At 60.3% G+C, this 57,671-nt stretch carries 49 protein-coding genes and 1 tRNA gene (1 of these 50 cut by a window edge); 30 read left to right on the forward strand and 20 right to left on the reverse strand.

The features are described from left to right. Positions 1-504: flagellin N-terminal helical domain-containing protein (locus tag TSA66_RS12145; protein ID WP_040042502.1), on the reverse strand; the 504-nt coding region annotated here is incomplete at its 3' end. 293 nt (positions 505-797) lie between these two features. Between TSA66_RS12145 and TSA66_RS12150 the strand changes: the two genes are divergently transcribed. Genes TSA66_RS12150 through TSA66_RS12215 form a run of 14 tightly spaced genes read left to right on the forward strand, consistent with a single transcriptional unit; the run spans position 798 to position 15,728 of the window. Continuing rightward, positions 798-3,719 (forward strand): tetratricopeptide repeat protein, encoded by a 2,922-nt coding sequence (locus tag TSA66_RS12150; RefSeq protein WP_040040222.1) that lies wholly within the window; start codon positions 798-800, stop codon positions 3,717-3,719. After that, positions 3,716-4,486, forward strand: coding sequence for a glucose-1-phosphate cytidylyltransferase (gene rfbF / locus TSA66_RS12155; protein WP_040040223.1), 771 nt, complete (start codon positions 3,716-3,718; stop codon positions 4,484-4,486). Before TSA66_RS12150 ends, rfbF begins: the two co-directional genes overlap by 4 nt. Further along, positions 4,486-5,544 carry a CDP-glucose 4,6-dehydratase gene (rfbG, locus tag TSA66_RS12160; protein ID WP_040040224.1) on the forward strand — a complete coding sequence of 353 codons (1,059 nt, stop codon included), beginning with the start codon at positions 4,486-4,488 and terminating at the stop codon, positions 5,542-5,544. Before rfbF ends, rfbG begins: the two co-directional genes overlap by 1 nt. Beyond that, positions 5,541-6,101, forward strand: a complete 561-nt coding sequence (locus TSA66_RS12165; RefSeq protein ID WP_040040225.1) for a dTDP-4-dehydrorhamnose 3,5-epimerase family protein — start codon at positions 5,541-5,543, stop codon at positions 6,099-6,101. The genes rfbG and TSA66_RS12165 overlap by 4 nt, the downstream gene beginning before the upstream one ends. Next, positions 6,098-7,324: a class I SAM-dependent methyltransferase gene (locus tag TSA66_RS12170; protein ID WP_040040226.1), complete on the forward strand. Its 1,227-nt coding sequence runs from the start codon at positions 6,098-6,100 to the stop codon at positions 7,322-7,324. The genes TSA66_RS12165 and TSA66_RS12170 overlap by 4 nt, the downstream gene beginning before the upstream one ends. Beyond that, on the forward strand, positions 7,321-8,421 hold the full coding sequence (locus TSA66_RS12175; RefSeq protein ID WP_040040227.1) for a DegT/DnrJ/EryC1/StrS family aminotransferase: 1,101 nt from the start codon (positions 7,321-7,323) through the stop codon (positions 8,419-8,421). The genes TSA66_RS12170 and TSA66_RS12175 overlap by 4 nt, the downstream gene beginning before the upstream one ends. Positions 8,422-8,474: 53 nt before the next feature. Continuing rightward, a complete protein-coding gene (locus TSA66_RS12180; protein ID WP_040040228.1) occupies positions 8,475-8,714 on the forward strand; it encodes an acyl carrier protein in 240 nt (79 codons plus the stop codon). Positions 8,715-8,718: 4 nt separating this feature from the next. Then, complete coding sequence (locus tag TSA66_RS25545; RefSeq protein ID WP_052452274.1) at positions 8,719-10,281, forward strand: class I adenylate-forming enzyme family protein; 1,563 nt, start codon at positions 8,719-8,721, stop codon at positions 10,279-10,281. Continuing rightward, on the forward strand, positions 10,272-11,426 hold the full coding sequence (locus TSA66_RS25550; protein ID WP_052452275.1) for a LuxE/PaaK family acyltransferase: 1,155 nt from the start codon (positions 10,272-10,274) through the stop codon (positions 11,424-11,426). The genes TSA66_RS25545 and TSA66_RS25550 overlap by 10 nt, the downstream gene beginning before the upstream one ends. Beyond that, positions 11,423-12,739, forward strand: a complete 1,317-nt coding sequence (locus TSA66_RS12195) for an acyl-CoA reductase (protein ID WP_040040229.1) — start codon at positions 11,423-11,425, stop codon at positions 12,737-12,739. Before TSA66_RS25550 ends, TSA66_RS12195 begins: the two co-directional genes overlap by 4 nt. Continuing rightward, entirely contained in the window at positions 12,732-13,631 is a 900-nt protein-coding gene (locus TSA66_RS12200; protein WP_040040230.1) for a class I SAM-dependent DNA methyltransferase, read from the forward strand. The genes TSA66_RS12195 and TSA66_RS12200 overlap by 8 nt, the downstream gene beginning before the upstream one ends. A 19-nt stretch (positions 13,632-13,650) precedes the next feature. Next, entirely contained in the window at positions 13,651-14,313 is a 663-nt protein-coding gene (locus tag TSA66_RS12205) for a TylF/MycF/NovP-related O-methyltransferase (RefSeq protein WP_040040231.1), read from the forward strand. Then, positions 14,310-14,921, forward strand: a complete 612-nt coding sequence (locus TSA66_RS12210) for a GNAT family N-acetyltransferase (protein ID WP_040040232.1) — start codon at positions 14,310-14,312, stop codon at positions 14,919-14,921. Before TSA66_RS12205 ends, TSA66_RS12210 begins: the two co-directional genes overlap by 4 nt. Before the next feature lie 18 nt (positions 14,922-14,939). Beyond that, the gene (locus TSA66_RS12215) at positions 14,940-15,728 is read left to right on the forward strand and encodes a cephalosporin hydroxylase family protein (RefSeq protein WP_040040233.1); all 789 of its coding nucleotides are present in this window, start codon (positions 14,940-14,942) and stop codon (positions 15,726-15,728) included. Positions 15,729-15,831: 103 nt separating this feature from the next. On the opposite strand, the gene TSA66_RS12220 is transcribed toward TSA66_RS12215, so the two are convergent. The 4 genes from TSA66_RS12220 to TSA66_RS12235 all read right to left on the reverse strand — a co-directional run bounded on the left by TSA66_RS12220 (position 15,832) and on the right by TSA66_RS12235 (position 21,757). Further along, on the reverse strand, positions 15,832-17,622 hold the full coding sequence (locus TSA66_RS12220; RefSeq protein ID WP_084199542.1) for an O-linked N-acetylglucosamine transferase family protein: 1,791 nt from the start codon (positions 17,620-17,622) through the stop codon (positions 15,832-15,834). A gap of 93 nt (positions 17,623-17,715) precedes the next feature. Continuing rightward, positions 17,716-19,554 carry a GGDEF domain-containing protein gene (locus TSA66_RS12225; protein WP_040040234.1) on the reverse strand — a complete coding sequence of 613 codons (1,839 nt, stop codon included), beginning with the start codon at positions 19,552-19,554 and terminating at the stop codon, positions 17,716-17,718. A 106-nt stretch (positions 19,555-19,660) separates the two neighbouring features. Further along, positions 19,661-20,308 (reverse strand): response regulator, encoded by a 648-nt coding sequence (locus TSA66_RS12230; RefSeq protein WP_040040235.1) that lies wholly within the window; start codon positions 20,306-20,308, stop codon positions 19,661-19,663. Positions 20,309-20,326: 18 nt separating this feature from the next. Further along, positions 20,327-21,757, reverse strand: a complete 1,431-nt coding sequence (locus tag TSA66_RS12235; RefSeq protein ID WP_040040236.1) for a PAS domain-containing sensor histidine kinase — start codon at positions 21,755-21,757, stop codon at positions 20,327-20,329. 260 nt (positions 21,758-22,017) lie between these two features. On the opposite strand from TSA66_RS12235, the gene TSA66_RS12240 reads away from it, so the two are divergent. Together TSA66_RS12240 and TSA66_RS12245 are read left to right on the forward strand one after the other, a co-directional pair. Next, a tRNA-Arg gene (locus tag TSA66_RS12240) sits at positions 22,018-22,094 on the forward strand. 347 nt (positions 22,095-22,441) lie between these two features. Beyond that, positions 22,442-23,626, forward strand: coding sequence for a GGDEF domain-containing protein (locus TSA66_RS12245; RefSeq protein WP_157691672.1), 1,185 nt, complete (start codon positions 22,442-22,444; stop codon positions 23,624-23,626). Here the strand turns inward: TSA66_RS12245 and TSA66_RS12250 are convergent. Continuing rightward, a complete protein-coding gene (locus tag TSA66_RS12250; RefSeq protein WP_040040237.1) occupies positions 23,595-24,119 on the reverse strand; it encodes a hypothetical protein in 525 nt (174 codons plus the stop codon). The two genes, TSA66_RS12245 and TSA66_RS12250, sit on opposite strands and share 32 nt — an antisense overlap. A 183-nt stretch (positions 24,120-24,302) precedes the next feature. Between TSA66_RS12250 and TSA66_RS12255 the strand changes: the two genes are divergently transcribed. Then, positions 24,303-24,722 (forward strand): rhodanese-like domain-containing protein, encoded by a 420-nt coding sequence (locus tag TSA66_RS12255; protein ID WP_157691673.1) that lies wholly within the window; start codon positions 24,303-24,305, stop codon positions 24,720-24,722. A gap of 98 nt (positions 24,723-24,820) precedes the next feature. Here TSA66_RS12255 and TSA66_RS12260 read toward each other — a convergent pair whose 3' ends face one another. Together TSA66_RS12260 and TSA66_RS12265 are read right to left on the reverse strand one after the other, a co-directional pair. Further along, positions 24,821-25,432 carry a 4'-phosphopantetheinyl transferase family protein gene (locus tag TSA66_RS12260; RefSeq protein WP_052452279.1) on the reverse strand — a complete coding sequence of 204 codons (612 nt, stop codon included), beginning with the start codon at positions 25,430-25,432 and terminating at the stop codon, positions 24,821-24,823. A gap of 11 nt (positions 25,433-25,443) precedes the next feature. Next, complete coding sequence (locus TSA66_RS12265; RefSeq protein WP_084199546.1) at positions 25,444-29,517, reverse strand: Pls/PosA family non-ribosomal peptide synthetase; 4,074 nt, start codon at positions 29,515-29,517, stop codon at positions 25,444-25,446. Between the two features lie 603 nt (positions 29,518-30,120). Between TSA66_RS12265 and TSA66_RS25555 the strand changes: the two genes are divergently transcribed. From TSA66_RS25555 to TSA66_RS12285, 4 genes are all read left to right on the forward strand, one after another. Continuing rightward, positions 30,121-30,876: an SRPBCC family protein gene (locus tag TSA66_RS25555; RefSeq protein WP_052452280.1), complete on the forward strand. Its 756-nt coding sequence runs from the start codon at positions 30,121-30,123 to the stop codon at positions 30,874-30,876. A gap of 285 nt (positions 30,877-31,161) precedes the next feature. After that, positions 31,162-31,914, forward strand: a complete 753-nt coding sequence (locus tag TSA66_RS12275) for a peptidylprolyl isomerase (protein ID WP_040040238.1) — start codon at positions 31,162-31,164, stop codon at positions 31,912-31,914. Between the two features lie 130 nt (positions 31,915-32,044). Beyond that, complete coding sequence (locus TSA66_RS12280; RefSeq protein WP_040040239.1) at positions 32,045-35,104, forward strand: peptidase domain-containing ABC transporter; 3,060 nt, start codon at positions 32,045-32,047, stop codon at positions 35,102-35,104. Continuing rightward, positions 35,101-36,429, forward strand: coding sequence for a sigma-54 interaction domain-containing protein (locus TSA66_RS12285; RefSeq protein ID WP_040040240.1), 1,329 nt, complete (start codon positions 35,101-35,103; stop codon positions 36,427-36,429). Before TSA66_RS12280 ends, TSA66_RS12285 begins: the two co-directional genes overlap by 4 nt. 38 nt (positions 36,430-36,467) lie before the next feature. Here the strand turns inward: TSA66_RS12285 and TSA66_RS12290 are convergent, their stop codons facing one another. Further along, complete coding sequence (locus TSA66_RS12290) at positions 36,468-37,427, reverse strand: ribonuclease Z (protein WP_040040241.1); 960 nt, start codon at positions 37,425-37,427, stop codon at positions 36,468-36,470. 499 nt (positions 37,428-37,926) lie between these two features. Between TSA66_RS12290 and TSA66_RS12295 the strand changes: the two genes are divergently transcribed. Beyond that, complete coding sequence (locus tag TSA66_RS12295) at positions 37,927-39,180, forward strand: putative Na+/H+ antiporter (RefSeq protein WP_040040242.1); 1,254 nt, start codon at positions 37,927-37,929, stop codon at positions 39,178-39,180. A 15-nt stretch (positions 39,181-39,195) separates the two neighbouring features. Here TSA66_RS12295 and TSA66_RS12300 read toward each other — a convergent pair whose 3' ends face one another. From TSA66_RS12300 to TSA66_RS12315, 4 genes are all read right to left on the reverse strand, one after another. Beyond that, the gene (locus TSA66_RS12300) at positions 39,196-39,984 is read right to left on the reverse strand and encodes a PP2C family protein-serine/threonine phosphatase (protein WP_040040243.1); all 789 of its coding nucleotides are present in this window, start codon (positions 39,982-39,984) and stop codon (positions 39,196-39,198) included. 13 nt (positions 39,985-39,997) lie between these two features. Then, positions 39,998-40,282 (reverse strand): hypothetical protein, encoded by a 285-nt coding sequence (locus tag TSA66_RS12305; protein ID WP_040040244.1) that lies wholly within the window; start codon positions 40,280-40,282, stop codon positions 39,998-40,000. Positions 40,283-40,432: 150 nt separating this feature from the next. Then, entirely contained in the window at positions 40,433-40,741 is a 309-nt protein-coding gene (locus TSA66_RS12310) for a hypothetical protein (RefSeq protein ID WP_040040245.1), read from the reverse strand. 33 nt (positions 40,742-40,774) lie between these two features. Beyond that, positions 40,775-41,086 (reverse strand): hypothetical protein, encoded by a 312-nt coding sequence (locus TSA66_RS12315; protein WP_040040246.1) that lies wholly within the window; start codon positions 41,084-41,086, stop codon positions 40,775-40,777. Positions 41,087-41,491: 405 nt separating this feature from the next. Between TSA66_RS12315 and sodC the strand changes: the two genes are divergently transcribed. Then, positions 41,492-42,034 (forward strand): superoxide dismutase family protein, encoded by a 543-nt coding sequence (gene sodC / locus TSA66_RS12320; protein WP_084199550.1) that lies wholly within the window; start codon positions 41,492-41,494, stop codon positions 42,032-42,034. A gap of 105 nt (positions 42,035-42,139) precedes the next feature. Here sodC and TSA66_RS12325 read toward each other — a convergent pair whose 3' ends face one another. The 5 genes from TSA66_RS12325 to TSA66_RS12345 form a co-directional block, all read right to left on the reverse strand. Further along, complete coding sequence (locus TSA66_RS12325; RefSeq protein ID WP_040040247.1) at positions 42,140-42,340, reverse strand: hypothetical protein; 201 nt, start codon at positions 42,338-42,340, stop codon at positions 42,140-42,142. A gap of 70 nt (positions 42,341-42,410) precedes the next feature. Further along, the gene (locus TSA66_RS12330; protein WP_040040248.1) at positions 42,411-42,680 is read right to left on the reverse strand and encodes a hypothetical protein; all 270 of its coding nucleotides are present in this window, start codon (positions 42,678-42,680) and stop codon (positions 42,411-42,413) included. A 64-nt stretch (positions 42,681-42,744) separates the two neighbouring features. Further along, complete coding sequence (locus TSA66_RS12335) at positions 42,745-43,053, reverse strand: hypothetical protein (RefSeq protein ID WP_040040249.1); 309 nt, start codon at positions 43,051-43,053, stop codon at positions 42,745-42,747. A 44-nt stretch (positions 43,054-43,097) separates the two neighbouring features. Beyond that, positions 43,098-43,391, reverse strand: coding sequence for a hypothetical protein (locus TSA66_RS12340; protein WP_040040250.1), 294 nt, complete (start codon positions 43,389-43,391; stop codon positions 43,098-43,100). Between the two features lie 33 nt (positions 43,392-43,424). Beyond that, the gene (locus TSA66_RS12345) at positions 43,425-43,736 is read right to left on the reverse strand and encodes a hypothetical protein (protein ID WP_040040246.1); all 312 of its coding nucleotides are present in this window, start codon (positions 43,734-43,736) and stop codon (positions 43,425-43,427) included. A gap of 545 nt (positions 43,737-44,281) precedes the next feature. Here TSA66_RS12345 and TSA66_RS12350 point away from each other — a divergent pair. Further along, a complete protein-coding gene (locus TSA66_RS12350; RefSeq protein ID WP_040040251.1) occupies positions 44,282-46,318 on the forward strand; it encodes a serine/threonine protein kinase in 2,037 nt (678 codons plus the stop codon). 20 nt (positions 46,319-46,338) lie between these two features. Here the strand turns inward: TSA66_RS12350 and TSA66_RS12355 are convergent, their stop codons facing one another. Next, positions 46,339-47,517, reverse strand: a complete 1,179-nt coding sequence (locus TSA66_RS12355) for a formylglycine-generating enzyme family protein (protein WP_232429460.1) — start codon at positions 47,515-47,517, stop codon at positions 46,339-46,341. A gap of 243 nt (positions 47,518-47,760) precedes the next feature. Here TSA66_RS12355 and TSA66_RS12360 point away from each other — a divergent pair, with 243 nt between their 5' ends. The 6 genes from TSA66_RS12360 to TSA66_RS12385 all read left to right on the forward strand — a co-directional run bounded on the left by TSA66_RS12360 (position 47,761) and on the right by TSA66_RS12385 (position 56,080). After that, complete coding sequence (locus TSA66_RS12360; RefSeq protein WP_040040252.1) at positions 47,761-48,198, forward strand: DUF4399 domain-containing protein; 438 nt, start codon at positions 47,761-47,763, stop codon at positions 48,196-48,198. Positions 48,199-48,248: 50 nt separating this feature from the next. After that, positions 48,249-48,677 carry a DUF4399 domain-containing protein gene (locus TSA66_RS12365; RefSeq protein WP_040040253.1) on the forward strand — a complete coding sequence of 143 codons (429 nt, stop codon included), beginning with the start codon at positions 48,249-48,251 and terminating at the stop codon, positions 48,675-48,677. A 101-nt stretch (positions 48,678-48,778) separates the two neighbouring features. Then, entirely contained in the window at positions 48,779-50,734 is a 1,956-nt protein-coding gene (locus tag TSA66_RS12370; RefSeq protein ID WP_040040254.1) for an HD domain-containing phosphohydrolase, read from the forward strand. A gap of 20 nt (positions 50,735-50,754) precedes the next feature. After that, positions 50,755-52,185 carry an efflux transporter outer membrane subunit gene (locus TSA66_RS12375; protein WP_084199978.1) on the forward strand — a complete coding sequence of 477 codons (1,431 nt, stop codon included), beginning with the start codon at positions 50,755-50,757 and terminating at the stop codon, positions 52,183-52,185. Beyond that, positions 52,186-54,741 (forward strand): FHA domain-containing protein, encoded by a 2,556-nt coding sequence (locus TSA66_RS12380; protein ID WP_084199564.1) that lies wholly within the window; start codon positions 52,186-52,188, stop codon positions 54,739-54,741. Further along, positions 54,704-56,080, forward strand: coding sequence for an HlyD family efflux transporter periplasmic adaptor subunit (locus tag TSA66_RS12385; protein ID WP_040040255.1), 1,377 nt, complete (start codon positions 54,704-54,706; stop codon positions 56,078-56,080). The genes TSA66_RS12380 and TSA66_RS12385 overlap by 38 nt, the downstream gene beginning before the upstream one ends. Positions 56,081-56,096: 16 nt before the next feature. On the opposite strand, the gene TSA66_RS25560 is transcribed toward TSA66_RS12385, so the two are convergent. Next, positions 56,097-57,671, reverse strand: the end of a protein-coding gene (locus tag TSA66_RS25560) for a PAS domain S-box protein (protein ID WP_084199566.1). It continues 1,728 nt past the right edge of the window; 1,575 of the gene's 3,303 nt are visible here — the last part of the coding sequence; its start codon lies beyond the right edge, outside the window; it ends in the stop codon at positions 56,097-56,099.

Below are 57,671 nucleotides of genomic sequence, written 5' to 3' on the forward strand. Positions count from 1 at the left end.
GTCGGCTGCCTTGGCGCTCGTGATGCCGACGTTGATGGTCTGGTTGGCATTGGCGCCGACCTGGAACTGAGTGGCCGACAGCGAGCCGTCGAGCACGTTCTGGCCGTTGAACTGGGTGGTGGTGGCCACGCGGTTCAATTCCTGTGCCAGCTGCGAGACTTCTTGTTGCAGGGAAGCGCGGTCGGACGCGGAGTTGGTGCCGTTGGCCGACTGTACTGACAGCTCGCGCATACGCTGCAGCAGGTCGCTGGCGGTGCCCAGGCCGCCTTCAGCGGTCTGCGCCAGGGAGATGCCGTCGTTGGCGTTACGTACTGCCTGATTCAGACCCTTGATCTGGGCGGTGAAACGCTCGGAAATCGCCAGGCCTGCGGCGTCGTCCTTGGCGCTGTTGATGCGCAGACCGGAAGACAGGCGTTGCAGGGAAGTGGCCAGTGAGGATGCCGACGAGGTCAAATTGCGCTGGGCATTTAACGACGCGGTGTTGGTGTTGATAACTGATGCCATTTTCTTTCTCCTGTATTAGGCGATCCCGACTAGCGGTTTCAAGCTTTGCTTTGTTGAAGCTGTTATCGGGTGATGCCGGAAAAACTTTAGTCAGATTCAGATTTATTTTGTCGAGCCTGACATGAATCGAAGCTTGCTGCCTGTTTTACGGACTAAATCGGAAAATCTTTAATGTTGCACATATTGCAATCCTTAAGCATTGAAGTAACAAAGTTTTCGGTGGCTGATCCATACATTGGCGTTGGCGCTAGACGGATAAGATGTCAACGAACCCGTAATGGAACCATCGGCAAATGACAGTGGAACAATTAGAAGCGTCTTCCGAAATTGAACAAGCCAGGGCGGCTCTGCCTCTGATCCAGAGCGCACTGTTGCAAGGACAGTTTCAGGAGGCGGAACAAACTCTCCATATTGTGTTGTCAATACTGGGGGAAGATGCGGATAGTCTGAACCTCGCAGTCATGGCAGCGCTAGGGCAGGGGAAAACCGTCGAGGCGCAAGGCTTTGCAGACCGCTTGCTGGCGGCCAGGCCCGACTGGCCGGAAGCGCTTCTGACGGCGGCGCAGGTCGCCGTTGTCGCCGGCGACTTCGGACACGGACTGGGCCTGATTGCTCAGGTATTGGATGCCCACCCGGATCATTCGGGTGCCTTGGCGTTGAGAGATCAAATCCCACAGGAGTGCTGCGGCGTGCTGCATACGGCGGAGCTGGAACAGCAGGTGAACGTGCCGGTGCCGCGCGGCGACAGCGCAGACCTGAATCGGGGAGACTTGACGCAGGGGGAGAAGGTCGCTCAAGAGCCCGTCGATGTTTTGCCTATTGCGGTGGCGCCCGCGCCGAAATTGCGCGGTTCCAGCGCTGAATTGATCGAGCAGGGCAAAAAGGAATTTACTGCCGGGCGGTATGCGCTGGCGCTCGAATATTTCGAGCATGTGCTCAAAAGCGACAGGAAGCACGCTGCGGCGCTTCACTTGAAGGCGGTGACGCTCATGCAGTTAGGGCGCCTGGTGGAGTCCAGGAGTATCTTCGAGGCGGCGCTCAAAGTGCGCACCAAGGATGCCGATCTCTGGAATCATTTCGGCAGCCTGATGATGTTGCGCGGCGCGCACGAACCTGCTTGCAAGGCTTTCAAGAAAGCACTGGCCTTGAATCCCCGGCACGAGCCGGCATTGATCAACTTGGGCCAATACCACATTGAGCGACGCGAGTTCGCCCAAGCCGAGACATTTGCCCGCAGATCGCTTGCCATCAACCCAGGCAGGTTTGAAGCGCTGAATAACCTCGGCGTTATACAGATCGAAACAAAGCGGCATGCAGATGCTGCCGTAACGCTGCGCAAGACATTGGAAGCCCATCCTTTTTTTGCGCCTGCCTGGATGAACTTGGGCGTTGTCGAGACCGAGCTGGGAAACCTGGCGTCGGCGGAAGCATGCTACCGCAGGGCAGTTGAACTTGCGCCTGAAATGATTGATGGCTGGAAGAACTTCTCTATTCTTTTGGAACGGCAGAAGCGGTGGAACGAGGCGAATGAAACTGTGGACCGCGGCTTGCAGTTCGCTCCGGAATATTCCGCTCTATTGGGACAGAAAGGCAATGTCCTGATTGGACAGATGCGTTACCAGGAAGCGATTCCCTATTACGAGAGGGCGATCGCGCTTGAACCCAAACCGGCGATGCTTTACTCAAATCTCGGACTTGCTCATTTTCATACCGGCAATCACGAGGAGGCCATCAATTGCTACCGCACCGCTCTTGAGCTTGACTCGCGCCTTGCAATGGCATGGAACAACATGGCCGGCGTATTTGAAAAGCGCAAGAACCTGCCCGAGGCGATTGCCAACTACCAGAAGGCGCTGGAATGTGATCCGAACTTCGCCGAGGTGTACAACAATCTGGGCAGCTGTTTCATGAATCTGGTCGAGCTCGATAAAGCGCTGGCCATGTTCCAGAAGTCTATTGAGCTCGAACCGAAATATGATGACGCCAGAAGCAATCTTCTGTTTTGCCTGAACTATCACCCTGAATTGACTGCGGAAGAGATATTCGGATGGTACAGGCGTTTGGGCGAGGAGGTGGAGCGCAACGTCGCGGACAAGCTCATATCGCATGAAGGCTGGAACTGGGACGGCAAGAGAAAGCTGCGTATTGCTTACCTGAGTCCCGACTTCAAGGGGCATGCCTGCCGCTACTTCATAGAGCCATTATTCCGGGAGCACGATCACACTCAATTCGAATTTTTCGCCTATTCCAATGTGCAGTATCCTGATGAACATACCGAACGGCTCAAGACATACGTCGACCAATGGCGCGACATCGTCACGCTGTCAGACGACGATGTTGTCGCACAAATAGCAGCTGACAAAATCGATATTTTGGTCGATCTTGCCGGGCACACTGCCGGCAACCGGCTTATGGTATGCGCTAGAAAGCCGGCGCCGATCCAAGCGACCTACATGGGATATGGCTACACCACTGGCCTGAAGGCAATCGATTACTTCCTTTCCGACGCCCAAATTGCACCCCATGGGTTCGAACACCTTTTTAGTGAAAAGCCCTGGCATTTGCCAGTAACTGGTTGCTACCTGCCTGATGAGCGGGCACCGCAAGTCACCTCGCTGCCGGCACTGAGAAATGGTTATGTCACGTTCGGTTGCTTGGCTCGCCCTGTGCGGATGAACCATCGCGTAATTGCGGCGTGGTGCGAAATCCTCAAGCGGATTCCCGAAGCGAAGCTACGCTTGAACCAACAGCCGTTCCATGATGATGGCACTCGGGAATTGTTCTGGGAGCGCTTTGCGGAGCACGGAATTGGTCGAGAGCGAGTGATCCTTGAGTACTGTACGCCCCACTGGCCGGCCTATCAACAGATCGACATTACACTCGATCCATTCCCGCACAACGGCGGCACAACGACATTCGAATCGATATGGATGGGTGTTCCAGTATTGTCAAAGCGAGACCGGCCATCGGTAGGACGTCTGGGGGCATGTGTATTGCATGCAATAGGCATGGACGACTGGGTGGTCGATACGGAGCAGGTATATATCGAAGAGGCTGTGCGACGCGCAGGCGACTTGCAGGAACTGGCACGCTTGCGCGCCGAGCTGAGGCTCCGAATCCAAGAAAGTTTGTTAATGCAGGTAGGGCCATGTACCCAAAGCCTGGAGCAGGCTTATCAACAGATGGCAATGGAAAAAATGAGGGATCGCTCGTGAAAGCGGTAATTCTTGCAGGTGGCCTTGGTACCCGTATTTCGGAAGAAACCCATCTGAAGCCCAAGCCGATGATCGACATAGGAGGGAAACCCATCCTTTGGCACATCATGAAGCTCTATTCCGCTCACGGGGTGAACGAATTCGTTATCTGCTGCGGCTACAAGGGATATGTGATTAAGGAGTATTTTGCAAACTACTTCATGCACATGTCGGATATCACGTTCGACATGAAGAATAACCGTATGGAAGTACATCAGAAATATGCCGAGCCATGGCGGGTAACGCTGGTGGATACCGGCGAGAGTTCACTCACAGGCGGGCGCCTCAAACGTGTGGAGAAGTATGTGAAGAACGAGGAGGCGTTCTGCTTCACTTATGGTGACGGTGTGGCGGATGTCGATATCAGTGCATCAATCGCTTTTCATAAAGCTCATGGCAGGCTGGCGACTGTGACAGCGGTTCAGCCACCAGGGCGCTACGGCGCATTGACGCGCGAAGGCGATGAAGTGATCGGTTTTACTGAGAAACCGCGAGGTGAGGGCGGCCTGATTAACGGCGGATTTTTCGTTCTCTCGCCACGCTGTATCGAGCGCATTGCCGGGGATGATACAAGTTGGGAAGGAGAGCCGCTGACCAGCCTAGCCGCAGACGGCCAACTGCGAGCCTTTGAACACAAGGGGTTCTGGCAGCCGATGGATACATTGCGGGAGAAAAATATGCTGGAAGAGTTGTGGCAGTCCGGCAAAGCGCCGTGGAAGGTCTGGTAATGCTGCCTGACGAGTGCTTCTGGCGCGGCAAACGGGTCTTGCTGACCGGACATACCGGCTTCAAGGGCGCATGGCTGGCGCTCTGGCTGCATCGGCTGGGCGCGATTGTGAGCGGGATTGCGTTGCCGTCGAATACCTTGCCCAACCTGTTTGGGCTCATCAAAATCGACGATCTAACGCATAACCGTTTTTGCGACATCCGCGACGCGACTGACTTCGGGACCGCGGTGCGCGAGGCGGCGCCGGAAATCGTTCTTCATCTCGCCGCCCAGCCTCTGGTGCGCGCCAGTTATCGCCAGCCGCTGCAAACCTTTTCCACCAATATTATGGGCACGGCGCATTTGCTCGATGCCTTGCGCGGGCTGGATTCGGTAAAGGTGGCTTTGTTAATTACCACCGACAAGGTATACCGCAACCTTGAATGGCCATATCCCTACCGCGAAGACGATGCTTTGGGCGGGCGCGATCCATACAGCGTCAGCAAGGCGGCTTGCGAACTTGTCGTGGCGAGCTATCGCGACAGCTTTCTGGCAGAGCAGGGGGTGGCGGTCGCCACAGCGCGTGCGGGCAATGTGATCGGTGGAGGGGACTGGTCGGATGATCGCCTGATTCCCGATGCCGTGCGGGCTTGGGAGTCGGGGAAAACCTTGGAAATTCGGCGCCCTTGTGCCATCCGTCCTTGGCAACACGTTCTTGAACCTTTGGCAGGCTACTTGGTGCTGACCGAGAGGCTTTGGGACCAGCCCGGCCTCGCAGGGGCGTACAACTTCGGTCCTGAAACGAGCGAAGCGACGACGGTGCGCGACGTGGTGGAACTGGCACGTAAGGTGTACGGCAAGGGCAATGTGGTATGGGGCGATGGCAGCGCTGGCCCGCACGAAGCTGGATGGCTAGCGCTGGAAACCGCCAAGGCACGGACGGTACTGGGCTTGAAGCCGCGCTGGGCGCTGGCGGAATCGGTTAGCCGGACAATGAACTGGTACCGCCGTCTGGCGGAAGGCGCACATGCGCGGATATTGTGCGAGGGCGACATCGCCGCTTACGAAGCTGGCCTATGAGACACTTTAGTTTTATTGATACTCTGCTGACCGGGTTGAAAATCGTCGAGCGTCAACGAATCGGCGACACGCGCGGATTTCTGTCGCGGCTGCTTTGCACAGAGGAGCTCGCCGCTGCAGGATGGGAAAAACCGGTTGTTCAAATCAATCATACCTATACAGCGCGAGAGGGAACGGTGCGCGGAATGCATTTTCAACACGCCCCGCATTCCGAGATGAAGCTGGTGAGCTGCCTACATGGTGCAGTATGGGATGTGGCGGTAGATTTGCGCGCTGATTCCGACACCTTTCTGCAATGGCATGCCGAAAGATTATCAGCGGAGAACAACCGCGCATTGCTGATACCGGAAGGTTTTGCTCATGGATTCCAGGCACTGACCGACGATGTCGAGCTGTTATACTGCCATTCGGCCGCGTACGCCCCCGAATCCGAAGTCGGCCTTAATCCATTGGATGCACGCCTCGCAATTGCCTGGCCATTGCCGGTAACCGAGCTGTCGGCACGGGATGCGGCGCACCCGCCCATCAGCGAGGAGATGGAAGGAGTGCGTGTATGAAGTGCCGTCATTGCGGGGAACAGTTACTGCTGTCCTTTCTGGATCTTGGCGCCGCGCCCCCTTCCAACGCCTATCTGACTCGCAAGGCTCTGCACACGCCTGAGCTCTGGTTTCCTTTACGGATACTGGTCTGTGAGCAGTGCTGGCTGGTGCAGACGGAGGATTTCGCCAGGGCCGATGCCTTGTTCGATGCCGAGTACGCATATTTCAGTTCCTTCTCCACGACTTGGCTCGATCATGCCAGTCGTTACGTGGATACGATGATCAATCGTTATGCGTTGGGACCGCACAGCAAGGTAGTGGAGGTGGCGGCCAATGACGGCTACTTGCTTCAGTTTGTTCAAACCCGGAGCATCCCTTGTCTCGGGGTTGAGCCCACTGCCAGCACGGCAACTGCCGCCCGTAAAAAGGGGGTGATGGTCGTAGAAAGTTTCTTCAGCGATAGCCTTGCCAGCGAGTTGGCGGCAGATGGCCATAGCGCCGATTTGATAGTGGCGAACAATGTGCTCGCTCATGTCCCGGATATCAATGACTTTGTTTCCGGCTTTACCACCCTGCTCAAGCCACAGGGCGTTGCCACCTTCGAGTTCCCGCATCTATTACGCATGGTGCAGGAAAACCAGTTTGATACGGCCTATCACGAGCACTATTCGTACCTGTCGCTTATTGCCGTTGAGCGGATTTTTTTCTCCAACGGTCTGAAAATTTTCGATGTAGAAAAGCTCTCTACTCACGGCGGCAGCCTGCGGGTGTTTGCACAACGGGCCGACACCGGCTCGCAGCCCCGTTCAGTCAGGGTCGACGAGAGTTTGGAGGAAGAAAAGGCAGCAGGGATGACTACGACCGGTTTTTACACCGGCTTGCAAATAAAGGCTGAACAGGTAAAGAATGATCTGGTGGCCTATCTGATCGAGGCCAAGCGCCAGGGCCTGAAGGTTGCGGCCTACGGAGCAGCGGCCAAGGGGAACACCCTGATCAATTTTTCTGGCGTGCGCCCAGACTTGCTGCCCTATGTGGTGGACCGCAATCCCGCCAAGCAGGGCAAGTTCATGCCGGGTAGCCGGATTCCGATTATGGACGAAACGCATCTGAAGACCGACCGCCCGGATCGCGTGCTGGTATTGCCGTGGAACCTGCGCGACGAGGTGACAGCGCAGTTGAACTATATCCGTGAATGGGACGGGAAATTTGTGACGGCGATTCCCAAACTGGAGATTCAATGAAGTCACGCATACATTACACCAAGCCGTCCATCTCGGAGCTGGAGGTGGCATATGCTACCGACGCTGCGCGCAATGGATGGGGCGAGCACTGCTATGAATATATCACCCGCTTCGAAGATGCTTTCAAGGCGCATCTCGGTGTCCGGTATGCGATCGCGACATCCAGTTGCACAGGGGCGTTGCATCTGGGGCTGGCTGCTCTAGGTATTGGCCTCGGCGACGAAGTGATCATGGCCGACTCCAACTGGATTGCGACTGCAGCACCGATCGTGCATCTCGGCGCTACACCTGTATTTGTAGATATTCTGCACGACACATGGTGTATTGACCCCGACCTAGCCGAGTCTGCCATTACCCCGAAAACGAAAGCCATTATTGCCGTGCACCTGTACGGCAATTTGTGTGACATGAAACGGCTGCTGGCTATCAGTGAGAAGTATGGTATTCCCGTCATCGAAGACGCGGCCGAAGCAATCGGTTCTGTATATCACGGCATGAGGGCCGGCAGCATGGGAAGGTTCAGTACCTTCTCCTTTCATGGCACCAAGACCATCACGACTGGGGAGGGCGGCATGTTCGTTACGAATGACGCCGATCTTTACGAGAGCGTGCTTACCATGAGCAACCACGGCCGCGCACGCGCCCAGGTGCGCCAGTTCTGGCCTGATATGGTGGGCTTCAAGTACAAGATGTCCAACATGCAGGCCGCCATCGGTTGCGCGCAGATGGAACGCATCGAAGATCTGATTGAGCGCAAGCGCGAGATATTGGCCTTCTACTGGGACCAACTCGCAGGATTGTCGGGCGTTGTCATGAATCCGGAACTGCCAGGCACCCAGAACGGTGGCTGGATGCCGACGGCCGTTTTCGACGCCTCGACGGGTATCACGCGTGAAGCGCTGCAGGCCGCATTTGCGGCAGCTAACATCGATGCGCGGGTATTCTTCTGGCCGCTGTCTTCGTTACCAGCTTTTCGCCCGCGGCCGGAAAACCTGAACGCCTGGTCCATTCCATGCCGGGCAATTAATCTGCCTAGCTATCATGATATGTCGACCGAAGAACAGGAGCGGGTTATTGACGTTCTCATGCAGATGTGAATCGGCCTTCCAGCCTCGTCACTGCGCTGTTTATCCACTTTAATAGGAAATGTATGAGCCAGGAGAGATTCAAGAAAGTTTGCGAAGCGTTTCAATCGGCGTTTGGAACCGATCCCGGAGCGATACGCGAAAACAGTGAGCCCGGCGACATTCCAGGCTGGGATTCGCTGGGGCATGTACGCCTCGTCGCAGAGCTTGAGCAAGTATTCGGTACTAGCTTCGAGGTAGATGAAGTGATGGAGATGGAAGACATCTCCGCCATTCTCCGGCTTCTCGCTGCTAAAGGTTATTAACTCAATGTTTGCCGGTGATTTTGGCAAAGCCTTGCTGCTCCGGGCAGAGGGCGAGATTGTCGAGGGACGAACAGGCAAGCGCCTGGCCGGCGCTGAGTTGCGAATGGCGGGTGCTGCTGCGGCTACCTATCTTAGTCAGGCAATGGGATCATCCAGCGGTCCTGTTCTGATGATTCTGGAGTTGACCCTTGAGTCAGTCATCGCCTATTTGGGCGCGTTGGCTTCCGGCCGACCCGTCGTGCCGGTGGATGTCCGGGATTGGCAGCAAAAGAAAGCGAGTTTGCTGGAGGCAGTTCGTCCGGCCGGTTGCTGGTTGCCCCGCCGTATTCTGCCTGACAATATCGAATTGCCGGCCAACATGAATGCCGTGTACGGATTGCCGGACATTATAGGCCGCGGCAATGACTCTTCCATCCTTGGCTTGCATACGGTGTGTAGCCTGGAACCGGGAGTGCGGGTGATGATTCCGACCTCCGGATCAACGGGCCGCCCGTCCCTTGTGCAGGTCTCGGACTTGAATCTTTTCACGAACACCCTCGACATCATTTCCTCACAAGGCTTGACCTGCCGGGACAAGGCTCTCCTGTGCCTTCCACTGAGCTACTGTTTTGGCGCTAGTGTTCTGCATACCCATCTCTGGGCTGGAGGAAGCGTTGTCGTGGATGATCGCCTCATGTTTCCCGACAAGGTTCTCAACGTCATGGAGTCAGAGGGTTGCACGACGTTTGCAGGCGTTCCAACGACCTTTCTCCATCTCCAGAACCACAGTTCCGTTCTGCGTCGCCGTTTCCCTTCGCTCAGGCTTTGGTTGCAGGCCGGAGGCCATTTGGCGGCCCCCGTCGTGAATGCGTTTCGCGCAGCACACTCCGAGGCGGGATTTATGGTGATGTACGGGCAGACGGAAGCAACTGCGCGGATTGCATCGTTTCTCGTGGATAGCGAGTACCCAGCTGGATGTGTGGGATATCCCTTGCCGAGTTTGGAAGTTCAAATCCGAACCGATTCTGGCGATGTATGTGGAGCTGGAATTCAGGGCGCAATCTGGATCCGAGGCCATTCTGTCTGTATGGGCTACCTGAACGACCCGATCCGAGAGGCGGAGAGGTTCGTTTCCGGATGGCTCAACACAGGAGATATCGGGCGACTCCTGCCTGACGGGAGGCTTTCTATTACGGGACGCTCTGACGGGTTCATTAAGGTGCGAGGCCGGCGCGTCAGTTCGCAGGAGGTAGAGGATCTGGTTTGGAAACTCTTCGCTGCCCGTAGCTGCGCTTGTCCGGTTTCGGATCCTGCCAGTGGGGAGGTCATTGGTTTGATCCTGGAGCCACCACCAGGCGATGCCGGGATGGCGGCCAACGAGCTGTCGACCGATGCGAAAGCGGAATATCGCAACTCGAAACCTGAAGTTTCTCCCGAATTGAGACAGCGGCTTCGGGCTGCACTGCCTCCACATTGGGATTTGGGACCGGTGGTTGTCGCGGTTCTGCCTATCACAGTCAATGGAAAGGTGGACCGAATGGAATGTCGTACGAGATTGTTGCAGGTTGGAGAGGGTCCATGGAACTAGATTGGTTTGCTCCACCGCTTTATTCTGATGCGCCGTCGGAGAAGAGATCACGCTTGCTGGCGGTGCTCAGGCAGCAAATGCGCGACGGAGCGTCCGTAAACCCCGCTTTCCGCGCATTTCTTGATGCCCAGCCTCTGAAGCTGGATCAAGTCCGGGTGCTGGAGGAGCTTCCATTTCTGCCTGTTTCCATATTCAAGCGCGTTGATCCGCTTTGCTTTTTGCCGGGAGACTTGATTTACCGCGTTCTGGAGTCATCCGCGACTTCCGGCCAGCAGCCGAGCCGGATCGCGATTGACCGAGCGACGGCCAAACTGATGAGCAGGGGAGTGACATCAATCATTTCTGATTTCATCGGCTTGCATCGTCGTCCCTATTTGATCATCGATCGTCCGCCCACGAATGACCGACAAAGCGCGGCAAATGCAAGAACGGCGGCGATTCAGGGATTGATGGGATTTGCGACAGAAATCTGTTATGCGCTTCGTCCGGCAAAACCAGGCGAGGAATCGGATGCCGATCCGGATGGATCAGTTCTCGACGCTGAGGCTGTCGAGGCGTTCTGCGGGAAGAATCACGCCAGCGACATCGTGGCGTATGGGTTCACCTATGTGGTCTACCTTCATCTTGGTGGTGGTATTGAATCCAGCCGCATGGCGCTGGAGAGAATGCGTGCCCGCGTTGGGCATGCATTGCTTCCACGGGCTTGCATCCTGCACAGTGGAGGCTGGAAAAAGCTCCTGCATCTGTCCGTGGACAAGGAAATATTCAACCAACGAGTCAGCGCGGCGCTGGGTACGCCTGTAAGTTCGGTAATCGACTATTACGGCATGGTCGAACAGCTGGGCGTGGTGTATCCGGATTGCCCCGCAGGGAACAAGCATGCACCGCGGTTCGCACAAGTTGTACTTCGCAAGCCCCTTGACTGGTCGGCTTGCAAAGAGGGGGATGTGGGCTTGATCCAGGTGCTCAGCGCTTTGTCGCCGTCATTCCCGGGACAGTCTCTACTCACCGAGGATCTCGGGCTCATGGTGCATGAGGACGGATGCCCATGTGGTCGCCGTGGTATCGCGTTCCGATTTGCAGGCCGCGTGCCAAAGGCCGAAGTGCGTGGATGTAGTGACGTGCAGCATCGGAGGTTGCCATGAGTAGCTGGCTAGGAAAAGTGCTCTATCCGGCGAATGTTGCCGACCTCGATGCTGCGCTTGATGAGTTTCTGCGCCATCCACTTGCGAGCGATACAGATACGCTGGACGCACTGATCGGTGGGATGGAGGAATGGGCGCTCCAGATGGATGCGCGCGTGGGCAACGATGTTGGCCTTCCTTTCCTTAAGACGTGGTGGCGGCGGTCGCAACTCCGGAGTGTTCTTCGCCATGAGTTCGGTAACAATGCACCACAAGGGCCGCTGGATATTTCCGTCTCCCTTTCTGAGCGCTCCTGGGCACCGCTGGGCACCGTACTGCACTGGCCTGCCGGTAATGTTCCTATCCAGCCACTCCTGTCGTTGACGGGTGGCATACTGGCTGGCAACAGGAATATCGTCCGGGTTCCATCGGCGCTCCTCAATTTTGTCGAGTCCCTGCTGCGAATTGCGCCTGCCTCAGCGGCGCCGGTTCTTGAGCGAGTCGTGTTCGTCTCCTTCCCCAGTGAACGACTGGACCTCGGAAAGGCTTGTGCAGCCCGCTCCGATGGCGCAATGATCTGGGGCGGGGAGGAGGCTGTGACAAGCGTGCGAAGCCTTGGATTTCCCCATTGGGCCCGCCTGCATGTCTTCGGTCCTCGTGTATCTGTCGCAATGGGGCTCCTTGACTTGCACACGCTCTCGCAGCCGGTGGAACTCCAGCGACTGTGCCGTCGCCTAGCCCGCGAGACTTGGCAGTTCGATCAGCAAGCCTGCTCATCTCCACTTGCCCTGTATGTCGAAGTCGCCGACGACGCCGCGCGAAGCGCAGGAGGAAAGGCCGCGGCACTGAAACAGTTGGTTGAGGCGTTGGCAGAAGCCTTCGCAGCGGAAGAGCGTGCCCATCCTCGCGTGGACTTCGATTTTCGGGCGAGCGTGGATGTCTTGTTATCGCGTTCCCGCTGGCTGGTCGACAATGACGGAGCTCATGCTGTGCTTCCGGACGGGCCCGCATGGTCTCTGCTCTATGGCGGAATGGATGACTGGGTACCTTCGCCCGTTCACGGCAAGACTTTGCACATTGTTTCTGCGGCGCGCCTGGAAGAGATTGCTGCCAGACTGGATGGCTCCACTCAAACGATCGGTATCTGGATTCATGATGCGCAGCGCGAAGCGGCGATAGCGCGCACGGCACATGCAAAGGGCGTGGATCGGGTTGTCCGCATCGGCCTGATGCATGTCTTCAATACCCCATGGGATGGCCAGGAGCTGGTGCGCCCCCTCTGTCGCCATGTCCACTTCATTCCAACCCGCACAGAAAGTCCTGCAAATGAATAACGGTGACCTTTTCCTGCAAGCGCTTGAGCGTAAGGCCAAGTTACTGTATCCATCCGTGAGGAGAACCGTCGACAGTGCGCCAGACGACTGTTACTGGTTGCTGAATTCACTGGCCCGCTGGACGCAGACGGCTTTTGGCGAGAAGGCCTTTGACTTGGCGGCCACCGGCTATGCACGATATGCGCTGGAGGTCAATCGCCTCCAGCAAACCTACGAAAAATCCGGAGTTTTTTTCGCGGGCGAGAAGGAGCGCGTGCCCGAAGAGGTCTACCAGAACCCGGAATACATGATCCCGTACATGTGGGCGGCCGTTCTTATCTATCCCTTCTGGCCCTCCATGGTTCGCCACATTTCGTTCCTTCGCGATCGTTTCGTCCGGGCGCTGCCCCGTGGAGCCTCCATACTGGAACTGGCTTGTGGGCATGGCGTATTGGGGTTGCTGGCGTTGGAGGAGCGCGACGACCTCACTGTTGAAGGCGTTGACCTCAGTCCTGCCGCTATCGAGATCGCCATGCGGCTTAGGGCCGTATCCGGGCTGGCCCAGAGGTCTTCTCTCAAGGTGATGAACGCGCTGGATCTGGATCAGGCCGGCGCCCCTGGTCGCTACCAAGGTATTCTGGCTGCGATGCTAGCGGAGCATCTGCATGAGCCGCAACTGCTGTTTCGTACCATAGCTCATCACCTTCACCCCGAGGGCATTTGCTTTTTTAGTACTGCGATCGAGTCAGCCCAAAAAGACCATGTATATGAATTCCGTACCGAGGCGGACGTTATTGCGATGGCGGCGGAATTCGGGCTGAGGGTGGTGGATCTGGTGTCCGATGGTTCACGCCGACCAGGTTCCAGATACCGTCCGCGCGCGCTTGCCACCATTCTCGAACATCGAAACTAATTCATTGAGGTAGCTAGAAATGAGTATTCCCTACTACGAGCCCACACAGCATGGCGACGTCCTGAGTCGTCTCAATTTGTTCCGCTTTATCCGGGAGCACCTCTATCACAGTGGCGTGTCCAAAGGCACTTATCTCGAGTTTGGTGTTTTCAATGGGGATTCCATGTGGGATGCACATACGACTCTTCGAGGATTTATCAGCCACTACATCGGATTCGACTCCTTTGAAGGACTCCCGCCGTTGAGCCCGGAGGATGCGGCCGCCACCAAAATGATGCCGAACTGGAACGAAGGCACAGTTCGGGGTGGCAGCCGGCAACAGGTCTGGAACCATCTGGTCACCAAGGGAATTCCGAAAGAGCAACTGTCGCTTCATGAGGGCTTTTATGAGGACAGTCTGCCGAAGATCGAACGACAGAAGCTGACCGAACTGGGGCCGTGCCATGTCTGTCTCGTTGACTGCGATCTCTACTCGTCGTCGAAGCTGGTATTTGATTTCATCGAGCCCCTTCTGACCGAGGGAACCTGGCTTTTGCTGGATGATTACTTCTGCTATAGGGGATCGCCGAAGCATGGTCAACGGCGCGCTTTTAACGAATGGTTGAAGACGTCGCGGTGGGACGTTACCGAGTGGGGGGGATTTCGGGGATGGGGCAAGGCGTTCCTGGTCCATGAGAAATGACGGTGGAACCGATCGCGAGCGCTTCCCTGCGCCAGCGCCTTGGCGAGGGATGGGATGCCGAAATCACAGGGCAGAGCGGCGATGTCTTGGGGCACCTCAGAGTGCTGGGGCCTGACGATGAGGATGTGCAGGATATTAACGCTACTCTCGTGACAACGCTTTGCGCCTGGCGGAATCAGTATGCACAGTATTTTTTTGACAGCAGCGAGGTCACGCCGGCCTCCACCATGCACTGGCTACAGGGGCTGATGCGATCCACTGACCGCCTGTTCTTTGTTGTAAGCGATCCAGATGGTCGGCTTGTCGCTCAGTATGGTCTGCGCGAGATCAGTGCGGGCATCGTCGAACTCGACAATGGCATTCTTGGGGTGCGGGGCGGATCTCCCGATCTGTATCTCCGGATTCAGCAAAAGATTCTTGGCCTCTGCAAGACCAAGCTTGGATACGCTTTCGCCAGAGCACAGGTGCTTGCTGATAATTTGCCGGCACTGTTCTTGCACAAACGCTGCGGGCTGCGACTGGTTCAGAAAATTAGTGGCGCACAGTCGCCTGCCGGACGTGATGTTTTTGTGATGGAAATCGCGTTGCGCGATACCTGTTCCTATTGACCTAACCTGAAAAACGACATGACCAAACTCGACCCCGCGCAGTCCTTTGCTAAGCAGTGCGACGAAGAAATCGCAGCGATGGGCACTGATATCCCGCTTCAGCGGCAGGCGCTTGATTGGGCGATGAATGCTGCCCGCCACAAGTATGTGTTCCACTTTGCCTGGATGGGGCGTCCGATTATTCAGTACCCTCAGGATCTCGTTGCGATGCAGGAACTAATCTGGCAGATCAAGCCTGACCTGATTATTGAAACCGGCATTGCCCACGGCGGATCGCTGATGTTCAGCGCTTCCATGCTGGCCCTGCTGGACATGTCTGATGCGATCGAGTCGGGAATTTCCTTGGATCCGAGGCAGTCCCGGCGCCTCGTTGTCGGTGTTGATATCGACATTCGGGAACACAACCGACAGGCGATCGAATGCCATCCAATGGCGTCCCGCATCCGGATGATTCAAGGGTCGAGTATCGAGCCGGACATCGTGTCGCAGGTAAAGGACATTGCGAAGGACTACGAGCGCGTTCTGGTTTGCCTTGACTCCAATCACACCCACGATCATGTCCTGTCCGAGTTGAATGCCTATGCCCAGCTTGTGACGAAGGAAAGCTATTGCGTGGTCTTCGATACCGTTGTGGAGGACATGCCGCCCGACAGCTTCCCAGACCGCTCATGGGGGCCGGGCAACAATCCCAAGACTGCGGTATGGGAGTATCTCAATATGCATCCTGAGTTCAAGATCGACAAGAGCATTCAACACAAACTCGTGCTTACGGTAGCTCCGGACGGATTCTTGAAACGAGTCGCCTGAGAACATCCAACACCTGGAGCGTGCGGCTAGTGGATGCATGAACGTAAGGGGGAAGCGCAGTAGCGTGTCGATATCGACTCTTAGCACACTATCAGGTGGTGATTTAGTTGCATCTTGTGGTCCACATCCTTCGGTAGGCCTGTTCCAGCTCTGCGGTAAAACACTGGGCATTCATGAGAGGCGTTGCACGCAGGCGTTTGCGCAAGATCGCACGAAGGGAATGCAGCTGATTTGGGGCACGAGCCAAGGTATGCGCTATATCCACATACTCCTGTTCGGTTTGTGCCACTAACTCAGATAATCCGGCATTGAGCAGTGTTGTCACCCCCATTCGGGATGTGAAATGCAGCCCCGCCAGAGTGACCAGAGGTACACCCATCCAAAGTGTGTCAAGACTTGTGGTGTGCCCGTTGAACGGGAAGGGATCGAGAGCGATATCGATGGTGTTGTACAGGGCGAGATGATTTTCCCGTACCGGTGCCATTAGGATGAGTCTTTCGGATGCGACGCCCTGGCGCGCAAACCGGCTCTCAACCTCGGCCCGTACATGCCCATCGTCAATGCCGAAGATTACGAGAGCCAGGCGCGCGTCGGGAATTCGGGCCAGCAATTTTGCCCACAATTCGATAACGTGATCTGTTACCTTCCCGAAATTATTAAAGCAGCCGAACGTCACATAACCATTTTCCTCTAGCGGCGCGCGGTCCGGGACGGACGGGCTATCCTGCGGTGCGGCATAACAAAAGAAAGCTTGTGGCAAACGCCACAATTGCTCGCTGTTGTACTGCTCGGTGAGGCCCGGCGGCTCGGCATAACTGTCGGTGATGCGGAAATCGATCCCCGACAGGCCGGTACTAAAGGGATAACCGAGGTAGGCAACCTGCACGGGGGCTGGCTTGCGAGCAAACGTAAGGAGACGGTTATCACCGGTGTGACCGGCCAGATCGATCAGAAGATCGATGCCGTCCACGCGGATGCGCTCGGCAAGCGCCTCGTCCGACAAATGTTTACATGGTATCCAGTGCTCTACAATTTCCTGGAGGCGGAGGGTCGTCGCATCGACGTAATTGTGGTTGTAATAGCAAAAGACTTCGAACTGCGTCGTATCATGGCTGGCAAGCACCGGCTCAATGAACGTCGCGACCGGATGACTGCGGAAATCCGGCGACACGTAACCAATTCGCAAGCGCTTGTGCGGATCGCGAACATTCTCGTGTGCACGCCAAGCTGATCGCAGCGGTGTTTCAAACTGGTGCGCAAAGCGCCGGTGCTCGGCAAAGACTTCTGCGGGTGTATACCGGCCAGAATACAGCATTGCAAGCAACATGCTGTTATGGGTTTCCGCATCATCGGGATTGAGTGCAAGCGCTTTCCGATAGCAAGCAATGGCTTCGTCCGGTTTGCCTTGACGATGAAATGCAATGCCTTGATTGCAATACGCTTCGGCAAAATCCGGCCTGCTGGCAAGCGCTCGTTCAAAGCATGCCATGGCTTCGTCCAACTTGCCTTGTTCCTTGAGTTCGATCCCCAGGTTGTTATTTGCTTCGGCAAAATCTGGCCGCAGCAGAAGCGCCGTCTGATAGCAGGTGATAGCGTCGTGCGAATTGCCCTTGGCTGCGAAGACAAGCCCCATATTGCTATGGGCGTCAGCAAAGTCCGGCTTGAGCGCTAGGGCATTCAGATAGCAGGCCAAGGCTTCGTCCAGCCTGCCTTGATTGGCAAGTTCTACTCCCAAATTGTTAAAGGACGCGGGATCATTCGGCGGCTCGTATTGTTCCGCGAAAGCGTTGGAAGCGATGTTTGACGCGTCCATATCGGCGTGTACCTTGTCGGCCATTGAATTTAACGAGGTGATTGGGCCATCAGGGGGCGCATGGTCCTGTTGTCGTGTCATGTGGAAGATCTCATGTCCGGAGTGAGCGGCGAAGGTTCAATATTGAAGACGCCTGCCACAAATCGAAACCATGAATAAAGCAAATTTGTATTGTCAATCGGCCGGAATAACCCGGTTTTTTCCCGCCTTCTTCGCCTTGTAAAGCGCCGCGTCGGCCCGCTCGATCAGCGTCGTCTGTCCTTCCTTATCGCGCCACAACGCTACGCCGGAACTGAACGTAATCAGCAGCCGCTGATTGTCATGCATGAAAATCTGCTTGGTCAGTTCCCTCTGTATGCGTGTAACGGTCTGTACCGCTTCGTCCAGTTCCGTATGCGGCAACACGATCAGGAATTCCTCGCCACCGAAGCGGGCGATAACGTCCATTGCGCGAAGCGTATCCTTGACCACCTTCACCAGGTGCACCAGCGCGCCGTCGCCGGCGCTATGTCCGTGCGTGTCGTTGAGCTTCTTGAAATTGTCCAGATCGAGTAGCGCCACGCACAATGGCGACTTCTTGCGTTCCGCGCGCGCCATTTCGCGTTCCAGCACTTCATCCAACCCGCGCCGGTTCAGGCTGCCGGTCAGCTGGTCTTCGTGCGCCAGTTCACTCATCTGCACCAGCTGAACTTCCAGTTCGTGTATCCGGGTTTCTGCCGCCTGCACTTCCTGACGCGCCGCTACCACATCATCGTGAGAGCGCTGTGCCTCGATCTGCGCGATGCGGGTGTCATGCATCACATGATCGATAATGCTATTGAGCTCCGCGGCGCCTTTCGCCGCGCTGATTTTTTTCGAATAGATTTCGATTTTCTTGTGATATTCGTCGGTAGTTGAGGCAGCAGTGCCGAGCCGGTCGATCACGGTGAGCACCATGTCTTTGACATGGGTTTTGGCTTCGGCCAAGCTGTGCTTGAGCAAGCTTTGCTTGTAGATGACTTCCTTCAGGCTGCTGGTCGCATCCACCAGTGTGGCGTAATTGATGGTGCCGGCAAGGATCTCCTGCACATTGGCGATTTGCCCGGACAGCCATGAATCGTCTTCCACCAATTCGCCGATATTTTCGATCAGCAGCCGGAACAGGCGCAAAAGCAGTTCGCGTTCCTCTGCCATGTCACCGCTTTTCATTTCGACCTTAAAGCAGAAATGCTTGAAGCGCGGTTCCAGCTCGGTTAGCGCGGCTCGGCTGCGCGTGCTGCCGATCGCCATGGCCAGCGCTTCCGACTCCCTGGTGAGTTCCGGCGCGCCTTGCAGCAGGGCGGGAATGGGGAGCGTCAGGGCACGGACCAGCATCTCGCGCAGCGTGCGCGTCATTTGAGTGTCGTTGAAGTGAAGCTCGGGTGTGCCGGGTACTTGTTCGGCGTCGTCTGGTTCCTGCAATGGTTTTTCGTCTACGAGCGAAATCGCCGCAGGTCTTGTGCGAGCGGGGCCGGGCTCGTCGACCAGCGGAATGTCGATTTTTCTCGCCTGCAGTGGCTTGATATCATCAACCAGCGGGATGGATAGTTTGGGACGCGGTACCGGCTCGACATCTTCGGCCAAAGAAATGCCGACTTTGGATGCAGGCGTGGCCTCGTCCTTCACATCCATCGACGGCTTGTCAGTGACTTGTCTGGGCGGCGTTTCACAGCGGACGTTGTCCTGCTGAGGAATCAGGTGTTTTGCGATAAGCTGGTCGAGCTGTTTGCCATAGCTGTCCCAGTCGCGTGTTTTCAGTGCGTCCGCAAAGCGATGGGCAAGCAGGGGGAGTTCGCCCGGCGCCTTGGCCAGTTTTGCCGCCAGGTCGGCCAGTATCGTTTCGGCCGGCGAGCGTTCATGCACGCCGGCGACTTCGTCATACACTTCCCGATACGCTTCCGGCGTCGGCGCAATGCGGCGCGCCGCAAGACGGCGAAAGGCTTCGCGGGCGATGTCGGCGGGATGTTGTTCTGGTTTTGTCGGCTTGTCTGCCATGAAGACGATCGTCACCGTTCATGAATGAGCATCGGCCCCATGATAAACGCTTGCTCCCGACGCTAACCGACCGATTAGCGGCTGAAACGCTTGCCAGTTCCGGATTTCATTCCACCAGATGGTTCTTGATCGCGTAGTGCGTCAGTTCCGCGTTATGCCGCAATTTCATTTTTTGCAACAGGCGAGTGCGATACATGCTGATCGTCTTGACGGATAGTGACAGCTCGAGCGCGATATCGCTGACGGTCTTGCCCGAGGCGATCATGATCAGGGTCTGGTATTCGCGGTCCGACAGGGTTTCGTGCGGCGGCACGTTGCGATCGTCGCCGATTTGGTTGGCGAGTTCCTGCGCCAGCGCCGGGCTGATGTACTTGCGCCCGGACGCGACTTGACGAATGGCGTCGACCAGTTCGGCCGGCGCGCTCTGCTTGTTCAGGTACCCGGCGGCGCCGGCCTTGAGCGAGCGGATCGCGTACTGATCTTCGCGGTGCATCGACAGCACCAGCACCGCGAGCCCGGGCGCTTCCTTCTTGATCAGCTTAAGCACTTCGATGCCATTCTTGTCCGGCATCGAAATGTCCAGCAGCAGGATATGGGCGTCGACACTGCGTACCAGCTTGACGGCATCGTTGCCGTTCTCGGCGGCGCCGGCCACGACCATATCCCGGGTATCGGCAAGGATTTGTTTCAACCCCTCGCGCACGATGGCGTGGTCGTCGGCGATCAGGACCTTTATGGTTTCTTTGGCTGTCATGACATGATTCTTACATGGTTATTCCGAGAGCGGAATCCTGATCTCGACCACAGTTCCTCCCGCTGGGCCATCGGATACGAACAACTGGCCGCCCAGCGCGCTGGCGCGCTCCGCCATGCCGCGGATGCCGAAGGATTGCGGCTTGAGCCGGTCTGCTGGAGAGATTCCCGTGCCGTCGTCGGCGATCTCCATGCAAACGCTGCGGTTGCTGCGCACCAGTCGTACCGAAACGCGGGTCGCACCGGCATGCTTGCCGATATTGGTCAGGGCTTCCTGGAAAATGCGGAACAGCGCGGTGGCGCGGTCCGGAGGCAGGGTGATTTCTTTCTTGTTGGACGAGAATTTGCACGGGATGCCGAGCTGCTTTTCGAACTCGCGTGCCTGCCATTCGATGGCCGCGACCAGCCCGAAGTCGAGCAGGCTGGGGCGAAGGTCGGCGGAAATGCGGTGCGCAGCTTCAATGGTGCGGTCGACCAGTTCTTCGACATAGGTGGCTTTCCCCGTCAGCACGGCATCATCCGGGGGCAGCCTGTTCTTTACCAGCGCCAGCGCCATTTTGATCGCCGTAAGGTTGCCGCCGAGGTCGTCATGGATTTCGCGCGCGATCCGCTGGCGCTCCTCTTCCTTCACCTTGTCGATGTGTGCCGACAATTCCGCCAACTGGGCGCGCGAGCGCCTGATCTCGGCCTGTTCCTGCTTGCTCTGCGTGATGTTTGTCATGAAGCCTTCCCACTGCACGCCATCCGGCAGCAGGCGCGGCGTGGAGCGCAGGTTGATCCACTTGATGTCTTTCCACTTTTCGATCCGGATGCGTCCTTCCCAGTTCCATTGCTTCATCGATGCCGCCGAGGCCGCCATCGATTCGAAGCAGGATGGGCTATCCTCTGGCAGGATCAGGTCGAAAAACAATGCTGAGTCGGCGCGCAGGCGTTCTGCCCCGATTCCGAGCAGGGCATGGCAGCCGGCGCTCACGTAGGGAAACGATATGCCGCCGTCAGGTCGTTGCAGTATCTGGAAAAACAGTCCGGGCGCATGCGATGCGATCGCGCGAAAGCGCGCCTCACTGCTATGCAACGCCTGCGCCGAGTCGCGGCGCGCGCTGACATCGTTGCCAATAGCGATATATACCGGTGATGCGCCGATGGCATGGCAGAACAAGCGCAATTCAACCGGATAGGTGGTGCCGTCCTTGCGTGTAAAAGAAGTGTCGAGCGAGGTCGGTTTCGCCTGCCTATGCGCTAAGGGGAGCAGGGCGCGCTGCAACGTGTCATCTGGAAGACAGCGCGCCACGTCGCGCAGCGTCATGCTCGCCAGTTCATGCGCGGTGTAGCCGAGATTCCTGCGCGCCGCCTTGTTGACCTGCACAAAATGCAGCGTGGCGCAGTCCGCGATGTAGATTTCGCTGAACGAGCCCTGCATGATTATTGGCAGCCATTCCGCTCGCATCATCTCGACTGGGTTTCCTTGTTTTTCCGTCAACGCAGTGTATGGCACCACATTGCCGCGTTAATGATTACCGGGACGGCACATTATATGTTTCCCTGAGCAATTTTCAGACGGTGAGAGCGAAAACGGGGGGCGAGAAGGACAAGTGTGGAAGTGCGCGCAGGTATGTCAGCGGAATAAAAATATAAAACAGGCAAGCCGATCACGCGGCAGGCGAAAGGACTTCCAAAATGTAATGAATGGGTGCTATAATTTTGTCTTTCGCGGCTGTAGCTCAGCTGGATAGAGTACTTGGCTACGAACCAAGGGGTCGTGGGTTCGATTCCTGCCAGCCGCACCATTATACGAGGGGTCAGATCGCAAGGTCTGATCCCTTTTTGGTTTTTATCTGCCGTTCTTCCACATTTCCATCCTGCCGTAAGGGATGCGACGACCTTGGTGCTTGCTGCTCCCTGCAGCGTCCGGGCACATGCTCTCGGTGCTTTTTTTAACATCGCCGGCCTCATCCCCTCGTATATGGGATAACGATATGGCGTGTGACGTGTCAATATTTCGCCAGGGAAACATTTTCATCCTGAACCAGGATGAAACCGGCCGTCATGCCTTCAAAAGGGGACCATGACGGCCGTAAATCCAGTTATAACCATCAGAAAATATGGGAGACGCACCATGGACTCCGTTCAGCGCATGGTGGAACAATTCGGCGGGAATGACGCCAAGATGCGCCGGCTCGTGATGTATTGGGGCGCAACCGTACTTCTGTATCTGCTTTGCCTTTCAATCCTGTGGGTGGAGGTCGAGTCCGGGGCCGCGGCGCGGCGTCCGGTATGGTGGCTGACGGTGCTGGCCGTTGCCGGGCATTTGCTTTTTTATGGACTTATCCGGCTGAGCAAATACCTGAATCTGACGCCGGCCCAGCTATCGGTATATCAGGGACGTTTTGCGATTTTTTGCACGGTGGCCGGATATTCGATGATGGGGCCGTTGCGCGGAGCGTCGCTCGTCATCCTCCTGGTCATCCTGGTTTTTTGCGCCTTTACGCTGGAAGCGAAAAAGACACATTCCCTTTGCGTATTTGCCATCATCCTTCTTGGCTGCACGATGGCCTCGATGAAATACACCGTTCCCCAGCTATTCAATGCAAAAACCGAGCTGATCCACTTCACTCTCAGTGGGTCGGCGCTCTTGGTGGTGGCTTTACTGACCGGCCAACTGAGCGAGCTGCGTGCGAGGCTGAAAGCGCAAAAGGCGGAGTTGATCGAGGCGCTGGCGCATATCCAGCTGCTTGCCGAGCGCGACGACCTGACATTGCTTCCCAACAGGCGTTACATGAGCGATCTTCTCGGGCGGGAGGAGTGCCGGCGAAAAAATGACAGCGGCGCGGCCTGCCTGGTGATGCTGGATATCGACTGGTTCAAGAAGATCAATGACACGTACGGACATTTCGCCGGAGACGATGTCCTGCGCAGGTTTGCCGAAGAGGGGCGTCTTCAGCTGAGAAGCGACGATGTGCTCGCACGCTGGGGCGGTGAAGAATTCCTGCTGTATCTGCGTGAAACGCGGCTGGAGGTCGCGCGGACGGTGATCGAGCGATTGCGGGAGCAGATCGCGTCCTTGCGTTTCGATTGCTGCGGTGCCCATTTTGGCGTCACTTTTTCAGCAGGGCTGATCGAGCTGTTGCCGGATGAGCCGATGGATGCCGGCATCCGACGCGCCGATGCACTGTTGTATCGGGCAAAAGCGGAAGGCCGCAACCGCGTACTTGCGGAGCATGCTGTTGCCGCCAAGCGGGAGATGCCCGCAACGTGCGCGCCTGGAAGTCCGGCGGCGGCGCGGGGAATTATCGAATGCGCTGGCGGCCTCGCGCCATGAAGCGTTGCAGCAGGGCGCTGACTGTGGCGCGTATCTGGCGGCTTTTCAGCTTGTCGAGATAGCTGCAGGTCGACATCAGCAGCACGTTTTCCGGCAAGTTCTTCAGGAAATGCGCATGCCCGGCGCTGGCATCGTCGAGCAAGAGAATCACCGCGTCGGCCCCGCGCGCCAGTTCGCGTCCGAGGATTTCAGCAGCCGCGTGTTCGTTATGGCTGCGGGTGGCCGTGCCGTCGGCAGCATGCCGCAGCACGATGAACTCTTCCAGTTCTTCCGTGCACAGTACGGATACGTTGCGGCCGTCGTTGTTCCGGATCCACTCCAGCGCATCCGGAGCACCTGGAATTTCCACGTGGGCGACGAGGTCATGGCGCACCATGTCCGGAATCAGAACGCGCATTGCCGGCGCCAGGGTCAGCAGGGTGTCGAGCTCGTCCGCCATAGCCAGATCGATGAGCGGGCGGGAATCGGTAATGATCAATGAAGTCGTGTCCATGGCGTCCGGTCTGGCAATGAATCAGCAGTTGATATACTGTTTATTTGTACAGTATATGCCAATCGCTATGAAATACCAGAGTATTTCTTACACAAAATGCCTGCCGGAGAAGAAGGAATCGATGGCCGCCGCGGCGATACAATCGCCTGTATGCATTTCTTCAATTTGTGTCAGGAAAGCCAAATGCGTCTTTTGCAAAACATTCTCCTTCGCGGCGCCATTGCCGTCGCGATTTCGACCGCGTCAGGCACGCACCTGCCGGTATACGCCGCCGAACCGGCTTTCGCCACGATCGACGTGCAGCAGGGACGCGCCTTGAAAGAGCAAGGCGTCCTCCTGCTGGACGTGCGCGAGCCGGCCGAATATGAAGAGGTGCATGCGCCAGGCAGCACCTTGGTGCCGCTGAGCGAACTTCCGTCGCGTTTGCAGGAATTGCGCAGCCACCTATTGAAGCCGGTCGCCGTCATCTGCCGCTCCGGCCGGCGCTCCGCGCGGGCGGCAGAGATCATGGCCCGGGCCGGATTCACCAACGTCTATAACGTGCAGGGCGGCATGAATGCATGGGAAGCAGCAAATCTGCCAGTGATCAAGGGCGTCCGGTGAGATTGATTGCTCTGGCTTGCTGAGCCGCGAAGCGTCTTCATGGCGTCAGGCGGTCTGCGGCCTTGGTCGTACGCGCGTCGATTGGCACAGCTGGCGCGTCAGGAAGGCAAGGCTAGCGCGGCGACGAAGCCGTGCGGTACATCGAGATCGAGCACCCGGCAGCGCTCTAGCAGGTGCTCCAGCTCCGGGCTCCATTCCTGTAAATGCATGCCGTGGCATTTCAGCCCGGCTTCCAGGCGCGTCCATGCGCGTGCGAATGCGTACGATTGAGCGGCTGCCGGCAGCGCGCCGATGACAGCCGCCGCCTGCGGCCCAAGGTAGTCGCGTGCCACCGCTTCCCGGTCGGACGCCGTGAGTTCACTCTCATCCACCCGCATCAGGTCGATGCCCACTGCGCCGCGCGCATGGATGGCGGCCAGCGAAAGACCGGGTTCATGGCTGAGCGACAAGCCGATGCGCGATTCCGGCAGGTCAAGCCGCAGCGGCTGCCCCGGGACTGCAATCAGCGGAATGTCGCGCGGGGGGCGATCGAGAAGGATGCCTAGTGCGTCGCGCAAGGCCGAGCGCGCCAGGGCGCGCGCGCCGTCGCGGATCGGGGTGTCGGGCGTGGCAACCGACAGGACCAGCGGAGTGTCTTTTTGGCGCAGCGCCGCGATGTCCAGTGTGCCGGGGCCGGCCCAATGCTGCACCGCCAGCGCGGTGCGCTGCATCCGATCCACGCCTAGCCGCGCGCTGGCGCTGCCGGGCAGCCGCGCCAGCTTGATCCGGCCGGAATGAATTCGCCCTTCATCACCAGTGTCAAGGCGCCGATTTTCGCGCCGTCGGCGACATGGGCGCTGAACAGTACCGCGCTGCGCGGGCCCAGGTAGACGCCCTTGCCGATCTTGACCTGGTCGATCTTCATGACGCGGTCTTCGAACAGGTGGGTCTGCGGGCAGGCCAGAGCATTGATTTCGCTGTAGTCGCCGATACTCACGCAGTCGAATTCGGTGATGTCGGTGGTATCCATGTACACGCCGCGCCCGATGCGGCAGCCGAACAGGTTCAGGGCCACCGGCAGCATCGGCGTGCCGCGCAGGTAGCGCATGAAGTTGGGAACGGTAATGCCTTCGTACATGTTGGTCACCGCTTCCGACAGCCACACGAACTTTGTCCACATCGGCTTGGTGCAGGCCTTGTAGCGGAACAGCAGCAGCCACTTGAGGCCGGCGACGAACAGCAGGGTGCCGATGCCGAACAACAGGCCGGCAATGGCTAGCTGCAGGATCACGTCTTGCCAGCGGCCGGCGCCGGCGACCGACATCACGTTCAGCACCACGGTGTAACCGACAGCCGTCACGATGGCGTGCGGCGCGACGATGCGGAAGGCTTCGATCACGCCACGGCAGATGCGGCGCAGCAGCGATGGACGGAAGGTGAGCGAATCCGGGAAGCCGCTCAGCTGTTCGCGCGCCGGCAGGTTGATCGGCGGCGAGCCGAGCCAGGTGTCGCCCTCGCGCATCTGGTCATTGCGCGGCGTGCGAGTATGCACCCCGATCAATGCGTTTTCAGGCAGCACGGTGCCGTCCGGGACATAAGCGCCGTTGCCGACGAAGCTGCGCCGCGAGATCACGGTGGGCTGCACCGACATCCAGCCGCCGTCGATCTGTTCGTCGCCCAGCATCACCGCGTCGGCGATGAAGGTTTCGTCGCCCAGCGTGAGCATGTCGGGTACCACGCCCAGCGCGGAGGAAATCTCGGCATTGCGGCCGACCTTGGCGCCCAGCAGGCGGTACCAGAACGGCGCATAGATCGTCGCATACACGCCGTGCAGAATGTTCAGGCTGGATTCCTGGATCTGGTTCACCAGCCATTTTCCGCAGTAGACCGCGCTGTGTACCGGCCAGGAGCCGGGTTTCATGCGCGGCAGGACACTCCAGCGGATGCCGGCCGAAATCAGCGCGGTACACACGATCAGCAGCGCCGACGCCGGCAGCGCGAGCACGAAATACTTCACCAGCAGCAGCGACGGTGCGCTGGTCTGCATCCAGGGGAAGTGATCCGGGTCGGATAACCAGTCGATCAGCATGAAGCTCGGGAACACCGGCAGGAAGAACAGCGCGGCGATCGCCAGTGCACCCAGGAAGAAGAATGCCGCTTCACCTGCCAGGCGCAGGCGCGAGACGGCCGGCCGCGCAGGCAGCGAGGCCGGGTCGAAGCTGCCGCTGTCGCGTGCCGGTGAGCCGCTCCAGATGCGGGATGCGGGCACGCGCATGCCGTCGACGAGCGCCGACTGGCCTTCCAGGTGGCCGCGTTTTTCAATGGCGGTATTACCTTCGAGGACCGCATACGAGCCGACATAGGAATCGTCGCCGAGCGAGATGGTGCCGAGCCGCAGTTCGCCATCCTGCACGCGCGCATTCTCGAAGTTGACGGCATTGCCGATGCTGACGCCGTCGCCGATGGACAGCAGATCGGGGGCGCGCAGGGTGATCGAACCGATCAGCACCTCGCGTCCGATGTCGGCGCCCAGCGCGCGCAGCCACCATGTATAGAGCGACGAACCGCCCAGCAAGTAGGTCGGCGCCGCCTCGACCAGCCGGTCGGCCAGCCACCAGCGGTAATACGTCACGCCCCACAGCGGATAGCGGCCTGCCTTGAGCCTGCCGGCGATGAGCCATTTGCCGGCGATGGCGATGGCGAATTCCAGCAGCGTGGCGAGCAGGAACACGCCGACCGAAGCGGCAATGGCGCGCGGAATCGAGTCACCCGGGTCGCCGGTGAAGAAGTGATAGGTAAAGAACGGCGCCAGCCACTGGCCCATGCGGATCGTAATCAGCAGTGGCACCGCCGCGGCCTGGGCCGCGCCGCACATCCAGCGCTTCAGGGTGGAGGGGCGCGCAGCCGGGGCGGCCGCCTCGGTAGCACCTCCGGCGGCTGTTTCCGGTGCCAGTTCAATGGCTTGCGCGATGCAGCCAATGCGGCGGTTCTGATAAATGTCGCGCACCGTGACGTGGGTGAAGCCGGGATGCGCGCGCAATGCCGACGCCAGGCGCGCCGCGAACAGCGAATGACCGCCCAGGTCCGAGAAGAAATCCGCATCGCGCCGGATCGGCTGACCGGGGAAAAGGCTCGCCAATGCGGCAAACAGCGCTTCCTCGGCCGGTGTCTGCGGCGTGTCCGAGCCATCAGCAGCCGTGGCAACGGCCAGCGGGCGCGCCTTGAGTACTTTGCGGTCGATCTTGCCAGAGATAAGGCGCGGCATTTCGTCCAGCATTTCGAAGTGCCCGGGCACCATGTAGGGCGGCAGGCACTCGGCCAGCGCGCCGCGCAGGTCGGCGGCGGACAGGCGGGCGCCGCCTTCCGGCACGATGAAGGCGATCAGCTGCTCGATGCCGTCATCCTTGCGCAGCACGACCGCTGCCGTGCCGACGCCGGGCTGGCGTGCGAGCACTGCTTCGATTTCGCCGAGTTCGACGCGAAAGCCGCGGATCTTGACCTGGTCGTCGGTGCGCCCCAGGCATTGCACGCGGCCGTCGGCGTCGATGCGCGCCAGGTCGCCGGTGCGGTACAGCCGGGCATGGTGACGGCTGCCGCCGGCCCACGGATTGGGCAGGAATTTTTCGGCGGTCAGGTCGGGGCGGCCGAGATAGCCGAGCGCCACGCCGGGGCCGGTGATGCACAGCTCCCCGGTGTCGCCGCGATTCTGCAGTTTCATGCCGTTTTCGGTTGCGGGATCGATCACCAGCAAGCCGTAGTTGGGCAGCGGGCATCCGATGGTCACCGGTTCGTTCGCATGCAGTTCCGCCATGCTGGCCGATACCGTCGCTTCGGTCGGGCCGTAGCTGTTGAATACCTGGCGGCCAGGGCGTGTCCAGCGCGCCACCAGCGCCTCGGGGCACATTTCGCCGCCCAGGTTGATCAGGCGCAGGCTCGGCACATCCTGCTCGAACAGCGCCAGCAGCGTCGGCACCGCGTGCAGCACCGTGACATGGTGTTTTGCCAGTGCCAGCGGCAGCGCTTCTGGGTCGGTCGCCAGTTCCTTGGGCGCAATCCACAGTGTCGCACCCACCAGGTAGCTGATCCAGATTTCCTCGAACGACATGTCGAAGGCGACCGAAAATCCCTGGTAGACCAGGTCGGTGCCACGGATGCCAAGCACGCTGTTTTCACTGCGCAGAAAATGGCAGATCGCGCCTTGGCTGATTTCGATGCCCTTGGGCTTGCCAGTCGATCCGGACGTGTAAATGACATAGGCCGGATGCGACGGCGATACTTCGGCGCGGCGCAATGTGGGACCTGACAACGGCTCGGAAAGCCATTCGGCGGCCCAGGTTGTGCAGCCGATTTCCGATAGTTGCGATGCGAATTGCGCGCAGGTGACGATGCCGGGCGCCGATGCGTCTTCCAGGCAGACGGCAATGCGGTCGACCGGCGTATCCGCGTCAAATGGCAGCCAGGCGGCGCCAGTCTTGGCGATGCCGGCTTGCATGACCAGCAAGTCGATGCCGCGCGGCAGCCACAATCCGATGATTTGGCCCGGGCGCACACCGGCTTCAATCAGCTTCGAAGCCACCGTATCGGCACGTTTGTTCAGTTCGCGATAGGTGAGGTTGCGGTCCTCGTAAATCAGTGCGGGCTGGTCAGGCACCCTGGCAGCGGTCGCTTCCAGCAGGTCGGCGAGCACTTCTTCGCGGATCAGATCCGGACGGATCGGTCCGAGCAGGATTGGTTGGTCGCAGGCGGGCTCGCGGACCGGCAGGTCAGCGGATGGAGAAATTGCGGACGGCGCGTCGTCGGCGAAAGCGGAAATCATGGAGAGGGAGTTCGATTAATCTGCGTATAGTAGCGCTGCAGACCCGATTGGGTTGACATACGGCACGAATTTTTTGCGGACGCTGTCTCTCTTTTAGTGCAAAACATAGTCATTTATTAACGAATGCATTGCTTTTAAGGCAATGCTGGCAAGAACGTCAATGGCTGTGATGCAAGCGGGTTCTCGGCCGTATGGCGATGTTGTCATGCAATCGAGCATCGAACGGATCGATGTCGTCGCCCGGAAGAGAGCGACTTTGGCGTCATAAGCGCTCAAGCCGTGAACCTGATTTCATCGTTTTCCTGATACGGGAAGTCGCTCCCACGGCGGCATCGCCTCAGCCAGCATCATTCCAGGCAAATCCCTAAAACGGTGCTTGTCCCGAACTGCCTTGATTTTGAGCAATAGAAAATTTCTCTTTTGAATCATGGATGTAAGGAAGCTTATACTGGCTTATCCACAGAATTAGTCACAGCAAATGTGGACATTGCCCACGGGGCACTAATGCCATGGTAGTACCCGAATCGCCGCAACTTGTTCTGCAAGTTCCACTCTGAATAGGCACGGTTGCATGCGTTACCCAATGCAAGAAGGAGGAGTGTCATGGCAAGAATCCAGCAGTCGATCGAGGTCAATGTGCCGGCCCATGCTGCCTACAGCAAACTGGTGCAGTTCGACGAGTATCCGCGCTTCATGCAGGGTGTCGAAGCAGTCCGCCAGACCGACGAAGCGCATCTGCACTGGTCGGCCAGCATGGCAGAGCGCCACATGGAGTGGGATTCCGAAATCACCGAGCGGCAGGAAGACCAGTGCATCGCATGGCGCAACCTGAGCGGTCCCCGCAATGCCGGCCGGGTGGAGCTTCAGGATCTCGGTCAGGGCAAGGCGAGCGTCACGCTGACGATGGAATGCGACCCGGGCCAGATGCTGGGATCGCACGGCGGCAATGCGGAAGGCGCGATGGCGCAGCGTGTGTGGGAAGACTTGGCGCGCTTTAAGAAACTGATCGAAACCCGCGATGCCGAAAGCGGCGACTGGCGGCCTTCCGGCCCCGGCGCGCAACAGGCGCCGGCGCATCCGGTGCGCACCACCCAATCTGAGGCGTCGCTGTCGAACTCGTCCGGAAAGGACGACGGGCAAGGCCGGTTCAGCATTTCGGAAGAACAAAACTTCGATGCGCAATCCGACCAGGCGCGGCGCGTCGGCCACATGCCGTCGGAAACGCCCGGCACCGCTCCGGCCGAAGGCATGGCGCAGGCGATGCAACAACCCGATGCGGACGAGCGAAAGAAGATGGCCAAGGCGCTCGATCGTTCAGTGCCTTCAAGCGACGATGGCGGGCCTTCCGGCAACAGCTAGAGAGGCGCGGCGTGGCAACGTGGATGAGGCTTGCGCATTCTCCAATCGCATGTGCGCATTACTCGAACCGCTTGCCGGCACTTTCCATCTAATTTTCTTTCCGGAGTCGGAATTGGATTGCATATCCTGTTTCAGAGGCGTAGCGCAGAGCGAAGCACGGCTTAGGAAGGTTCCGGGCAAGCCATTGCGCATGCGTGCGCACGGGCTTGCGGCGGTGCATGATGTGTCATCGCCTTTCCTCGTTGCATGAGCGAATCCGGACACCATCGTTAAGGAGCAGGCGAGATGACGGCGATTGTGCGTATCGATAACGACGAAATCGGCATCGCGGATTTTGTCAGGACATTGAAACTTACCGGACAGTTCGAAAGCCTGATCGAGCAGATGGTCAGGGAAAAGCTGACCGTGCTGTCGGCGAAAAAGCTCGGCATTCCCGTGGCGCCGGAAGAAATCCAGGAACGCGCCGACCAGTTCCGCCGCGTGCAGGGTCTGCACCGCGCCGCCGACATGAACAATTATCTCGATGCGTTGGGCGTCTCGCTGGATGAATTCGAAGCCTTCGTCACGGACGGCCTGTACCAGGAAAAGATGATGGCGCAGGTCTGCAGCGACAAGGCGATCCAGGGCTATTTCAAGCTGAATTCGCCCAGGTTCGACAGCATCGAGGTCAGCCACATGGTGCTCGACGCGGAAGGCAAGGCCAAGGAAATGATGTCGGTGCTGGAGGACGATCCCGACAGCTTCGAGGAAATGGCGCGCGAGCATTCGATCGCCGACACGCGCGAGCGTGGCGGACTGATCGGCAAGGTGCTGCGCGGCTCGCTCAAGACCGACATCGAGGCCAAGGTGTTCAATGCCGAGGTCGGCGACCTGCTGGGGCCGTTTCCGTCGGCAGACAAGTCGTTCTTCGAGATCTTCCGCGTCAACGCCAAGCACCCGGCCACGCTGGATGACGAAACCGTGTCCGAGGTGCGGCGCCTGCTGCGCGAGGAATGGCTGATGCAGCGCGCGCAGGAACACGTGATCGAAGCACGCTAGCGGAGTCGCCGGAGGAACGCCTCCCGGATATATGTGAATTTGCAGGGTGCGCCGCGCGCACCGTACGGTAGTCGGAGCAGCGGTGCGCCAGGCGCACCCACCATTCGGGAACCCCCGGTTCGATAAGCACATGGACGCACCCGCACAGCAGCAATCCCTGGCCGATTTCCTGTCCACAGTCGAAATCCTGTCGCCGTTCTCCCGCGAAGAGCTCGACCAGCTGGGCGAACAGGCCGAGTCCCGTTTCTATGCCTTCGGCGACACGGTATGCAATGCCGGCGACCCGGCCGGCGGCCTGTTCGTCATCAAGTCCGGCTCGGTGCGCGTGTTCACCGAGGAGAACGGCAAGGAAATCAGCATGGGCGTGCGCAAGACCGGCGAGGTGTTTGCCGAGCTGGCGATGCTGCGCGACCACTGGCATGAATCGTCGGTGCGCGCCTCGGTCAAGACGGAACTGCTGTTCATCCCGCGCGAGGCGATCGCGCCGGTCATCGCGCGCAACCGCGCGGCGCTCGACTTCGTCACCAGCTACGTTGCCATTGCGTCGGCCGGCGGCTTCGTGACGCGCCTGTTCGATTTGCGCGGCAAGGTCAACAAGGAAGAGCTGGAGGAATTCATCCGCAGCGTCGGCGTCAAGCGCGTCGCCGCCGGGCGCGAGATCCTGAAGCAGGACAGTCGTGACGACCGGCGCCTGTACGTGTTGCGGCACGGCGAAGTGAAGCTGGTGCGTACCGAGGAGGGCACCGAATACCCGCTGGCGACGCTGCGCCAGGGTGAAATCTTCGGCGAAAAGGCTTGCCTGATGCGGCAGGAACAGATGGCATCGGTGGTCGCCTCGACCGACACCACGCTCCTGGTGATCCCGGAAAAGACGATCCACGTGGTCCTGGAGCGCAATCCGAAGCTGCGCGAGGCGCTGGAAGAGCGCATCCGCTTCGTCGAACGGGAACTGCAGCGCCAGAAGAAACTGGCCGAGCGCCGCAAGCGTCCGGTCATCCTCGACCTGCACTCGAAGCCCGAGTTCGGCGAAAAGATCATCCGGCGCTTCGCGCTGGTCGAGCAGGCCGAGGAAATGGATTGCGGCGCCGCCTGTCTGGCGATGCTGTGCAAGCACTACGGCATCTCCATGACGCTCGGTAAGCTGCGCGAGCTGGCCAACGTCACGACGCAGGGCGCCACGCTTGACAGCCTGGCCAGAGCGGGCGAGTCGCTCGGCTTCACCACGCGCGGAGTGCAGTGCACCTACGAGGCCCTGATGGGCTTCGAGCTGCCCTTCATCGTGCACTGGGAGGGCTACCACTACATCGTGGTGTACGGCATCTCCAAGCAGCACGTCTGGGTGGCCGACCCGGCGATCGGCTTCAAGAAGATGACGGTCGAGGAGTTCGAGCGCGGCTGGAGCGGCACCTGCCTGGTGTTCACGCCCGGACAGAATCTGGTGCAGCTGGCGGCAGCGCGCTCGCCGTGGATCCGCTTCGTCGCCTACCTCAAGCCGTACAAGAAGATCCTGCTTCACTTGTTCATGGCGACCTTCGTGATCCAGGTGCTGGGGATTGTTCCGCCGATGATCATCCAGAACATCCTGGACGGTGTGATCGTGCACCAGAACGTGAGCCTGCTGCACCTGCTGATCGTCGGCTTGATCGTGTCGAATGTCTTCACCCAGCTGATGACGACCATCCGCGCCTTCCTTGCCAACTTCATGGTGCGCAACCTGGATTTCGCGATGATGTCGCAGTTCTTCAAGCACACGATGTCGCTGCCGTTTTCCTTCTTTGCCAAGCGCAAGACCGGCGACATCCTGGCGCGCTTCGAAGAGAACATGACGATCCGCTCCTTCCTGACGGAGTCGACCATCACCACCATGCTCAACGTGCTGATGGTGTTCATCTACTTCACGATCATGTTCCTCTATAACGTGAAGATGACGCTGGTGCTGATCGCCTTCATCATCCCGATCATGGCGCTGACCGTGGTTGTCACGCCCAGGGCCAAGAACTACGCGCGCGAAGTGTTTGCCACCACCACCGAGGCCAAGGCCTACTTGATGGAAGCGCTGGGCGGTGTGGAAACCGTCAAGGGCATGGGCATCGAACGCCCGGTGCGCCTGAAGTGGGAAAAGAAGTACGCCAAGGCGCTGGAGCAGCAGTACCGCGCGGCGCGCTTCAACATCGTCGTCGGCCTCGTCAGCCAGCTTCTGAACGCCGCCACCACCATTGCGATCCTGTGGGTGGGCGCAACCCTGGTGCTGGACCACCAGCTTTCCATCGGCCAGCTGATTGCGTTCAATGCCCTGATGGGCAGCGTGCTCGCGCCCTTGATGGGACTGGTCGGCCTGTGGAGCCGCTTGAACGACGCCGGCGTGGCGATGGAGCGCCTGGGCGACGTGCTCGACATGGAGCCGGAGCAGCGGCCGGAAGACTTGCCGTCGCGCGTGCTGCTGCCCGACCTGCAGGGGGAGATCCGGCTGGAGAGCGTCTATTTCCGCTACGGCGGCGAGGATACGCCCTATGTGCTGGAGAACATCAGCCTCGACATCAAGCCGGGCGAGCTGGTCGCCATCGTCGGCCGCAGCGGGTCCGGTAAGACCACGCTGGCCAAGCTGCTGGTTGGCTTCTACTTGCCTACCGAGGGCAAGATCGTGGTGGACGGCTACGATGTCTCCGTGATCGATAAGGAATACTTCCGGGCCCAGGTGGGCTACGTCATGCAGAGCAACCTGCTGTTCTCCGGGACGATTGCCGAGAACATCGCCAGCGGCGATGAAAGTCCGGACCGGCGGCGCATCGAGGAAGTGGCGAAGATGGCGGATGCCCATGCCTTCATCGCCAAGATGCCGCTCGGGTACGAGCAGATCGTCGGCGAGCGCGGCGTCGGCCTGTCCGGCGGCCAGATCCAGCGCCTGTGCATCGCGCGGGCGCTGTACCACGATCCGCGCCTGCTGGTATTCGACGAAGCGACCTCGGCGCTCGATACCCAGTCGGAGAGCAACATCATCGGCAACATGGGCGAAATCCTGAAAGGGCGCACGGCCGTGATCATCGCGCACCGGCTGTCGACTATCATGCGGGCCGACAAGATCCTCGTGCTGTACGAGGGGGCGATCGTCGAGCAGGGTCGGCACGAAGAACTGGTAAACCGCCGGGGCATGTACTATGAACTGGTGCAGAAACAGTTGAGCGCGGCATGAAACTGTTCAATCCCGCAGGGCGCCCCGGTTCCACCATCTCGTATGCGGGGCTGCTGGAAAAGATCGAAATCCTGCGTTCCACGCTGCGCTGGTCGTCGAAGCTGGATCGGGCCGACATCGAAAAGCTGCTGCGCCAGTTCAACGCGCTGCGCGACGAAGTGATGCAGCTGTCGCACAAGGAGCGCTTCGTGCAGGCTGCGTCCGCCGAGCCGGCCGTGCCGGACCTGACGCCGGAGGATCAGACTCCGGGGCAGCGCCGCCGCGCGCTGCTCGAACGCAGCTTCGTGTTCGAAGGCACCTTTGGCGACAACCCGAAACTGCTCGACGCGCTCGAAGTCGCGGAAAAGGCCGCGCCCACCGACCTGCCGGTCCTGATCGATGGCGAGAGCGGCACCGGCAAGGAACTCATGGCGAAAGTCATCCATGCCAACGGATCGCGCGCCGACAAGCCTTACATTTCTGTAAACTGCGGCGCGATTCCCGACAACCTGCTGGAATCCGAATTGTTCGGGCATAAGAAGGGCGCCTTCACCGGCGCGGCCAACGACCGCAAGGGCAAGTTCGAAAGCGCGCACAAGGGCACCATCTTCCTCGACGAAATCGGCGAACTGCCATTGCCGGGGCAGGTCAAGCTGCTGCGCGTGCTGCAATCGCATGAAATCCAGCGCGTCGGATCGGACGAACTCATTTCAGTCGATGCGCGCATCGTGGCCGCCACCAACAAGAACCTGCGCAAGCTGATCGCCGAAGGCGCGTTCCGCGAAGACCTGTTCTACCGCCTCAGCGTGATCCACGTGACCCTGCCGGCGCTGCGCGAGCGACGCGACGAGATACCGCTCTTGATCGCCTACTACGGCGACGAAGCGGCGGAAGCGCTCAAGCGCCGCCCGCTGAAGATGACGCCGCGCCTGCGCAGCTTCCTACTCAATTACGCCTACCCGGGCAACATCCGCGAGCTGCGCAATCTGATGTACCGCTTGTCCTGCCTGGCCGGCGAGACGGCCGACATCACGCACCTGCCCGAGGATATCCGGCCGAAGTCAGTGGCGCCGGCTGCGTCTGCGGCCGCCGGCGACGGTGCGGTTCCCGCATCGCTGAGCGAAGCCAAGCGCGCGGCCAGCGACGAGGCGGAGCGCGCCTTCCTGGAGCGCGGCCTCAAGGAAGTCGGCGGCACGGTGGCGGAGCTGGCGCGGCGCTGCGAGATGAACCGCTCGCACCTGCAGATGCTGCTGAAAAAGCACGGCATCCATTCGAAGGACTTTCGCAGGCAGGCGGCGCAGCGCGAGGGCGGCAGCGCGAGCCCGGGAACGGAACACGGTGCGTGACCGCCCGCGCGAGGCACCTGTTCCGGCATTCGCACGGCTTACGCAACACGGCTTAATCGCCCCGCCTTGTCCAGCCGGAACCGTGAAAAATCGTCGGCCAAAAACAATTGGCCGCGATACTGCGCGGCCGCTTCGGCGCGCACGTCGTCGATCGACGGTGACTGGCCGGCATCGGCCTGGTAGCGCGGGCTGAAATGGGTCAGCACCAGGTTCGGCACTCCGGCGTCCTGCGCGAAGCGGGCCACGGCTTCGGCGCAGCTGTGGCCGGTGCGGTTGCCGATCTTGTCCGCGACATCCCGCGTATGCGTGGCTTCGTGGATGAGCAGCTGCGCCTGCCGGCATGCATCGCCCAGCAGGTCGGAGCGATCGTTGTCCCCGCCGACCACGATGCGGCGCGGAGCATACGGATAGAAGATGTAGTCGCTACTCCTGAGCAGCCTGCCGCCGACATGCGCATCGCTGCCTTTTCTCAGTTGGCCCCACACCGGTCCCCGCGGAACGCCCTCCGACGCGAGCTTTTCCGTGTCGAGGCGCGGTTCGGCGCGGGCTTCCGTGAAGCGGTAGGCATATGACGGAACGCGGTGGGATAGGGCAACGGCATCGACCAGGAAGCTGCCCATTGCCCAGTTCCCGAGCGATTCGGTGGCGGTGAATTGCAGCTCGTAGGGCAGGGAAAGCTGCGTCAGGCGCTGCGTCGACCTGATCCAGTCCTCGATCCCGTGCGGCGCGACGATGTGCAGCGGCGTGGTCCTGCCCAGCATGCCGGCGCTTGCCAGCAGGCCGGGCAAGCCGTAGCAATGGTCACCGTGGACATGGGTGACGAATATCGCCTGCAAGTCGTTCGGCGACAGCGACGTATGCAGCAGCTGGTGCTGCGTTCCTTCGCCACAGTCGACCAGGTACCAGTCGCGGCCGGTTTCCTCGATCAGGGCCAGCGCGGTGACGTTGCGCGCCTTGGTCGGTGTGCCGGACGAGGTGCCGAGAAAGAGCAGATCCATGACGCTAGTCGAAGGTTGTTTTCCTATAAGCATGCAGCTGTGGCTGCACACGTCTGAAGCCTGTGACGATGGCCTGCGGCAAGGATAAGATGCCGAACGACCAGGCCGGCGGCGCAAAATTTTGCAAGCGGACGTGGTGACCAGTCATGTAAAGCATCGATGGCGCATCAATGAGCTATACTCAAATCCGGGTGCTCACAATCTTTGTGCAGCAGGTTCATGCGTCGGTCGGGCCGCCACGCGGCTTTTCTATGACCTATGCACGCATCCTACGCCAATCCCGACCTCCGGCGCCACGTGTTCGACGTGGCTTCCGCGCCAAATTTTCCATCCAGTCCGTCGAATATTCGCCTCGCCGGGTTCCTTGTTCACGCAACGCGCGGCCGATGTCGGCAAACCTCGACCTCCGCTCACAGATTGTCTCCGGTGTTGCGCTGTTTTGCGCAAGCCTCTGCAGGCCTGGGCGGTTCATGTAAGTTCGGATAAGACATTCATTCAAATGGACAATATCAACCTCATTGCCGCAGTCATCTTCGCCCTTGCGCTGATCCATACCTTTGCAGCCAAATCCATCGAGAGGCTTGCCGACCATAGTCCGCGACATGCAGGGCTGTTTCATCTGCTCGGTGAGATCGAAGTGGTGTTCGGGCTCTGGGCGTTCGTCTTCATTTCGATTATGGCGTTTCTTTCGGGCGGAGAAGAAGCTGTCAGATATCTGGAATCGCTGCATTACACCGAACCCTTGTTCGTCTTCGTGATCATGGTCGTCGCAGCCTCCCGCCCTGTGCTCGAGGCTGTCAGGGCGCTCATCGCGGCGATCGGCAGGCTGGCCCCGGCTAATGCTTTGCTGGCCCAGGTCTGGCTGTGCTTTGCCCTGGTGCCGCTGATTGGCTCATTGATTACCGAGCCTGCCGCCATGACGCTGGCCGCATTAATGCTGGCGCCACTGGTCTTTCGACCTGGCATTCCGGAGTGGCTCAAGTATGCCGCTCTGGGTGTTCTCTTCGTCAACATCTCCATTGGCGGCACCCTCACGTCATTCGCCGCGCCACCGGTCCTGATGGTCGCTGCGGCCTGGAACTGGGACTCGGCGTTCATGGCGGCAAACTTTGGCTGGAAGGCCGCCGCTGCGGTCTTCATCAATGCCACTGCCATCACGTGGCTTCTCCGAAAGCATCTCGCAGCTGCATCGGAAGCTGCGGATGCGACGCCTGTCGCGCCGGTCCCTGTATTGGTCATGGCCATTCATCTGCTGTTTCTTGGCGCAGTCGTCGTATTCGCTCACCATCCGGTCTTGTTTCTCGGCGTCTTTTTATTCTTCCTCGGATACACCCACGCATATGCGCAGTATCAGAGCCCGCTCATCCTGAAGGAGGGCTTGCTTGTAGGTTTTTTTCTTGCAGGGCTGGTGGTCTTGGGCGGAATGCAGCAGTGGTGGCTTCAGCCCATCGTATCGAGCCTCGAGCCCACGGCATTGTTCTTCGGCGCGCTGGGCCTGACGGCCATTACCGATAACGCTGCCTTGACCTATCTCGGCTCGCTGATCGAAGGCATGACGGGCGAGGCAAAGTACATGCTGGTGGCCGGCGCGGTCGCCGGGGGCGGGCTCACCGTGATTGCAAATGCCCCCAATCCCGCCGGCGTCGCGCTCCTTCGCGCTGGCTTCAACGACGGTAGCATCGGGATTGCCGGCTTGCTTGCAGGGGCCGTTTTGCCCACGCTTGTCGCGGCCAGCTTTTTGCTGCTGCTCTGAATCTGGACCTGGGCTTCAGCCAAGCGCTGGATTCAGCACCGTTTGCTCGTCGCTGTCCGGGTCTTCCGCGCGTACCACGATGACCGAAATGTTGTCGCGCCCGCCATGTTCCAGCGCGAGGTCGATCAGGGTTTCCGACGCGTACAGGCAATCGCCGGGAAGAAGCGCGTTGCATATTTCCAGCTCGCTGACTTCATTGCTGAGCCCGTCGCTGCACAACAGGAACATGTCGCCGTCGCAGGCGTCGATTGCCTCTTCCTCCAGTTCCAGCGTATCGGCGGCGCCGACGGCGCGGGTAATGGTGTTGCGCGCGACGCGGCGCAATCCGCTTGCCGGGGCGAGGCCGTCCGAATTGAAGCCGCTTTTTGCGCGGTATTCTTCAGCCTGGCTATGGTCGCGCGTCAGCTGGCGCAACTGTCCGGCGCGGTACAGGTAGAGGCGGCTGTCGCCGGCCCACAGGCAGGCGCAGCGGCGACCGTAGGCGAGCAGCACCACGACCGTGCTTCCGATCACCATCACGTCGCGGCTGGCGGCTTCCGCGCGCAGTTCGGTGTTGACGCTTTGCAGCTGCGTGCGGGCGGCGGCGACAAGACCGGCCATGCTGTCCGGCGGCACGATATCTTCCAGGGCATCCACCACCATGCTGCTGGCCAGCTCGCCGAAGGCGTGTCCGCCCATGCCGTCGGCCACGGCCCACAGGCCGCGTTCCGATTCGTCGAGACAGGCGTCCTCGTTCTTCTGGCGCACCATGCCGGCGTGCGAGCTGGAGGCCGAGGTCCACCGGTACTGGGTTTCGGCATTCACGGGAGCCTCCCGGCTAGGCGATGTTCTTGGTGTTGTCGCTGACGGCGTCGAGCGCCACCTTGATGTTCGCATTGGCTGCCGAGTTGTTGATGTCGACCGTCTGGAACTGGTTGATCATCTGGTCGGCATAGTTGTTGATCTGGAAGAAGTTGACTGTCGGGCCGGTGCTTGGCGCATCGGATACGAAGGGCTTGATCCATCCGTACACCCAGGGAGCGCCGCCGCCGCGGATGAACGACATCTCCTTGCGGTCGAGCGCGCGGTGGGTGCGCAAATCCTTGATTGTGATGACAGCCATGGCGGATCTCCTGAGAGAAGGGAACGGACGACCGTGGATAACGAAACGATTGGGCAGCAGGTGCCGTCTGAATTGGACGCTGTCAGACGGGGTAACGTTCTCCGGGTTCTCCCGCATGGCGGAGGCGTCATGCGCCTCCGCCGGCGCGGATCAGTGCCCGAAGTTGATGTTGTTGCTGCCGGTTTGCGTCGGGTTCACGTTGGCGGTGATGCCGGAAGCGAAGGCGACGTTGTTGCCGTTGTTGACCTGCGTATTCTGGACCTGGCCAAGCGACTGGCTCGCATCGAAGCTGAAGCTGTTCTTCATGATGTCGCCGAAAGGGCTGTCGCCATAGGAGCCGCCGCTGTTCGGGCCGCAGTACTGATACATGCTCTTGCCGGTGCCGCCGCGCACGGCAGCCATCTCCTTGCGGTCGAGGTCGGAAGCGAGGGCGAGGTCTTTGATGGTGAGGGTAGTCATGTCGAATCTCCTTGAACGATGTGAATCAGTGAATTAACCGAAGTTGATGTTGTTGCTGCCGTGCTGGGACGGGCTCACGTTGGCGGTGATGCCGGACGCAAAGGCGACGTTGTTGCCGTTGTTGACGACAGTGTTCTGGCTTTGGCCGAGCGACTGGGTGGCGTTGAAGTTGAAGTCGCTCTTGTTGACGTCGAACGACGGGCCGCCCCATGAATACGGTGCGCACGGATAGGACGGAGCGCAGGAAGGCATGTAGCCGGATCCGGTGCCGCCGCGCACTTGGGTCATGGCGCTGCGGTCGAGTTCTGCGGTAACGGCCAGGTCTTTGATGATGAGGGTTTGCATGGTCAATCTCCTTAAAGGGAATCAGTGGTTTGGGTGGTGAGCGTTGTGTTGCACTCGACAGGGATACAGCAGGGAGCGTGCCAGTGGCCGCGAACGCACCGCTTTACTCGTGCAAGTCATTGAAAAATAAGGATAAAATGTGGCGGCGTGCGAAAGATGGAGCGTGCCGCGCGATGCCGCTGAGTAGGCAATGCGACGGGTTCAATCCGACACATCGCGAGAGACTGTCGCTTCTGCAGCAACGCTTGCCTGACCGTCATTCCACTCGCGCCAGTCTTGCCATGAGCTTCCTCAAGCGGCCGCCAATACCGGCTGATAGAGTCAACCTCCACACATGCATGTGATTGGTGCAGGAGCCGGCCTTCTGTTTCGGAAAGTCTTTTATAACCAGCAAAGGACACACTCATGAAAGCGAGATTCAAGCTATTCGCCGTGACAGCCTTACTGTCGCTATACGGTTCCGCGCAGGCGGAAGGAACATCGCAGGCAACGCTGACGGTTCCGATGAATGTGGTGGACGAGACCGGCGTCGGGGCCACGGTCGGACAGGTGACGGTCAGCGAGACGCAGTACGGCGTCGTGTTCACGCCGGCGCTGGCGGGACTGCCGGCCGGCCTGCACGGCTTCCATGTGCATGAGAATCCGAGTTGCGAGCCGAAGGAGCAGAATGGAAAAATGGTGCCTGCGCTGGCGGCCGGGGGCCATTACGACCCCGCCGGGACCAAGCATCATGGCTTGCCCTGGGGCGACGGCCACTTGGGCGATTTGCCGGCGCTGTTTGTCGATACGGCCGGCAACGCCAATTATCCGGTGCTGGCTCCCCGTCTCAAGCTGGCGGACGTGCGCGGACGCTCACTGATGATTCATGCGGGCGGGGAGAATCATTCGGATCATCCGGCGCCGCTTGGCGGCGGAGGCGCGCGCATCGTGTGCGGCGTGATCCAGTAGTGCGCAGGGCGCGGATGGCCGGGAACGACAAGGCGCCGCGCCCGCAGGGCGCGAACGCGGCGCAGCGTTGCAGATGCAGCTTGCGGGACGGAGTCGGGTGCAATGCTACCTGGTCGCCGTGCGTTTTCCAGTCACCGGGTCGCGGGTGAATCCGGCCGGATAATCGAGCACGCGGGGGTGGTGGGAAATCCGATGCGCGAGAGCGGCTTGGCGGCCTCGGGTGCGCGTGCCTCCTGTAATGGCAAGCATTGCCTTGCGGTCCAGGTCCACGCTTTCCGTCAAATCCTTGATGACGATCTTGGCCATGACTTATTCCTCGGAAAGAAAATGACAATGGAGGCCGGATGGCCTCCAATCGATCTGAGCACGATTGTCCTCAGATAGTTGCATGTGCGGCAGCCCATTGCTGCGGGCTGACGGTCAGGTTAGGTGGCACCAAGCCGGCGCCGATCACGCCGACATTGTTGAGGGCGTTGACCTGGACATTCTGCAACTGGGAAATGTTCTGGTTCACGTCCACATTGACATTGGCGACAGGGCCAAGGCCCGCCAGCCAGGAACTATTGCTTCCGCCGCGAACGGCTGACATCGCCTTGCGGTCGAGCTCCTGGCTCTTGGCAAGGTCGCGAATCATGATGGTCGACATAGGTTTCTCCTTCAGTTCGGTATAAACCGGCGGAGGCAGTTTCCCCTCCGCCGGTCGGCCTTCATCAATGGCCGAAGTTGATGTTGTTGCTGCCGGTCTGGCAGGGATTCACGTTGGCGGTGATGCCGGACGCAAAGGCGACGTTGTTGCCATTGTTGACTTGCGTGTCCTGACACTGGGCCAGCGATTGGGTCGCGTCGAAACTGAAGCTGTTCTTGCTGATGTCGCCGTAGGGGCTGCCGCCATAGGAGCCGCCGTTGTACGGGCCGCAGTACTGGGTCATGCCCTTGCCGGTGCCGCCGCGTACCTTGGTCATGGCGGAGCGGTCGAGGTCGGAAGTGAGGGTCAGGTCTTTGATGGCGAGGATAGTCATGTCAATTCTCCTAAAAATATTCGTTTGCAGGGCCGGTGCGTAATTCACGCTGAATGGCCGAAGTTGATGTTGTTGGTGCCGGTTTGCGTCGGGTTCACGTTGGCGGTAATGCAGTCGACGAAGGCAGCGTTGTTGCCGTTGTTGACTTGCGTGTTTTGCTGCTGGCCGAGCATTTGCGATGCATTGAAGCCAAAGTCGCTTTGTGAATAGCTCAGCGAGGGCATGTACGGGGTGTACTGCGACGTCAGCCCCTTGCCGGTGCCGCCGCGGACCTTGGTCATGGCGGAGCGGTCGAGGTCGGAAGCGAGGGCGAGGTCTTTGATGGTGAGGGTAGTCATGTCGAATCTCCTTGAACGATGTGAATCAGTGAATTAACCGAAGTTGATGTTGTTGCTGCCGTGCTGGGACGGGCTCACGTTGGCGGTGATGCCGGACGCAAAGGCGACGTTGTTGCCGTTGTTGACGACAGTGTTCTGGCTTTGGCCGAGCGACTGGGTGGCGTTGAAGTTGAAGTCGCTCTTGTTGACGTCGAACGACGGGCCGCCCCATGAATACGGTGCGCACGGATAGGACGGAGCGCAGGAAGGCATGTAGCCGGATCCGGTGCCGCCGCGCACTTGGGTCATGGCGCTGCGGTCGAGTTCTGCGGTAACGGCCAGGTCTTTGATGATGAGGGTTTGCATGGTCAATCTCCTTAAAGGGAATCAGTGGTTTGGGTGGTGAGCGTTGTGTTGCACTCGACAGGGATACAGCAGGGAGCGTGCCAGTGGCCGCGAACGCACCGCTTTGATTGTGCAAGTCATTGAAAAATAAGGGGGAAATCGGATTTGGTAATGTTCCGGAGCGTTGACGCCGGCGAGCTGGCAGCACGGATGCGATGGGGCTGTCCCAACACATTGCGGCTATCTGTTTGTAGGGCCGCGACACTTATGCCCGGTCATGCCTGAGGCGCCGCATGGGCCTGTTGGCACGTGCCCAAGATTCGGGTTGGTACGGCTCATGCATGGGACGTCGAGGATATCCGGCGGCGCCGTGCGACGCAGGCAGTCGGCACGGCCGTCTGCGGTCCGGGCGATTTGAATTTACCGCCGCCGCTTGTGTCTGAATCGATACGTCCTGCGCATGACTACAGCTTGCGCTGCGCGTTTGCAAAAGGGCGGTGCGCCGCCGGAGTGGATGCTTAGAAACGAAAGTCGTGCCCGGAATCGTCAACTCAACGTGAATACCTATGGCGAGTATTGCGAACGCAATTCAGTCTTATCAGAGCGGCGGCCTGACGCACAACCAGTTCCTGGCGCAAGTCGACCGGCAGCTGGCGGCGGACCAGGTGAATTGCGCGCGCCAGCTGGAGCAGGCGCTCAGCGACGAGCAGACGCGCATGATGTTGCCGCCGGAAGTGTATGCCGAGCTGCAGCGGCGCGTTGAATATCTGACCGGTTCGCAGCCCGGCTACGGCGGCGAGGAAACCCGTGTGCAGACCGAGCGTAGCGACCGTCCGCTGCCGCAATCGACTGCGTCGACTGGCTGGGGCAGCCAGGGGCAGGGCGCGCCGGAGCGCATGAAGGGTATCGGCGACACGCTCAACGGCCGCTTCGTGCTGGAGGAGTGCATCGGCTTCGGCGGCATGGGCACCGTGTACAAGGCGCTCGACCTGCGCAAGCTGGAAGCGTCCGACCGCAAGCCGTATATCGCAATCAAGGTGCTCAACGTCCAGTTCCGCGGCCATCCGAAATCGCTCATCACCCTGCAGCGGGAAGCGCGCAAGGCGCAGCAGCTGGCGCATCCGAACATCGTGATGGTGTACGACTTCGACCGCGACGGCTCGACCGTATACCTGACAATGGAATACCTGTCGGGCAAGGCGCTGAGCCAGATGTTGCGCGCCAAGGATTTCACGGGCCTTCCGTATGCGGAGGCGATGCGCATCGTCAATGGCATGGGCAAGGCGCTGGCCTATGCCCATGAACGCGGTTTCGTGCACTGCGATTTCAAGCCAGCCAACGTCATCCTGACCGACAAGGGCGAGGTGAAGGTAATCGACTTCGGCATTGCCCGGGTGTTCCGCAAGCCGGAGGAAGATAGCGAAGCCACCGTGTTCGATCCCGGCAGCCTGGGCGGATTGACGCCGGCTTACGCCAGCCCGGAAATGCTGGAACACCGCGACCCCGATCCGCGCGACGACATCTATGCGCTGGCATGCATTACTTACGAGCTGTTGACCGGGCGCCATCCGTTCGACCGCTTCCCGGCCTTGCATGCGCGCGGCGCCGGGATGAAGCCGCAACGCCCGGATAACCTCGGACACAAACAGTGGCGCGCGCTCAAGGCCGCGCTGTCGTTTGATCGCGAGACGCGCACGCCCAGCGTCGAACGCTTTCTGCAAGAGATGGAAGGCCACAGCCGCACGCCGGCTTACCTGGTGCCGGCCGGAGCCGGGATGGCGCTGGCGGCGCTGCTGGCGGTGAGCTTCGTCTACTGGTCCCGGACGCCGGGCAGCAGCGGGGCATCGGGCACGCCGGACGAGTTCGTGCCAGCGGAAGGCGCACGACACGAGCCGCAGGAGCAGCCTGCGCAGCAGGGCAAGGTGCCTGCATTGACGCTCGCTGCCGTGATGCCGGTGCTGACACGCTTGCCATGCTCAGCGCTGGCGCCGACGGTGCAGGGCAATACGCTGCGGGTGGAGGGCTATCTGTCGCGCGATGTCGGCGTTCCTCGCCTGAAAGAGACATTGAATGCAATTCCCGGCGTGCAGACGCTCGACCTTGACGTGCATCCGGTCAGCAGCGAAAAATGCGGCGTGATCCAGGCCTATGCACCTTACTGGGTTCACAACCGGCAATCCGGCGGCCACGCCACGATCCGCACCAAGGCTGCAAGGGCGGCGCTGATCGAGGGCGATCCACTGGTGGTCGATATCACGACGCCGGATTATCAGTCCTACGTTAATATCGACTATTACGTGCTCGACGGCAGTGTCGTACACATGGTGCCTGGGCCGCGCGCGCGCGCCAACCAGGCGCCGCCGAATTATGCAGCCACCATCGGCAATCTGGGCAACTGGGTAATCGCCAAGCCGTTCGGCAATGAACTGATTGCCTTGCTGGTCACCCCGGTGCCGCTGTTCGATTCCCTGCGTCCCGAGATCGAGCCGCGCGCCGATTATCTGCGCGCAGTACAGGCGCGCCTGCAGCAGATTGCGGCCAAGCATGGGCAAGACAAGATTGCGGCGGATTTCGTGCAGATCACGACGCGGGAAAAGCGCTGAGAACCGACCAAAGCCGTTTGCTATTGTGCATCACGGACCACGCGAAAGCCGTTTTGCGAGTTGCGCACGCTGGCGTCATACTTGAAGCGCGTGGTGGAGGGCATGTAGCTGGCACCTTCGCGCCATGAGCCGCCGCGGATGACGCGCACGCGGCAATTCGCCTCTTCCCAGCTGCGGCCATCGGCGGGCGCGCTCTTGTAGGAATTGTGCCAGCAGTCGCTGACCCATTCCCACACGCTGCCGTTGACATCGTATAGCCCGAATGGATTGGCGGCAAAGGAGCCGACGGGCGCCGGGCCTTCCGCCTGCCAGGGCTGGCCGCAATCCTTGCAGTTCGCCATGCCCTTGCGCATCTGCTCACCCCACCAGAACTTGCCCGTTGTGCCACCGCGCGCCGCGTACTCCCATTCCGCTTCGGTCGGCAGGCGGTAAGCCTTGCCGGTCTGCGCCGATAGCCATTTCATGTACTGCTGCGCATCGTCCCAGCTGACGTCGCGCACCGGCGTATTGCCGGGTCGGCTGGCATCGCCGCCGACATGTGGACAAGCGCCGGCAGTCACGCAGGCATTCCACTGGTCGACCGTCACTTCGTATTTGCCGATGGCAAAAGGTTTGGCGAGCGTGACGCGATGTGCCGGCTTTTCGGATGGATCGCTGGTGTTGCTTCCCATGGTGAAGGTGCCAGCCGGCAGAATGATCAGGTCCGGGCAGGTCGCACAATCCTTGGCAGCGGAAACGCCGGCGGCAGGGGCTTTCGGTTTTTCCGTGGCTGCAGCGGGGGCTTCCGGCTGCGCCTGCTCCGGGGCGGCTTTCGGTGCTGCTTTCGGGGCGGGGGGCTCGCGTTCGGACGGCACCTTGGCAGCGGGCGCAACGCGAGACTGTTCGGGGGCCTTCGGCTTTTGCTCGGCGGCCTTCAGGCGCTCGATGCGTGCGCGCGCCAGCGCCGCGAAGCGGCCGTTTGGATAGGATTTCAGGTAGGCTTCGTAATCGCTGGCGTGCGTGCTGTCCTTGATCGAATCCCAGAACGTCAGTTCGATCTGTTCGGCGCTATCTTTCGGCAGAACGCCTGCGAGGAGATAGAGGTCGTCGGTCGGGCCCGCCGGCGCGGCGCGAACAGGCGGCCAGCAAAGGGTTGCAAGTGCGCAAGTGAGCAGCATCTTGAGTGCAAGACCCAGACCTTCGGTTGTGAGAATTCGCATTCGGCAGTGATCGATCTGGTAGCTTTTGTTGTGAACTCTCGCGCAGAATTCATATGACCTCTCTGATAAAGTTCAAGGCAGCTTCGCATCCTTCGGATAAAGAATGCAGCGTGATCTAAGCTGGTATTAAGGATTGGCGCTACGCGCTGATCTCCAGTAACAAGCCTGGAAACAAGCGCTCCGGCGCGCTGCGTCGCGGTGTTTGTGAGGCGCACGCCGACCAACTCCGGAAGGACAAAGGCGATGCCTAAAGCAATCATTCCCGCCGCATTGGCCGCAGGTATTTTGGCCCTGTCGTCCGCATTCTCTCCCGTATCAGCCGCCGGCACGCCTTCGCCGAAGGATGCGCAGGTGTATTTCATCTGGCCGCAGGATGGGACTGTCATCCAAGGGGGCAAGTTCTGGGTGCGCATGGGATTGCGCAACATGGGCGTCTGCCCGAAAGGCGTGGAGCTTCCCAATGTCGGCCATCATCACCTGCTGATCGATACCGAGCTGCCGCCGTTGACCGAGCAGATTCCGTCCGATCGCAATCATTTGCATTTCGGCGCCGGCGAGACCGAGGCGCGCATTGAAATCCCGCCGGGCAAGCATACGCTGCAGCTGTTGTTGGGCGACCATGACCATACGCCGCACGATCCGCCGGTCTATTCGAAAAAGATCACGGTCGTGGTGCGGTGAGCGCTGAAGGCGCGGCATTCCAACATTCGGGCATTCGGAGAGAGCCAATCATGAACAAAGCATTCGCCGCCGTGGTTTTCCTGTTCTCCGCGCTGGTTTGCGGGATGGCATCGGCCGGCCCGACGCCGGCGCCGGCCAACGCCTACCTGTATATCGGCTGGCCCAACGATGGCGAGGTGGTATCGCACGACAAGCCGATTCGGGTCTGGTTCGGGTTGCGCAACATGGGCGTGGCGCCGAAGGGTGTCAAATTTCCCAATACCGGCCATCACCATTTGCTGATCGACACCGACCTGCCGCCGGCCGATCAGGAGATTCCGTCCGACCGCAACCACCTGCATTTCGGCGCCGGCGAAACCGAGACGGCGATTGAACTTCCCCCGGGCAAACATACGTTGCAACTGTTAATGGGCGACGACAGGCACATTCCCCACAACCCGCCCGTTCATTCGAAAAAGATCACCATTACCGTCAGATAGGTGCGGCTGTACTGAAGGACTAGGTGCCGGAACCGGTGTTTGGAGGGCAGTGTCGAACCGCTTGATTGAGGTAATGCACCACAAGGATCGAGAGCGGTGAGATGAAAGGCGCAACCACATTTGCCGAGTCGGTCGGTGCAGCAATGGCCTATCTGGAAGTGCCGGGGGATGGGACGGCCAAGCCGGTCGTCTTTGCGCTGCACGACGAGGTCGTGATCGGCCGCGAACCGCAGGATTCCCTGTCCTCAGACAAGTTTCTCTGCATTCCCGATCACACCGTCAGCCGCCGGCATGCGCGCATCCGGCGCCGTGGCAGCACCTATTTCGTGGAAGACCTGCATTCGTTCAACGGCACCTTCGTGCTAGGCAACCGGCTGCGCCCGGGAAGCTGGCATCCGCTGCGCGACGGCGACGAACTGGCGGTGTCGTCGGCACAGATGATTTTCCACTCGCTGGTCGTGCCTGCGCAGGACAACATGACCACGATCATCACCAAGACCGTCGACGCGACCCAACTGGCGAAGACGATGGAGCCGCCCGCCGCTGCGGACGACGGCGACATGCAGCGCACGGTGCGCAAGCTGCACGCGATGGCCCAGGTCAGCATCGCCCTGGGCGCGGTAACCGACCGCGCCACGCTGATCGAGAAGATCATGAACTTCATCTTCGACCTGTTCCCGCTGGCCGAGCGCGCCTTCATCCTGCTGCGCAAGAGCGAGGGCGAGGCACCGGTGCCGGTGGCGGCCAGCCGCCGAGACGGCAAGGTCGAGGATCCGGAACACGTCACCATCTCGCACACCATCGTCGGCGAGGTGCTCGACAAGAAGCAGTCGATCCTGTCGGTCGATACGCTGGCCAACCGCCATTATGGTGCGCAGGAGTCGATCATTTCGCAGGGCATCCGCAGCGTGATGTGCGTGCCGCTGCTGCTGGAAGGCGAGTGCCTGGGCCTGATCCAGGTCGATACCTCGTCCGATCCCTATGCGTTCAAGGAGCAGGACCTCGAAATGCTCACCGGCGTGTGCGCCGAGACGGCGGTGGCGCTGAAGAACTTCCAGCTCTATTCCGATATTGAGCGCCTGCTCGACGGCTTCGTGCGCGCCTCGGTGCAGGCCATCGAGGAACGCGACCCGGTGACTGCCGGCCATTCGTTCCGGGTGGCCTCCTATGCGGAAGGGCTGGCGCAGGCAGTGGACCGCGACACCGGGCCGGAACTGCGGCGCATCGCTTTTTCGCACGAACAGCTGCGCGAAATCCGCTATGCCGCGCTGCTGCATGATTTTGGCAAGGTCGGGGTGCGCGAGCATGTGCTGCGCAAGGAAAAGAAGCTGCACCATTCCGAAATGCGCCTGCTGGAGCAGCGCTTCAAGTATGCGCGCGCCTGCCTGGAACGCCAGGCCTACCGCCTGCTGGCCGAGCTGCATGCGCGGCGCGAACTGAGCATCGGGGCGTTCCGCGCCGAGAAGATCCGGATCGAAGCCGGCCTGCGCGAGGAATACGAGCGGCTCGACCGCTTTCTCGACGCGATACGGCGTGCCAACGAGCCGGCCGTGTCGCACACCGAGGGCCGCGGCGAGCTGGACGACATCCTGGACTACGCCTATCACGAAGCCGACGGCCTGGCGTCGCCGCTGCTGGAACAATGCGAATTTTCCGCGCTGTCGCTGCCCAGGGGATGCCTCACGCCGGAAGAACGCAAGGAGATCGAGTCGCACGTGGTGGACTCGTACTCGTTCCTGATCCTGATTCCGTGGACGCGCGATCTTTCCGGCGTGCCGGCGATCGCCCACGGCCATCACGAAAAGCTCGACGGCTCAGGCTACCCGATGGGACTGCGCGGCGACCAGATCAGCATACAGACCCGCATGCTGACCATCTGCGACATCTGGGATGCGCTCACCGCCGGCGACCGGCCGTACAAGAAGGCGGTGCCGACGGAGCAGGCGCTCGACCTGATGGCGCAGGAGTGCCGCGCCGGGCATCTCGATTCCAGGTTGTTCAATGTGTTTGTCGATGCCAAGGTCTGGACTGCGGCAGCAACATCCGTAGCGAAATGATGCATACCACTCAACTCTTCATGGCGCGCCCGAGCGCGCCGCCGTCCGGCCTGAGCACCTTCCGGCGTGCCGGCAATGCCGTTCTGGCCGGGCTGTGCGCCGCCTTGCTGTGCAGCTGCGCCGACGTCAGCATGCCGGCATATCAGCGGCCTGATACGCCGGTCAAAGCGGCCTGGTCCGGCAAGCCGCCGGTGTCCGCGGCTGAAACCATCGCGCCGGACTGGTGGAAGGAATTTCGCGATCCCACCCTGAACGGGCTGGTGGCGAAAGCGGTCGCGGGCAACTTCGACGTCAAGATCCTGGCCGCGCGCATCCAGGTGGCCGGCGCCGAAGTCGGCGAGGCGCGTGCCGGTGCGCTGCCGACGCTGGACGCAGGCGCCGGAGCGAGCTTCGAGAAGAGCACCGGGCAGAAGCTCTCGAAGTCCTTCAATCTCGGCACCCAGGTCAACTGGGACATCGATATCTGGGGCAAGGTGGAAAAGGGCGTGCAGGCGCAGAAGGCGGAGTACCGTGCTTCCGAAGCCGACTGGCGGGCCGGCTACCTGAAGCTGGTCTCGGATGTGTCGACCACCTACTTCCAGATCCTGCAGTTCGACGAGCAGATCGACCAGCAGCAGCGCGCGCTGGACAAGAACCGCCAGATCCTGTCGACGTTCGACGCGATGTACAAGAACGGGCTGCTGCCCAATACGCGGGTGCTGCAGCAGCGCGCCGAGATCAACCGGCAGACCAATGACTTGCTGGAGCTGCGCCGTGCGCGCGACCTTGCGACCAACGCGCTGTCGACCCTCCTGGGCGTGCCGGCGGGCGAGCTCAGGATAGCGCCCGGGCGGCTGCAGGACCGGGTGCAGCTGCCGGCGGTGCCGGCCGGATTGCCGTCCGACCTGCTCAAGCGCCGGCCCGACATCGTCGCTGCCGAGTTCCGCGTGCTCGAAGCCTACGACCTGGTCGGCCAGGCCAAGCTGGCGCAGCTGCCGTCGGTCAGCCTGACCGGGCGCGGCGGCAGTTCGAGTTTCGCGCTGACCGACTTGCTGAAGTCGTTCACCTTCGGGCTTCTGCCCAGTATCAACATTCCGATCTTCGATCCCTCCGTCAAGGCGCACGTGAAGACCAACGAGGCACAGACCCGGGTGGCGGAAGAACAGTACCGCAAGACTGTCATCTCGGCATTCGAGGATGTCGAAAACGCGCTGGTCAATCTCGACGCCCATCGCAAGCAGCGGGTCGAACTGCAGCAGCAGATCGACAACCTGAAGACGGTGTCGACGCAGACCGAGGCCCAGCTCAAGGAGGGCGTGGTGTCCCAGCTCGAACTGTTCGAAACCGAGCGTTCGCTCCTGTCGGCGCAGCTTGCGCTTCTGGCGAACCACCAGCAGATCCTGTCGGATACGGTGACGCTGTACAAGGCGCTGGGCGGCGGCTGGCCGACCGTTGCGGTCGGGAGCCGATAAATGTTGCGCCGCAATGCCACCAATACCGCTGCCGACGAAGGGCGCACGGTCGCGCTGCAGCCTGCGCCGGCAGTGGCGCAGGAATTCGATATCGTGCTCAAGCCCGTCGCCCATCCCGAGCTGGGCGATATCCGCATCGACGAGAACCTGTTTGCGATCGGCCGCACCGAGCCGCCGTTCGACGCCTATCCGCCGGAACTGGTGGCAGACTTGTCGCGCCGCCATGCGCGCATCTTTTCCGAGTATGGCGCCGTCTATATCGCCGACCTCGGCAGCAAGAACGGCACTACCGTCAACGGCGTCAACATCCGCCAGAAAACCAGCCGGCTGCAGGACGGCGATGAGATCGGCTTCTCGGGCGAACTGACGTACAAGGTGCAACTCGGCGCCCGCACCGACGCTCCCCGTCGTGCGGCGAAGGTGGTCAGCCTGACGCTCACGCCCAGGCGCGACGATGCGGGCCTGCAGCCGATCGTCGTGACCCAGTTCCCGTTCCTGATCAGCAAGGCGGACACCACGTTTTCGCGCTACAAGAGCGAGCATCCGCACCAGGTGAACTATATTTCGCGCCGCCACGCGCATCTCTTCCTCAAGGGCGGCCAGCCCTATGTCGAGGACCTGGGCAGCACCAACGGCACCTTCGTCGCCGAAAAGCGGCTCGACGAACATGCCGTGCCGCTCAAGGACGGCGATGTGCTGGCTTTCGGCGGCCATCACTTCGTCTATACAGTGAGCCTGCAGACGCAGGAGGCGGAGCTCGATCCGACCATCACCAAGCTGAGCCAGGCGGTACGCAAGGGCGCGGCGGAAAAGAATACCTTCGACGTGGACAAGACCACTTTCGTGGCGGCCGCCGACTCCTTCCTCGACATCTTTTGCGTCGATCGTGCGCAGCCTCAGGACGACGAACTCAACGACGAGGCGGCCAAGCAGGCGGACGACCCCGGCAAGGAAAGCGGCGGACGGGCGCGCGGCAGGTTCTCCATTTTCGCCGCCGAGCTAATGCAGGCCTTTGGCGGCGGCGAGAAGGGGGCCTTCAAGCGCCCTCTGCGCTGGGGGGCGCTGTTCTTGGCGGCGCTCGCCGTATTTGCCGGGGCGCTGTACCTGCGGCAGGCGCCGGAGGGCAGGCTGAAGGAGCTCGTGGCAGACGGCGACTATCCGCGCGCGGCCGAGGTGGCCGACCGCTACCTGAAGGACGACCCGGACAACGCGGAAGTCAGGGCGCTGGCGACGGAAGCGCTGCTCAAGGCCGGTGTGCCGCAATGGGCGGCAAGCCTGAAGGCGCGCGATTTTGCGCGCGCCGATGCGGCACTGGCGGACATGAAAAGACTGGGCACCCACAACGCCGATGTCCAGCCGCTCCTGAAGCAGCTCGAATGGATGGACGGGCTGGAAAAATTCGTGCTGGGGCGGGGCGGGCCGGATGCGCCGATCCGGCTCTATGCGGACGAAGAACGGATCAGGACGCTGCTCAAGCGCTGGGATGAAGACACGCAGGGCCATCAGCGCTCGTTCGCCACCATTTCTTCCTATGTGCCGGCGTTCCGCGATCCGTATGCCGGGGCGCTGTCGCACCTGCGCAAGCTGCAGAGCGACGACGCGGTGTATTCGGCCGCCATCGAGCGCCTGAAGACCACGATCGCCAGCGCCCTCAATGAGGTTCGCCCCGAGGAACTCGATGCGGTGCTCAAGGAATACGCCGAGAAGTACCCCAGGATCGGCGGGCTGGACGTCGTGCGGCAGGACTTGCGCAGCTACACGGCCATCCTGAAGCATGCGCGCGAGCGCAACCTGGGTCCGCTCGTTACCCAGGCGGCCGCAGCCAAGTTTGCGACACCGCCATTCCAGGCGCGATTCCGCGCGCTGCAGGCCAGTCCGTTGTTCCCGCCGCCCGACGTCATGCAGCAGTATCAGGCCGTCTCCATCGCCTGGCGCAGCGGCGATACGGAGCGGGCCTTCGCCGGCTTGCAGAAAATGGCTTCGGGGCCTTGGGGCGAGGCGGCGTCGCGCGAGCTGGCGCACAAGAAGGCCATCGCCGACCAGTTCGCCCAGCTGCGCAAGACACGCGGCAGCGCCGGATTCGACGAGCGCCTGCTGGCGTTTTACGGTTCGCTCGATCCCGGCGAGGATGGCTATTTCGCCCGCGCCGTGGAACCGGACGTCACGGCAAACCGGGGCAAGGCCATTGCACGGGCGCAGGAATTGCTCAATCGCGCCCAGCTAAGCTGGAAACAGTACCGGGACAACGGCCCGATCGAGGGCGACCAGCGGCTTGAAAGCAAAATCTCGGGCAAATACCGTAGGCAGGCACAGCTGCTGTCCGGGGCCGAAGCCGCCGCGCGGCAGGGCATGCTGGTCTACGCCCAGCTGAAGATGGAACAGCCGGCAGACGGGCGCAAGCTGCGCGACGACATCAATGCCGAAGCCGAGCAGCAGCGCAAGGCGTTGCAGGAATTGCGCAACGTGCTGGCGCCGAACCTGTTGAAGAGCAAGCTGGAGCTGCTGGGAGAACAGAACGATGGCAACCAACGCCAACCGACTCAAGCCGCTGACTGAAGCGCTGGAAGATCACAGCGCGGAAGGGATCGCGATCCTGACCGCCGAGCCGTGGCGCTTCACGCATGCGGTGGTCATCACGATGATGGCGCTGGTGCTGGTTGCGCTGGTCTGGTCATTTTTCGGCCATGCCGATGTCATCGTGTCGGGGCAGGGCGCGTTGCAGCCGGAGTCGGAAGTGCGGCGCTTCTACACGCCGGTCGACGGCGAGCTGGCCAATTTGTATGTTGCCGAAGGCCAGCCGGTGTCGAAGGGGGATGTGCTGGCGCGGCTCAATGCGCGCGGCGCGATCGAGGCCGCCACCAATGCCCTGCAGGCGCAGCTGAAGCTGGAGGATGCCGAGCGCGAGTGGAAGGAATTCCCCGAAAAGAAGGCGCTCATGGAACGCAAGATCGTCGCGCTCAAGCAGGCAATGGAAGTCGAGCAGCACCAGCATGACCAGCGCGTTGCCGAGGGCACCGGCAAGCTGGCGGAGGGGCAGCGGGCGCAACTGGCCGAAGCGCGCACCGCCGTGGAGGATGCGCGCCGCGCGCGTGACGCGGCCAAGAGCGAGTCCGACAAGTATTCCAGGTTGCTGGCGCTGCCCGGCGGCGGCGGGGTGTCGCAATTGCAGGTGGAGGGCAAGAAGAATGCGCTGCTGGCCGCCGAGAATGCCTTGCGCGCCGCGCAGGCCAGGCTGTCCGAACTCGGCGCGCGGCAAAGCATGGAATTCAACCAGGCCAAGGCGCAGCTGGAAACCAGCGGCCAGGAACTGACCAAGCTGCAGCTGCAATACGATGCAGCGACCAAGGAGATCGCCAATACCGAAGAAAAGCTGCGGCTGCAGGTGCAGACCGCGCGCCTGGTGGCGGACGCCGCCGCCCGGATCAAATTCGAAAACATCGACAAGGACAACTTCCTGCTCATCGTCGCTCCGGCCGACGGCGTGGTCACCGACGTCACTTCCACCCAGCCGGGCGACAAGATTCAGGCCAACACCCCTTTGGGCGGCATCGCACCGAAGGACGCCCGTCCGGTGCTCAAGATTGAAATTCCCGAGCACGATCGCGCGTTTCTGCGCGAAGGCCTGGCGGCCAAGCTGAAATTCAATGCGTTTCCGTACCAGCGCTACGGCCTCGTCAACGGCACGCTCGCCTACATTTCACCCGCCACCAAACCCTCGCCGCAAACCAAGCAGCCGGTGTACGAAGGGCGCGTCACGCTCGAGCGGAATTACTACGAAGTGGGAGACATCAAGTATCCGCTGCGCTACGGAATGACGGCTACTGCGGAAGTGGTGGTGCGCGAGCGGCGGCTGATCGATCTGGCGCTCGACCCGTTCCGACAGATCGGCGGATGAGTAGGGCGGTGCGCCGTCAGGCGCTGAGCAGTCCGGATGTCCGGGTCGTGCCGCCGGACATCAGCAGAGATCCGCATTCATCCGCTGGCACGGGCGGAGAAAACAGGAAACCTTGTACTTCATCGCAGTGCTGGCTGACCAGGAAGTCCAGTTGTTCCTGGGTCTCGATTCCTTCCGCGACGATTTCCATGCCGAGCGAATGGCCCATGGCGATAATCGCTGCGGTGATCGCCCGATCGTCGGCATCTTCGGGTATGCCGTGGATGAACGCGCGGTCGATTTTCAGGATATCGACCGGCAGCTGTTTCAGAGATAGCAGCGACGAATATCCAGTACCGAAATCGTCGACTGCAATGCGAAATCCCATGCTCTTCAATTCCTTGAGGGCAGCGGCAATTTCCGGTTGTGTTTGCAGCGCAGTCTCGGTGACTTCAATATCGATTGCGTAGCCATTCATGGGGGGATAGCGTTCGAGCACCTTGCAAAAATCGCTGACGAAGTTGGGGCGCTTGATCTGGCGCGCCGATAAATTGATCGCCAGGCGGACCGGGGGAATGCCTGCATTGCGCCATTTCTGGATCTGTGCGCAGGCGCTGTCGAGCACCCAGTCCCCGAGAAGCTCGATGAGATTGCTTTCTTCCGCTATCGGTATGAAGCGATTGGGTGGCTGCATGCCATCGTGTGAGGAGTTCCATCGGAGAAGGGCTTCGACGCCGATGAAGCGCCCGCTCGGCAGGCTGATCTGTGGCTGAAAGAAAAGCACCAGCTCATTTTGATGGATCGCGTTGCGCAATCCACGGTCGATCGCAAGCACTTCATTGGCCCGTTGGGTCATGGATGGCGTGTAGAACTCGTAGCAGTTTCTGCCCTTGTCCTTGGCGGCGTACAAAGCGATATCGGCAGACTTGTACAGCGTCTCCTTGTCGGTGGCATCGTCAGGAAAGACACTGATGCCAACGCTGGTCGAAGTCGTCAGAAAATGGTTCGAAATCTGGATGGGAGCGGCAATGGCCTTGATGATTTTTCGCGCCAGCGATGCCGCATCTTCCATGCGCCCCAATTCACTCATGATAATCGCGAATTCGTCGCCGCCCAGCCTGGCGACGGTGTCTTCGCCGCGCATGCTGTTCTTCAGACGCACGGCAATTTCTCCGAGCAGCAGATCGCCGGCATCATGGCCAAGCGTGTCGTTGATCAGCTTGAAGCGGTCGAGGTCAAGAAGCAGCAATCCGACCGTTGTTTTATGGCGCCGACTGTATTGAAGGGCATGATCGAGGCGGTCATTGAACAACAGCCGATTCGGCAATCCGGTCAGGCTGTCGTGGTAAGCCAGGCGAACCAGCTGTTCTTCGGTGTCCTTGATGGTCGTGATATCGGAGAATACCGATATGTAATCGGTGACCTTGCCCGACTCATCCTTGACTGCGGTGATGTTCTGCCATGTTGGGAAAAGTTCGCCGGATTTGCGGCGATCCCAAATCTCGCCTTGCCAGTTCCCATTTTGCTCGAGTGTTTTCCACAGCTTTTCGTAAAATTCATTGCTTTGCCGCTCGGACTTCAGTAGTCGCGGATTCTTGCCGATGACTTCCTC

It is taken from the genome of Noviherbaspirillum autotrophicum (assembly GCF_000818395.1).
Lineage (GTDB): Bacteria > Pseudomonadota > Gammaproteobacteria > Burkholderiales > Burkholderiaceae_D > Noviherbaspirillum > Noviherbaspirillum autotrophicum.

Coding starts and splice junctions, on each gene's coding strand:
- TSA66_RS12150 (WP_040040222.1), top strand. CDS start 798: ATGACAGTGGAACAATTAGAAGCGTCTTCCGAAATTGAACAAGCCAGG.
- rfbG (WP_040040224.1), top strand. CDS start 4,486: ATGCTGCCTGACGAGTGCTTCTGGCGCGGCAAACGGGTCTTGCTGACC.
- TSA66_RS12165 (WP_040040225.1), top strand. CDS start 5,541: ATGAGACACTTTAGTTTTATTGATACTCTGCTGACCGGGTTGAAAATC.
- TSA66_RS12170 (WP_040040226.1), top strand. CDS start 6,098: ATGAAGTGCCGTCATTGCGGGGAACAGTTACTGCTGTCCTTTCTGGAT.
- TSA66_RS12175 (WP_040040227.1), top strand. CDS start 7,321: ATGAAGTCACGCATACATTACACCAAGCCGTCCATCTCGGAGCTGGAG.
- TSA66_RS12180 (WP_040040228.1), top strand. CDS start 8,475: ATGAGCCAGGAGAGATTCAAGAAAGTTTGCGAAGCGTTTCAATCGGCG.
- TSA66_RS25545 (WP_052452274.1), top strand. CDS start 8,719: ATGTTTGCCGGTGATTTTGGCAAAGCCTTGCTGCTCCGGGCAGAGGGC.
- TSA66_RS25550 (WP_052452275.1), top strand. CDS start 10,272: ATGGAACTAGATTGGTTTGCTCCACCGCTTTATTCTGATGCGCCGTCG.
- TSA66_RS12195 (WP_040040229.1), top strand. CDS start 11,423: ATGAGTAGCTGGCTAGGAAAAGTGCTCTATCCGGCGAATGTTGCCGAC.
- TSA66_RS12200 (WP_040040230.1), top strand. CDS start 12,732: ATGAATAACGGTGACCTTTTCCTGCAAGCGCTTGAGCGTAAGGCCAAG.
- TSA66_RS12205 (WP_040040231.1), top strand. CDS start 13,651: ATGAGTATTCCCTACTACGAGCCCACACAGCATGGCGACGTCCTGAGT.
- TSA66_RS12210 (WP_040040232.1), top strand. CDS start 14,310: ATGACGGTGGAACCGATCGCGAGCGCTTCCCTGCGCCAGCGCCTTGGC.
- TSA66_RS12215 (WP_040040233.1), top strand. CDS start 14,940: ATGACCAAACTCGACCCCGCGCAGTCCTTTGCTAAGCAGTGCGACGAA.
- TSA66_RS12220 (WP_084199542.1), bottom strand. CDS start 17,622: ATGACACGACAACAGGACCATGCGCCCCCTGATGGCCCAATCACCTCG.
- TSA66_RS12225 (WP_040040234.1), bottom strand. CDS start 19,554: ATGGCAGACAAGCCGACAAAACCAGAACAACATCCCGCCGACATCGCC.
- TSA66_RS12230 (WP_040040235.1), bottom strand. CDS start 20,308: ATGACAGCCAAAGAAACCATAAAGGTCCTGATCGCCGACGACCACGCC.
- TSA66_RS12235 (WP_040040236.1), bottom strand. CDS start 21,757: ATGATGCGAGCGGAATGGCTGCCAATAATCATGCAGGGCTCGTTCAGC.
- TSA66_RS12245 (WP_157691672.1), top strand. CDS start 22,442: ATGGTGGAACAATTCGGCGGGAATGACGCCAAGATGCGCCGGCTCGTG.
- TSA66_RS12250 (WP_040040237.1), bottom strand. CDS start 24,119: ATGGACACGACTTCATTGATCATTACCGATTCCCGCCCGCTCATCGAT.
- TSA66_RS12255 (WP_157691673.1), top strand. CDS start 24,303: ATGCGTCTTTTGCAAAACATTCTCCTTCGCGGCGCCATTGCCGTCGCG.
- TSA66_RS12260 (WP_052452279.1), bottom strand. CDS start 25,432: ATGCAGCGCACCGCGCTGGCGGTGCAGCATTGGGCCGGCCCCGGCACA.
- TSA66_RS12265 (WP_084199546.1), bottom strand. CDS start 29,517: ATGATTTCCGCTTTCGCCGACGACGCGCCGTCCGCAATTTCTCCATCC.
- TSA66_RS25555 (WP_052452280.1), top strand. CDS start 30,121: ATGGCAAGAATCCAGCAGTCGATCGAGGTCAATGTGCCGGCCCATGCT.
- TSA66_RS12275 (WP_040040238.1), top strand. CDS start 31,162: ATGACGGCGATTGTGCGTATCGATAACGACGAAATCGGCATCGCGGAT.
- TSA66_RS12280 (WP_040040239.1), top strand. CDS start 32,045: ATGGACGCACCCGCACAGCAGCAATCCCTGGCCGATTTCCTGTCCACA.
- TSA66_RS12285 (WP_040040240.1), top strand. CDS start 35,101: ATGAAACTGTTCAATCCCGCAGGGCGCCCCGGTTCCACCATCTCGTAT.
- TSA66_RS12290 (WP_040040241.1), bottom strand. CDS start 37,427: ATGGATCTGCTCTTTCTCGGCACCTCGTCCGGCACACCGACCAAGGCG.
- TSA66_RS12295 (WP_040040242.1), top strand. CDS start 37,927: ATGGACAATATCAACCTCATTGCCGCAGTCATCTTCGCCCTTGCGCTG.
- TSA66_RS12305 (WP_040040244.1), bottom strand. CDS start 40,282: ATGGCTGTCATCACAATCAAGGATTTGCGCACCCACCGCGCGCTCGAC.
- TSA66_RS12310 (WP_040040245.1), bottom strand. CDS start 40,741: ATGACTACCCTCACCATCAAAGACCTCGCCCTCGCTTCCGACCTCGAC.
- TSA66_RS12315 (WP_040040246.1), bottom strand. CDS start 41,086: ATGCAAACCCTCATCATCAAAGACCTGGCCGTTACCGCAGAACTCGAC.
- sodC (WP_084199550.1), top strand. CDS start 41,492: ATGAAAGCGAGATTCAAGCTATTCGCCGTGACAGCCTTACTGTCGCTA.
- TSA66_RS12325 (WP_040040247.1), bottom strand. CDS start 42,340: ATGGCCAAGATCGTCATCAAGGATTTGACGGAAAGCGTGGACCTGGAC.
- TSA66_RS12330 (WP_040040248.1), bottom strand. CDS start 42,680: ATGTCGACCATCATGATTCGCGACCTTGCCAAGAGCCAGGAGCTCGAC.
- TSA66_RS12335 (WP_040040249.1), bottom strand. CDS start 43,053: ATGACTATCCTCGCCATCAAAGACCTGACCCTCACTTCCGACCTCGAC.
- TSA66_RS12340 (WP_040040250.1), bottom strand. CDS start 43,391: ATGACTACCCTCACCATCAAAGACCTCGCCCTCGCTTCCGACCTCGAC.
- TSA66_RS12345 (WP_040040246.1), bottom strand. CDS start 43,736: ATGCAAACCCTCATCATCAAAGACCTGGCCGTTACCGCAGAACTCGAC.
- TSA66_RS12350 (WP_040040251.1), top strand. CDS start 44,282: ATGGCGAGTATTGCGAACGCAATTCAGTCTTATCAGAGCGGCGGCCTG.
- TSA66_RS12355 (WP_232429460.1), bottom strand. CDS start 47,517: ATGCGAATTCTCACAACCGAAGGTCTGGGTCTTGCACTCAAGATGCTG.
- TSA66_RS12360 (WP_040040252.1), top strand. CDS start 47,761: ATGCCTAAAGCAATCATTCCCGCCGCATTGGCCGCAGGTATTTTGGCC.
- TSA66_RS12365 (WP_040040253.1), top strand. CDS start 48,249: ATGAACAAAGCATTCGCCGCCGTGGTTTTCCTGTTCTCCGCGCTGGTT.
- TSA66_RS12370 (WP_040040254.1), top strand. CDS start 48,779: ATGAAAGGCGCAACCACATTTGCCGAGTCGGTCGGTGCAGCAATGGCC.
- TSA66_RS12375 (WP_084199978.1), top strand. CDS start 50,755: ATGGCGCGCCCGAGCGCGCCGCCGTCCGGCCTGAGCACCTTCCGGCGT.
- TSA66_RS12380 (WP_084199564.1), top strand. CDS start 52,186: ATGTTGCGCCGCAATGCCACCAATACCGCTGCCGACGAAGGGCGCACG.
- TSA66_RS12385 (WP_040040255.1), top strand. CDS start 54,704: ATGGCAACCAACGCCAACCGACTCAAGCCGCTGACTGAAGCGCTGGAA.